This window comes from Paenibacillus chondroitinus NBRC 15376, from assembly GCF_004000765.1.
GTDB lineage: Bacteria > Bacillota > Bacilli > Paenibacillales > NBRC-103111 > Paenibacillus_E > Paenibacillus_E chondroitinus.
This window is the reverse complement of the sequence record NZ_BILW01000034.1, coordinates 1-57,671: the sequence shown is the minus strand read 5'-3', so window position 1 is coordinate 57,671 and position 57,671 is coordinate 1. Positions and strand designations below refer to the sequence as shown.

Sequence of the window (57,671 nt, the reverse complement as noted above, 5' to 3'; positions counted from 1 at the left end):
TTCATAGCTGAGATAAAACGGGCGAACACGGATTCCGTAATAATGGACAATGGCACTCCCAAATCCAATGAGCTTTGGCTTGTCCATTTTCCTGTTCCTTTTTGTCCAGCCGAATCCAGGATCACATCCACCATCGGTTTGCCTGTTTCCGGATCTTTTTTCGCAAAAATATCAGCGGTGATTTCTATCAGATAGCTATCAAGCTCGCCATTGTTCCATTCCGTGAAAATATCATGCAATTCGCTTGTACTTAAGTTCAGTACATCCTTTAATAAGTGATACGCTTCGCCGATAAGCTGCATATCGCCGTATTCAATGCCGTTGTGAACCATTTTAACATAATGCCCTGCGCCGTCTGCTCCAATATAGGTGGAACATGGATCACCGTTCACTTTGGCCGAAATAGCCGTCAAGATTGGCTCAACCAATTCATAAGCGTCTCTTTGTCCCCCAGGCATGATCGCCGGTCCATTCAGAGCTCCTTCTTCACCGCCTGAAACACCCGCACCGATAAAGCGGAATCCTTTGGCTTGAAGCTCTTTATTTCTCCGCTGCGTATCAGGGAAATAAGCGTTACCGCCATCGATGAGGATATCACCTGGGCTTAAGTAAGGGATAAGTGAATTAATGGTATCATCTGTCGGTTGGCCTGCTTTGACCATAATTAAAATTTTACGCGGCGACTCAAGGGATTGCACGAATTCTTCGGCGCTGTAAGTACCTACAAAGTTCTTTCCTGGCGCTTCCTCCAAAAGTTCATTCGTTTTCTCAGGAGAACGGTTATATAAAGCCACAGAGAAGCCTTTGCTTTCGATATTCAATGCCAAGTTTTTGCCCATCACGGCCAATCCAACCACACCAATTTGCTGTTTGCTCATCGTAATTTCCTCCTCTTAGTTCTGCTCAGTTGCAGCGATACGTTTTTGTAATTCAGCTTTTTGCGCTTCAAAACCAGGTTTGCCTAGCAGAGCAAACATATTGATTTTGTATGCCTCAACGCCGGGCTGATCAAACGGGTTCACGCCAAGCAGCAAGCCGCTGATTCCGCATGCTTTCTCAAAGAAGTACACCATTTCGCCATACGTATACTCATTCAGTGCGTCCAATTCAACGATCAGATTCGGAACGCCTCCGTCAACATGGGCAAGTCGCGTGCCTTCCGCCGCCTTCTTGTTCACTTCGTCCATCGTCATGCCCGCAATAAAGTTTAAACCATCCAAATTGGCGGCGTCCTGCTCAATCGTCAACTCGACTCTCGGCTTCTTCACAGAAAGCACAGTTTCGATCAGATCGCGACGGCCCTCTTGGACATATTGTCCCATGGAGTGCAAATCAGTCGTGAAATCCACGGATGCCGGATATAGCCCCTTCTGGTCTTTGCCCTCGCTCTCGCCGAACAACTGCTTCCACCATTCGGAAACGTAATGCAAGGACGGCTCAAAGTTCGCCAACAGCTCAATGTTTTTCCCTTTCCGGTAAAGGGCGTTTCGAACCGCTGCATATTGATAGCTTTCATTGGTAGCCAGGTCAGCATTATTGTATTTCTGTGCAGCCGCCGCGGCTCCAGCCATCATTTGATCAATGTCGAGCCCTGCTGCAGCAATCGGCAGAAGTCCTACCGCAGTAAGAACGGAATAACGGCCGCCAACATCGTCAGGAATGACAAAGGTTTCATAGCCTTCTTCGTCAGCCAGCTTTTTCAATGCTCCTTTTGAAGTGTCGGTTGTCGCATAGATGCGTTTTTTCGCTTCTTCCTTCCCATACTTTTTCTCCATATAATCTCGAAGGATACGGAATGCGATAGCCGGTTCCGTCGTTGTGCCCGATTTGGAGATGACGTTCAAGGAGATATCCTTATCTTTCAGCAATTCTAATAAGTGCGTGATATACGTGGAGCTGATATTTTGACCGGCAAAATAGACCTGCGTATTTCCATCCATTTGATTATGAAAAGTGTGAGACAACGCTTCGATCGCTGATCTTGCACCCAAATAGGAACCGCCAATACCAATGACGATCAAGGCATCGGAATTGGAACGGATGCGCTGTGCAGCCTCTTTGATTCTTGCAAACTCATCTTTATCGTATTGAAGCGGCAGATTCACCCAGCCGAGATAATCGGAGCCCGGACCTTTCTTCTCATGAAGCATGTCATGCGCCACTTTCACAAACTCACGGAAGTAATCAACTTCATGCTGCTTTATAAACGGTAATGCGCTGGAATAATGAAATGAAATCGCCATTTGGCACCTCTCCTTTGGACCTGCATGCAGGGAATAAATCGTCAATTAGTTTGTATGATGGGCAAAATATTTTTCTTCGCTTGATTGATTTTCTTGTTCAATCTTGGAGTCGAACCACCAATGATGGCCATTCGCCGCCAATAAGGCATCGGATTCAGCTGGGCCATTTGAACCCGCGGCATAATGATGAAGCGGGACCAGATTTTCTTGGAAAGCATCCAGGATCGGTTGAACCCAAGCCCAGGCCAATTCAACTTCGTCCCAATGCGCAAAGAACGTAGGATCTCCTTGCAAAGCATCATAGATCAAATTTTCATATGCCTCAGGAACATCATCCTGATTTTCGTGAAAATCGATTTGAATAGGTTTGTATTTCCCATTGTGATGAGGATCTTTCGAATTTAATTGCAGCGTAATACTTTCATTTGGACTAATTTCAAATACGAGTAGATTAGGCACTTGGCTTTCATCATGATGTTGTGTCAGATTCGTATTCGGCTCTTTAAATTCAATGACGATCCGTGTTGATTTCTCATGCATTCTTTTACCTGTCCGGATATAAATCGGAACGCCACGCCAGAAGAAATCGTCGATCTGCAATTTAGCGGCAATAAATGTATCGTTCATGGATGTACTCGCAATTCCCGGCTCCGAAGTATAACCAACAACTTGCTTTCCTCCAATTGTTCCTTCTTTGTATTGGCCGCGGATCACACTCGCACCAACATCCTGTTTAAGCAGCGGTTCGAGGTTTTCCATCACTTTTCTCTTCTTAAACCGAACCAACTCGGAGTTGCTGACATTAGGCAGGTGCATAGTAAGCATCATTAGTAATTGCAGCATATGGTTTTGGAACATGTCTCTTACCGCGCCAACATGATCGTAATAGCCTGCTCTCTCTTCAACACCAACGGTTTCGTTTGCCGTAATCTGAACGTTGGCAATGTAATTATTAGCCCATATCGCGTGAAGAACTGGATTGGACTGTTGAATAACCTCGAGTTTTTGCACCATGGGTTTGCCAAGATAGTGATCAATACGATAGATTTCATTTTCGGCAAAAGCTTTGCTTAGCTGCTGATTTAAATCCCGAGCGGATTGTAAATCATGGCCAAACGGCTTTTCGATCACCAGGCGTTTCCAACCATCTGCGGAACCTAGACCACTTTCTTTAATATTCGCAGCAATCTTTTCGAAATATTCAGGTCCTACAGATAAGTAAAACATGCGATTCGGTAAAATGCGGAGTTCATTTTCCCGTTGTTCTATGAGCTGCAGCAGCTTCTGATAATCTTCTTTACGATCTATGTCAAGTACACTGTAACGGAATGTACGTAAGAAGTTTTTCAATAAGTCAGGATTGTTTGCTTTACGCCTGGAGAAAGTATGGATAGATTGTTCAACATTTGCCTGGAAGGCTTCATCTGAAAGCTCTCTTCTTCCCAGACCAATTAAAGAGAAGGATTCCGGTAGTTTATTATCGACAAACAAATTAAATAGTGCGGGGTAAATCTTTCTTTTGGCTAAATCCCCTGTCGCTCCAAATAAGACAAATGTAGTAGGTTCCATTTTCTTCTCTTCTCCTTCCAACAGAACTCCCTCAATCAATTAGCAGCTCTGGTTTCTTTTTCGTAACTCCACTATAATATAATTACCACCTATAAAAGAAATCATTATATTTCAGAGGAGATATAGACCTCATCTATGATAAATAATTACGAATTATACAAAGTTTTTTATTGGGCAGCGAAAACAGGCAGTTTAACACAGGCTGCCAAAGCCCTGTATATCACCCAACCAAGCGTTAGCCACGCCATCAAGCAGCTGGAGGACAGCTTTGGTCTCGCTTTGTTTTACAGGAATTCCAAAGGTGTTGCTTTAACGCAAGAAGGCGCGATTCTTTATTCCTACATCGAGCAGTCCCAGAACTTCATATCGAGAGCTGAGGAGAAGATGGCGGCGCTCAAAAATCTGGACAGCGGCGAGCTGCGGATCGGCGGAAGCGACTCTCTTTTTAAACATTATTTACTCCCGTATTTGGAAGAATTCCATCAAAATCACCCAGGTATCAAGCTGCACTTGAATCATGGGACTACACCGGAAATTATCTCTTTTCTTAAAGAAGGCAGGATTGATTTGGGCGTTGTTCGTATGCCTATTGTTGATGCCCAGCTTGAAGTACGGGAAAGCATTCAGCTTAAGGATTGCTTTGTGGCGGGGCCGCGTTACGAACAGTTGAAGGGCGAGACATTATCCCTGGAAATGCTGCTGCAATATCCCGTCATTCTATTCTCGCGCAACAGCCGGGCACGAATGGCCATTACGGAATTATTCCAAAGCTACGGCTATAAGCTTAAGCCTGAAATCGAGGTCGGCAGCGTGGAGCTTCTCATCGAGTTTGCGCGGAAAGGACTAGGGATATCCTACGTGACGAAGGAATTTATTTCGAAAGAGCTGGAAGAAGGCTCCCTCTTCGAAATTCAATTGGATGTGAAGCTGCCGCCTACTCATGTAGGGATTATGACGATGCGCAACATGCCTCTTTCTATTTCAGCAAGAAGGTTCATAGAGTTGGTTCAATAAAGAGAGTTGAATTAAAAAAGAGGCTTTCCTTGGTCATTAAATGACTTCGGGATTGCCTCTTTTTTTACTGTAATTTATTAACTAGATGGTATTATGCGAAAGCTTTTATCCAAATTAACAAGCATCATAAAATTGCGATTGAACGTAAAAATACGTTTCACTTGATAATAGGACATGGTCACAGCAGTGAATGCTTCACTTAGCGAGAACCGCAGTTCGGGCCTGTCTAGCAGTAATCTGCGCGATTCCATTTCGAATTCAGGACTGCTGGAGATCAATGTCAACTTGCCTTTACTCACGGCTTTATCGATTGCACTCAGAAAATACTCGGCCCGCTGATAGCTGTACGCATTGCGCAGCCATTCGTGAAGATCAAATATAATCGAGTTGGTCGTCACATAATTACGTTCCAAATCATGAAAATCCAGAAACAAAGAACGAGCTTTCGCATAACTGGGATCTTCAGGGTTCATGAACGCGGCTAAAGCTGTACCATCCAGGAAAATGGCATCCTGTATATTCATGTGGTTATCCATATGTCGTCAACACTCCTAATCCTCTAATTTGCAAATGCCATCCAAATATAATAGCGGGTTATCTTCCTTTTGATCCACCGAGATATGGGTTATTTCAAAGGGGGAGCTTTCCAGGTATTGGGCAATGATGTTATTGACGATTTCCTGTACGGTCGTATGCTGCATATTAGCGATGACTCTAAGCTGATCATATGTGTCAGGACTCAATTCTAATGTGTCTTCATCTTGCTCGTCACTTCTTGAAGTAATGAATTCGGAAGCGGTTGATTTCGCTTTTTCGAGTTGATTTTGAATGAAGCGTTTGTAAGTATTCGCCATCTTGATTCACTCCTTAATTATGCATAGCTTTTAAACGATTCGTCGTATTTTGTCGATTTCAGGGGGTGGTGTCGAAACTAAAAACATGAATTTTCCATCGTCCCGTGTAAAATCGTGCAAAGCGCGCATAATAACAAAAAGACATGCAGGGAGATCTATTATGACACCAGAGCAACAGCATGTGTACGAAGAATTATTAAATAAAGAGAAGTCGCTGTCCCACTCCTGGATCGATTATTGGGTACAATATTCCAATGCTCAGACATGGCAATTCTGGGTCAATCTGGCTATGTTCGTTATTCCTTTAGTCATTCTCTGGTTCGTTCTCGATCGCAAGAAAGCGTTGCAAATCGGATTCTATGGCTTCAGCGTACATGTTATGGCTACCTATATTCATCTGTATGGTGAAAGAAATTATATTTGGGGATTTCCATATAAAATCATGCCTTACTTGCCAACAAGTATCACGATGGATGCTGCATTTAATCCGGTTGTGCTGATGCTGCTTTATCAGTGGACCCTGAATCATAAAAAAAATTACTATTTATTTGGTGCACTGATTTGCGCCGCCTTCGCTTTTGTCTTAAAACCATTGTTATCAACCGTTGATCTATTTCATCTGTACGGCAAAATGAATTACTTTTATTTATTTTTGCTTTACTTCCTGGTTACGATCCTAGCCAAGTTGATAACGGATTTGTTTCTTTATTTTCAAAGAAATTCTAGGAATGCTTAGTAAAAGAAAGGCTCTATTCCCTTGTACTGATCGAGGGTTTAGAGTCTTTTTTTCGCAGATCGTAAACAGTACTTTTTTCTAATAGAGAAGAATAAAACCGCCTTTTTTCCAGTTTTAACAAATACCTAGGATGACAATTTCCCAAAATCGGAGTAATGTTCAAGTGAAAGGCTGACCACGGACAAAGGAGTGTACACGATGGGTTTTATGAAGATTTATGTCAGCAAGCACTGGAAGCTATTTCTGGTTGCTGTCTTTTTCGTGACGTTGGAAGCGCTCGCGGATTTGCTGCAACCAACGATTATGTCCCACATCTTGGACGTGGGTGTTGCGGAGAAACGGCTGGATTACGTGCTCCGTATGGGCGGATTGATGCTGATCATCACCGCGTTCGGGGCTGTTGCAGCGTCGATGCGCAATATTGTGGCAAGCCATGTTTCACAGAAATTCGGAACGGAACTAAGAAGGGATTTATTCGAAAAAATCCAATCGCTTTCGTTTGCGAATATCGAGCAATTCGAACGCGCGTCATTAATTACGCGATTAACGAATGATGTGACGCAGGTGCAAAATTTTGTAAATGGACTTATGCGCATTTTTGTTAAAGCTCCCCTTCTCTGTATCGGGAGTCTCATTATGGCCGTAAGGCTCAATCCCCATTTGTCCGTCGTACTGCTCATCGTTGTCCCGGTCGTCGGTGTGCTTGTCGCGTTGAACTTAAAGGTAGGTTTTACCCGGTTTGTAGGCGTGCAAAAGGCACTGGACAGCGTCAATCGGGTTATGCGGGAGTATTTATCCGGCGTGCGCGTCGTCAAAGCTTTTAACCGGTTTGATCACGAGAAGGGTAAGTTTCAACAGGCCAATATTGATTATCAGAACAAATCCATAAGGGTGACGAGGCTGCTCGCTATTTTTAACCCCTCTATCCTGCTCACCGTCAATTTCGGGATCGCAGCCGTGTTATGGCTAGGGGCATGGCGCGTGAATAACAGTCAAATGCAAGTCGGGCATATCGTCGCATTCGTCAATTACATGACACAAATATTGTTTGCGCTGATGACGATTTCCATGGTTTTCAACTTATTCGTACGAGCTAAAGCTTCCGCCAATCGTATCGGCGAAGTTTTCGATCAGGTCAATACCATGACATGGGACACTACTGCTGCGCTGCCAGCCGAACGTCAGGGATGCCAGATTGATTTTGAAAACGTTTCGTTTGCCTATGAAGGTGCCTCTGGAGATCCTGTGCTGAAAAATATCAGCTTCACGTGCCTGCCTGGTGAAACGATTGGTATCATCGGATCTACCGGTTCCGGGAAAAGCAGTCTTGTGAGCCTTATCCCCCGATTCTATGATACGAGCGCCGGTACGATCCGCGTAGACGGAGTGGACATTGGCAAGCTTGACCCGGCTAAACTGCGTGATCAGATTGCCATTGTACCTCAGAAATCGATTCTATTCAGCGGAACGATTGAAGAGAATCTGCGCTGGGGCAATGAGCACGCAGCACTTGACGAGATCATACAAGCAGCCAAAATGGCGGAAGCACATGGCTTTATTACATCGTTTCCCGAGGGATATGAAACGATCCTTGGCCAACGTGGCGTGAACTTGTCTGGCGGCCAGAAACAGCGCTTGTCCATTGCCCGTGCACTCGTTCGCAAGCCGGATGTGTTGATTCTTGACGATTGTACAAGCGCCCTGGATACGACGACGGAGACTAACATTAAAGAATCTCTGAAATCTTTTGCATCTGGTGTCACCTGTCTACTCATTGCTCAGCGGATTACCTCGGTGATGGACGCGGATAAAATCATTGTTATGGACGACGGCGAAATCGTCGGCATCGGCACACATGAGACGTTGATGAAGAGCTGCCGCGTCTATGTGGAAATTTTCCAATCTCAATTCGGAAAGGAGCTGCCTCATCATGTCAAAGCCGAATGAAGGATCGCGTCAACCAGCCCCTGACGTCCCGATGATCACGGGGCCGATTGGTCGGGGAGGCCGTGCTCCTGCCGTGAAGCCCAAAAATTTTAAAGGAACCCTACGCCGTCTGTGGTCCTATTTAGGCACCGAACGAAAATGGCTGACGATCGTTTTTCTGTTTATTATTGCCGACTCCGCCCTAACCTTGGCCGGCCCTTATCTCATTGGTGTAGCCGTTGACGCGATGGCTGTTGGCCAAGTTAACTATAACGTCCTTGATGTGACGCTGATTGTTCTCCTCTCCACGTACATTGCTGATGGCGGTCTTACTTTCCTGCAAAGCTGGGTAATGGCCGGACTTGCACAGCGCGTCGTGAAGCGACTCCGGCAAACGATGTTTGCGAAGCTTCAAAAGCTGCCTCTTGCTTTCTTCGACGGACGCTCTCACGGGGATATCATGAGCCGGCTATCGAATGATATTGACAACGTGAGCAACTCGATCTCACAGTCCACTACACAGCTGATGTCAGGATCCATAGCCATCGTTGGATCGTTAGTGATGATGTTGATCTTAAGCCCTACCCTGACTCTGGCGAGCCTTATTACCGTGCCACTCGTGTTCTTCCTCGCCAAAACCATTACCAAGCGAACGAGTGTGTTATTCAAAGGCCAACAGGCACAGCTCGGTAAGCTGAATGGCCACATTGAGGAAACGATTTCCGGTCTTCTCGTTGTCAAAGCCTTTAACCGTGAGAAGAAAGCTATCGATGAATTTAATAACGTGAACGAAAAGCTTTATGAGGTTGGGCTAAAAGCGCAAATCTGGTCCGGTTTTTTGATGCCTCTCCTCAGCGTTATCAATAATATCGGCTTCTCCGCCGTTGCGATCGTCGGCGGTGTTCTAGCCGTCAAAGGTCACATCACCGTCGGCGTTATTGCCAGCTTCCTGAGCTATTCGCGCCAATTTGTGAGGCCGCTTAACGAGATCGCGAACACGTACAACGTGCTGCAGTCAGGTGTTGCGGGAGCAGAGCGTGCTTTTGAAGTGCTCGACGAAGCCGAAGAAGTCGAAGATGAACCAGGAGCTGTCGAACTGGTAAAACCCGTCGGTCACGTCACTTTCCAGGACGTCACCTTCGGCTATCGGCCGGATAGGCCGATTATCAATCAAGTCAGTTTCGACGCGCCGGCTGGCAGCAGCCTTGCGCTCGTCGGACCGACAGGCGCAGGCAAGACGACGATTGTCAATTTGGTGACTCGATTCTATGACGCCACAAGCGGCACGATCTTGATTGACGGACGCGATATTAAATCATACACGCGTGACAGTCTACGCCGCAGCTTCGGCATCGTGCTGCAGGATACGTATCTATTCTCCGGCACCATTAAGGAGAACATCAAATACAGCAAGCCCGATGCCAGCGATGCTGAAGTGGTTGCCGCTGCGAAGCTCGCGAATGCTGATGCCTTCATTAGCCGGCTGCCGAAGCGTTACGACACCCCGCTCTCCGAGAACGGCGGTAATTTAAGTCAAGGGCAGCGCCAATTGCTTGCGATTGCGCGCGTCATCCTGGCGGATCCCTCCATTCTCATTCTGGACGAGGCGACGAGCAGCATTGATACGCGGACGGAATTGCATATTCAGGAAGCCCTCCTCTCGATCATGAAAGGGCGCACGAGTTTCATTATTGCGCATCGGCTGAATACAATTCGGGATGCGGATACAATTATGGTTATTGATCGAGGCGAAATCGCCGAACAAGGCAGTCACAACACATTGATGGGCCAAGATGGCACGTATTCCCGGATGTTTTCCAATCAGTTTAAAAATCTCGAAAGTGCAGCGGAATAGACACACTACAGCCCCAGGATGCTTAGCATTCCTGGGGCTGTTTTCTTAATTGCTTAAAGACCTGCAACAGCTTGGCTAACTAAGGAGGACAACAGCTCGGGATCAAAGGCTTGCCCTTGCTTCAGCTTCATCGTCTTTCTTTCTGGTGGACCGTCGAATAATCCGTTCGGAAAAGTTAACCCATTAGCATTAAAAATGGTGAAGCTTACTGCGTCTTTGGACGTAGATATAACGGCGGCGTATTTACCATTTTTCAAAAAATGCGGTTTCTTATATTGCATGCGTTCATGCACGTCCGGGACGACTTCCTGGACAATTTGTCGCAGTTTGACAGACATGTCCCTCTGCCACGGTTCTTTCAACGCCTCAATAAAATCAGTTACTTCCGGACTCATGTTGCAACATCTCCTTTGTTAACTTTGCAGATTTAATTTCTTCCACACGTTTCAATAAAAGTTCCTTCTCACGTTCATTCCTTGTCATGGATGCGGCACGATCGAATTCCTTGCAGGCTTCATCATCCCGTCCTAACTTAACCAAGAGATCACCGCGAACACTCGGTAACAAATGGTATTCCTTTAAGGATGGCTCCGACTGCAGCTCGTCAACGATCTGTAATCCGAATGCTGGACCAAACGCCATTGAAATAGCAACAGCCCGGTTTAGCTCAACAATCGGCGACGGTGATACTCTTGAAAGCGCTTCGTATAACGCAGCAATTCGGACCCAATCCGTCTCTGCTGCTGTTCGCGCCTGTGCATGACAGGCCGAAATCGAAGCCTGAAGTGTATATGGACCAAGAGCCTTACCTAGCTTCTTGCTTCGTTCTAGAGCGATCAAACCTCGGCGAATCAGCAAATAGTCCCAACGTGCTCGATTTTGATTCATGAGAAGCACGGGTTCGCCTTCGGTGTTAACCCGTGCTTTAAACCGGGAAGATTGAATCTCCATCAAGGCGACAAGTCCATGCACCTCAGGTTCCTCCGTTGCAATCTCAGCCAGAACACGTCCGAGCCGCAATGCCTCCTGACATAATAAGGGGCGGATCCAATGCTGCCCCGATGTTGCCGAATACCCTTCATTGAACATGAGGTAAATGACTTCAAGCACGGCAGTCAGACGGTCCTTGAGTTCCTCATTCGGCACTTCAAAGGGAACCTTTCCTGTGCTCAGGTTTTTTTTGGCCCGCACGATTCGCTGGGCAATCGTAGACTCAGCGACGAGAAAAGATCGCGCAATCTCTTCCGTCGTAAGCCCGCATAACAGGCGAAGGGTCAACGCAACTCTTGCTTCCTGCGATAGGCTGGGATGGCAAGTCATAAAGATCAATCGGAGGATGTCATCCCCGATCTCCCCGTCCCAATGTTCATTTTCTATAAATAATTCCATCTGGTGTCCAATCTCCATATACTTTTGATCACGTAATTTATTTCTGCGCATATGATCAATGGCTCGCCGTTTGGCCGTTGTCATCAGCCATGCGCCCGGATTATCTGGAATATTGTGATCGGACCATCGATCGAGAGCAATGACTAGAGCATCCTGGGCAAGATCCTCGGCGAGACTAACATCGCGCACCATTCGCGTTAATGCTGCAATAATTTTGGGCGATTCGATTCGCCATATGGTATCGAGGGTTCGATGAGTTTGGGACAAGTTCACGCTTTATGCTGCTCCCGTACTTGCTCACGAAGGGCTGCGTCTTTCGCAACTATTTCCGGATTGTCCGCCAGTTCCTCCATCTCGAACACCTGTCTGAGTTCAATTTCCCCTTGGCCAAAACCATGAGGATCCGGCATGCGCATCGCCCATTCGATCGCTTCTTCCCTGGACTTAACTTCAATTAACGTATATCCGGCGATCATTTCTTTGGCTTCGGTGAACGGGCCATCAACCACTTTCGGTTTGCCCCCAGGCTCCGGGTAAGAAATCCGTATGCCGCTAGAGCTTGGCTGCAGGCCATCGGCAGCGAGCAAAACGCCTGCTCGCACTAATTCCTCATTATACTTTTGCATAGCGTCAAGTAGCTCTTGACTTGGCTTGTTTCCTGCCTCTGAATCTGTTGTAGCTTTAACGATCATCATGAATCTCATAAATGTATCCCTCCGATTTTTGTATTGGTTTTGCCAGCTGTACGACATCTGGGAAGAATCTTACGCTCTATAAGGACGACGAATTAAAAATGGCAGAATCGACACGTTACCAAAAAAATTTATTTACTTATTTTGATAATAGAATCGCCATGGTTTACAGCTGTCTTTGCACTAAGCATGATCCTGTACAACTGGCTACCCCATGCCTCTCTCATGACTTCGTCGTCCAGAATAATGGTGTCGACTGAAACCGCAAACAATTCTTCATTGTAACGGATAGTTAATCCATGATTGTTCACATCTTGCAACGCAATGCTGCCTATCCCCTCGATCTGCGGTGAATGTGGGGTCATGAACACTAGTGTAATATCGTCTGAAGTGTGCGTTAATTGAAATTGATCATGAATTTCAATATACGGATTTGAGTCACGAATGAGTTTAAATGCACGTTTCCAACTAGTGATCCCTGCAGCTTCCGGGTAGGCCTTCGCTATGTTCATCGTGATCGAAGCCATTGTCGCCTCTTGGTGATAATGGACTCGATCAGCTTCATACGGTCTGCCAGCCAGCTGCTGGGCCTCATTCACAAGCGGCAGATTATGATAAGCAGACTGCATCGTCCATAAGCTGTAACGCTCTGAAAAGAATGTTTTCGACGTATAGGTCCCTACCCCGGGATCAATAATCATGGGAGAACCATCACAATATACGATAAAATGTCCAATGTCATTGTGATTATGGCTCTCATCATTGTGTCCACCCTTAGCCGCGAGATACAGTCCATCGGAAGAACCTTCCTGCTCCCTCGCAGCCATAACTTGCATCTCGGCAAACCAAGTATCCCTAAGGTAAGGAGATTCACCGATATACTGCTCCATTTCTGAGTAATGAAAGATGGCTGACAATTGACGATACATGATGGAAAACTGCACGAATGTTGATTTCTCACGCTTTTTCTTCAACTCTATAGCCCCAAGTCCAGACAGTCTAGCATCCTCAATTCTGAGCCCATATCGGTACATGAGATCTGCTGGAACGTTAACTTTAGGAGAGCAATCAGCAAAGTTGGCATAAAAGGAGCCATCAATGTACGCTTTGTAAATGTAACGACCCACGTTTTGAATCAGTGGCTCTTGAAAGACGTCCAACTTTCCATTTGTGGCTCCATAAAGCAGTTCCAGACTATCGAACAACATGCCACCGGCATAGATCCAATATTTTGGTCCTTCTTCACACCCGCCATCAGGATCGAGTCGTTGGATGTACTTATCCAAGCTGTGCATCGCTTTGACAACCGCTGCTTCACGGCGCTGCTGATCGTCTTCCAAGAGTAAAAATGCCATCAGGCAATTGGAGTTGCACCACGGATTCCAATTGTTCAGCATGTTCTCTTGATTGAATCCCATCCACCAGAAATCAGTACGTTGTAAGTAGGGATCAAGAATCCGAGTTTTCACTTCAAAATGTATACGCTCACAAATCATCCGACTCATGGTATCCAGTTTATTTTTCAGCAGATAACATGTCCACGCCAGCAGTGCTGCAGTTTCAGCAGCGAACAGTTCAATAATTCGGTCTGATACATCTGGAAGCGGATCCTGTCTTCTCATCATATAACCATGTCCAGGAATTCCCCAGAATGTTTCTTCACATATACACCAGATCCCGTTGACGATATCGTCCATAAAGCGCCCATGATTCTCGATACATTCAGCAATAACCAGTGAAGCAAGATCCTGTCTTCGATCCAATAAAACCGTGTCATATCTGACTCGGTTCCCAGTTCTACTGAAGTCCATGTACTGCGTGGCCGTGATCGTTGGCCATGAATAATTAAGCCTGCTTTCGCCCTTATTTATCCAAAAACATTTCAGATTCTGTGGAAGCTCACACCATTCCGATCGATCTTCACTAGTTGGAAAAGGCTTATAATTCTCCCTGGACAGCAAAACCTCTTTTACAATTTCAGCATCATAACGATCTGATAACATCAAAATCATCCCCTACGTTAGATGTACAGAACCATTAAATCCTCATCAAAATACTGTCCGTTATACTTCAAAGCTTTACGTTCCACGCCATAAATTTCAAAACCTAAGGACTTATACAATTTTTTGGCAATGACATTTTCAGACAGAACGATTAAATTGATTTGCTCCAATCCCTCATAACTGCTTGCTCTTCTAACCAGTTCCAGCATTAGTTTTTTGCCTAAACCTTGCCCGCCTGCTTCCGGTGCGACATACATCCCATAGACATTTCCTTTATGGCTGCTTTTCATGCCGCTATCTCGAACAAAGCTTACACTGCCAACCAGCGATCCGTGTTCATCAAAAGCGCCAAGTACAAACTTCCCATCCATGGGTTTAATTCTTTCTACGAAGGTTTCCAACGAAAATTGCACTTCTCTTTCATAAGTCGAGCCAAAAGCCTCAGGGCTGAGTTTCAATGCCTTTAATCGTAATTCTTGATACAACTCGGCATCGAACTCCTTCAAAACTCTTATATTCATCACAAGACTCCTCCTGGCTTCTAATTTCCTGTCTTTTACTATTCTTCATTTCATTATTAAACACCTTTAAGATCCAATGGCAAAAAACCTCTGAACACGGCACATTGGCCATATTCAGAGGTTTATTAACCGAACTCTTATTGTTCGCGTTTAGGAGCTAATTCAATCGCTTGCTTAATCGCTTCTTTCAGACTTTGATCGTCCGCAATTCCTTTGCCGGCAATATCGAATGCAGTACCATGATCTACGCTGGTTCTAATGATCGGAAGACCAACGGTAATATTGACACCGGCTTCGAGCCCTAATACTTTGATCGGACCATGTCCTTGATCATGATACATGGCAACGACGATATCGAAGTCTCCCCGCGTCGCACGGAAGAATAGCGTATCGGCAGGCAGTGGTCCTACGACTTGAATGCCTTCTTCTTGCGCCTTCTTCACAGCAGGAACAACTTTTTCATCTTCTTCGCCATATCCAAAAAGGCCGTTCTCTCCCGCATGCGGATTGATCCCGCAGACGGCAATTTTAGGCTGCGCATAACCAGCCTTTTGCAAAGTTTCGTGAGCCATTCGAATGACTTTATAGACACGTTCCGGATTGATCATACGTACAGCATCCAGAATACCAACGTGCGTCGTGACGTGAATGACTTTCAATTTTGGCGCCGAAAGCATCATGGAGAAATCCTCGGTACCCGTCAAATCCGCCAAAATTTCGGTATGGCCCGGGTAAATGTGTCCACCTTTATGAAGCGCTTCTTTATTCAGTGGAGCGGTACAAATGGCATCAATTGCTCCCGCGTTAGCCAGTTCAATCGCTTGTTTCAAATACATGAATGCGGCATGTCCGGCTTCTTTGGATACTTGACCAATGGGAAGATCAGCCGGCAATAAGTTTAGATCATAACAATCCACTGTTCCGGGCTCAAACTTCGCTTCTTCCACAGAAGCAATTCGGCGTACAAGAAGCCCTGTTTGAACGAACTGATCCGCTCTTTCTAATAATTTAGCGTCTCCGATAACAAAAGGACGGCAAGTTTGATAGATTTGGGCATCTTTCAGTGATTTCATGATGATTTCCGGACCTACGCCTGCTCCATCACCCATTGTTATGCCTATGATTGGTCTATTCATTGAAATGTTTCCCCCTTTAATGCTTTTTTAGCCTTGGATAAGCTATGTTCTTTCCCGAAAGCTCCCGCTTTTGTAACCGCCCATACGGGTTGTTTACGAACGAGGAGGCCTAGCGGGATACCTGGTTCTATTTCTTTTATCAATTGGATAGAAGATACGCCCAAATGCTTACATACACCTTTTGCCGTATCTCCTCCTGTTAAAATAACCCCTTGCAGCTCGATACTCTCCATAATCTCGGAGGCGATTGCACCCAATATATGCGAGATCTGGTTGGATACTTCCGTCGAGTCTAATCCTCTTTGCAAACCTGCTGACTTCGTCAAGCGAACTTGATCAGGAGATGAACTCGCGCATAGGGAAACATCCAAACCGTTTCGTAGTGCAGCCAGAAGCTCTCTTCCACAACGTTCAATCTCAGTCCTTAAGCCTTCTTCGGAAGCAATCGCTTGTACCGTATCTAATTCTACGGCAATGACTTGCGGATCACTGTTATAAGCGGCCACTTGCCCCCGAGTCACCTGTGAGATGCTTCCTGCGACTAACATCACAGGTTTCGTCCCGCCTGATAGTTGCGGCGCAGAATCACTTGTACGAACAGGAAGCGATAACGCATCAGGCAGGAAATCAGCCAATCCAGCGGAACCCGCCCATAGTATTTTATAGCTGGTTTGGGCAACCCATTCCGCGATATGCTGGACATCTTCTTCAGTTGCAGCATCGAAAACGATGAGTTCCGTTTCTGCCTCAAGGAGTGATTGAATATTTAGATGCACCTGATCTTTTCCTGCATGTAGGATTTCTAAAGGAATAAGGCCGACTTTACGCTTGGATTGCGAAGCAAATAATTTCACTAAATCGGATTCTTTGACTGGACATTTCGGGTCATTGGCGATTTCGGTTTCGCTGACCGGAACGCCGTTCAGATAATGTACACCCTGTAATGTGGTACGGCCAATTGTAGGGAAAGCCGGTGCAACGACAGCAAAGTCATACGGAATGACATCCATCACAGCGTCGATTTCAACGCCCAGATTTCCTCGAAGGGTAGAGTCCATTTTCTTATAAATATGCGGGAAAGCCGCTTGATCGATCTGACATGCCGCTTCTTTCACCCTGGCATACGCGATCTCTTGCAGAGTGGAACGGCTGTCGGTATCAATGACGATTGCCTCCATCGTCTGTTGTGATTTAGAAACTTGCTCGATATCAAAAAACACTTGTGTTTGCAGCCCTTTTCTTGCAAATTGTACACCTGAGTCGGAAGCTCCGGTCAAGTCATCTGCAATGATGGCAATTTGTTTCATGGTGCAGTTCCTCCCATGCAAATCTCGAACGATTTAGTTGATTTGGCTCTTAGCTCCAATTTTTTTGGCATACCAAGCGGTTACGATCGGCACAAGGATGGCTGTCACGATCACGCAAGAAGCTACCAATGCGGTTGCAGAGGGTACAAGAGGAGCATAGGCAGCATTCGCCGCGGCTACAGCCGCCGGTACACCTGCTGCGTTTCCTGCTGTCGAAGCGGCTGATATACCGGCAATGCCATTGCCGCCAATCAAGCGGTCAATCAGTGTCAAAGTAAGTCCCGTCACAGCGACGACGCCAATACCAAGCAATACGCCAAGGAAACCGGCTTTCCAAACCGTCTGAAGATTCAACCCTGCTCCCAAAGCAAAAGCAAAGAAGGGAACTAAAACAGGTACAGCTTTGGATAAAAACTCACGCATTTCTTTGTCTAAATTCCCCAAGATCATACCTACGATTAATGGCAAAATCGCACCTACGAAAGTCTGCCATGGAAATGCGGCTAAACCTGCGATACCCAATGAAATCATCGTAAAGAATGGCCCCGATTCCAAGCTCATGACAGAGTAAGCGCCAACATCTTCTTTCTTGCCGAATTGCCCCATTAAAGCCATATACAATCCGCCATTTGTATCATTCATGGCCGCTACGATAGCCAATACGGATATACCGGCGAAAAAGCCTTCGCTAATCATGCCGTTGCCTAGAAACTTGGCTGCTATAAAACCAACAACGATAGCTGTTAAAATCTTCGTTCCAAGCAGTGTTCCACCCTTTTTCAAAATGTAAGGGGTTGCTTTAAAATTAATGGTTGAACCCATACAGACATAGAATACAGCTAAAATTGGCAAAGACCCCGTCATCAATGCGCCTGTGAAAGATCCAAATGTTTTGCCCATTGTAGGGAATAATGTTGTAATAATAGCCCCCAAAATGAGCGGAACAATCATCATACCCCCGGGAATCCGATCAATGGCTGCCTTAATTCTCATGGTGTGCTTCCTCCTAAGAAGTTTTGTTGAGCATATAGTTGCAATATGCAACACCTATATTCGTTATCGCCCATGTGATGATTATAAGACAGGTGTTCTACGATAACAACGGGGTCAATCGTTTAAATTTGCAACACATCTTTCAGTTTTCTCCAGAGGGTTGAACGATTAATTCCTAGTCGTTTCGCAGCTTTCGATTGGTTCATACCTTCTTTTTCTAATATTTCCAAAAGAATGCGCTGCTCAATTTCATCCCAAGTCCCCGATAAATTGATCGTTGCCAATTGACTGGTTGCTTCATTTTGCAACGATTCTTTTACTTTTTGCCAACCTTCTTTGGCTTCATTCAAGCCGATATAATGACCGTTCGTACAGGCAAGCATGCTCTCAAGGACGATCCTCAGTTGGTGGATGTTTCCTGGCCAGAGCTTGTGCATGAGATCATCTTCTAGCACCTCTTGCCGGATCCCAACGATTTGTTTACCATGCCGTGAGTTGTAATTCGCAATTAAAACTCGGGCGATCTCATCAATATCTTCCAATCTTTCGCGCAAAGGCGGCAGGCTGATGTACATATCCATGAAGGCCAGGACAAAAGAAGGCTCCATCTCTTCTTTCTTTAGCATCAGCTTAATCGGATGGGAAGTTGTTACAATGATCCGTACGTTCGTACCTGTTGTCATTGTAGAAAGCAATTTGCGCTGCAGCCGCTGACTAACATGTTGGATATTTTCCAGACAAATCGTTCCGACAGATTCTCTGAAAAGCAGTCCCGGATAGTCGTCTGTTCCGAGTAGAACCGCTTCCTGCTCCTCCTCCGATAATTGCTCGCAAGGAATGATGTACAGCGCGTCCCCTGCTCTCTCGCTAGCGGAATGAATGGCTTGACAGAATAGCTGCTTCCCGCTGCCCTCTTCTCCCGATATCCAAATGGGATAACGCGTCTGCGCCATCGTTTTGGCACGTTTGATTGCTTGCAGAATGACACTGCTGGAACCCATCACTTGGGCAAACGTTGCAATCCGGTCGGTTATTTGGAAATTGTAAGTAGCGGTGCTGTTCAGTTGATTCTCTGATGGATATAAATAAATGAAGTATCGGTAGCTTATCCGATTTTGATTGGAAGGTACGATGATTTCAATGCTTACCTGCCTTTTTTGAAACCATTTTGTTTGCTTATTTACGCCGCTCGTTGTTCCTTTACCGGCTTCCTCCAAATAACGGCTCCATATCGGATCGATACCGGCCAGATTCATCCCGCGAATGACAGCGCTGTTGTAACCTAATAATGACGCGGCTGCTTCATTGGCATAAAGGATGCCACCGTTCTCATTGACAGCCATAACGCCCGTCCGGTGATGTTCCAGAATATGCTCAAATAAATGTTCGCTCTCCTGAGCTTTCCAGACGAATTCATAGATCCTTTTCACCTCTTCAAGCGCTTCAAGCACGGACTCCCGTCCGCTGGTAATCAAAATGCCGTTATAGCCCATTTGCTCAGCTGTATTCACAGTGACAACGTCTCCCAGTACGATTTGGGCATCCTGTTCAAAAGCTTTTTTCAGCGCTTCAGGAACATCATCCGCCCGATCTACCGAATAGATGGGAATTTCGTAATCGAGCAGGCTGGATACCTCTGCGACGCCGCGACAAATATTAGGAAAACCAATGATAGCTACCTTGCTATTTGAATTTTTCACCAAGGTGAGCACTCTCAAAATATCGTATCCGGAGACTGGAATATCGACCACAGGCGTTGTTACCTGACTTTTTATAAGTGTTGAGGTTCCCCCGCGGCTCAAGATGACATCATATTTTCCTTTGGCAGCGTGGATGATAGGAAGAGCATTATGAAGATCCGCAACTTCAATATCGATCTTTATTCGTGGATCGTCTTTTGCGATACTTTCTATTAAACCCTTTAATCCGGGGTATGGAGCGATTGCCAGTACTCTGATTTGCATATGAAATGAGTCCCCTTTGTTAAAACATTAAAGTGTTGCACATTACAACATATATGTAATATTATACTCTTTTTTATTTTATTATAGTCAATTATTCAACTGAATACTTGATTATGCAACAATACATTTGGCATCTGTATAGTCCGAACAAATGAAATAGCCAGCTTCACATGTGTCATAATCACGTGAAGCTGGCTATTTGTTTACATAATAAATATTATGTATATTAATTTTACGTCAATATGTATTAGTTAAATGGTTTCAAATTTGACAGGTCTCATAAATAACTTCATGATCTGATCTTGCGCATCTTGCTCTTCCCAAAGGACGGCATTCACAGCCTGGCAAATGGGCAGTTCCACAGCATGCTTGGCTGACAGTTGAAGCAAGGCCTTCACCGTAGCTGCTCCTTCGGCTAATTTCTCAAAGGGCTCCTGCTTAACAAAAGCTTCCCCAAATCGACGATTATGGCTATGTTTCGAAAAAACCGTCGCCTCATAATCACCGAGATGACCCAATCCATATACAGTCAACTCATTCCCGCCCATAGCTTTAACTAACCGCGCTATTTCTTTCGTTCCCCTAGCCATTAATGCTCCTTTCAAGCTGGAATAGCCTAATCCGTCCAAGATACCTGCCGCAATGCCGATCACATTTTTCGCAGCCGCACCAATTTCATTTCCTAATACATCTTCCCCATAATAAAAGCGGATCGTTTCGCTTCCTAAGTTTTCAACGATTAACTTTGTAACTTGACTGTCGTCTGAATCAATCACCATACAGTTCGGAATGTCCTGCACGAAGTCTTGCACATGTCCGGGACCGACCCAGATGGCAACATGGACAGGCTGCTGAATTTCTTCTTTCATGACACGTGTAAGCCTTTCCCCGGTATTTCCTTCAAGACCTTTCATGCACAGAACAAATGACTTGCCTGCAAGGTTTAACGAATTCAGCTGCTTAGCAAACCCTCTAAGTTCTTGAGCACTAATCGCAATAAAGATAAGTTCAGCAAATGCAACAGCTTCTTCCAAGCTATTCGTTAACTGAATCTGTTGTGGTAAAAGCAAATAATCATTGGTTCTCGTCTCTAGCAGCTTCTGATAATTGCGGGAAGCCTCTCTTCCCCATAATTTCACATCATGTCCTTGTTTATAGGCATACCAGGATAAAAAAGATCCCCATCTTCCGCAGCCTAATACAGTCATTTTCATAACATAGCACTTCCTTTACGTCAATCTGAAGAGTGAGTACTTTCTATCCATCCACTTAGCATTATTCGCGAAAAAAGCTGACGATCCTCTCGATGCCCATGAAAACAATAAATCCGCCGGAGGGGCGGATGATAAGCTTGACTATTTTTTTGTCAACCACAAACGATTTGACGTGCGGCCTCCCAGCAGCGGTCTGCCTACTTTTCTTCCAGGCATACCTGTAGGAATTTTACGTAGTGATGAAATACCTTTGGATGGCAATGCTTCAGGACCCGCAGATTTGCTCGCGCTCCGGATTGCGGTCAATGTGAGTGTGAAATTGGCAACCAGCAAGCCTAGCCTAATTCCTCTAAAACCAACTGTTCGGCAAGTGGAACAGCCTGTATCCCAACACCATCGATACGGTGTCGAAGGGACCTGCGTGAAAAATTGCCCTGCCCAACGGCGGCCGAACGCATCTTCCGCGTAGTAATAAAACGTTTGTCCGCCAACGAACCCACTCCAAACTTGTCGCGTTTGCCCAGGGTCCACTCTGTACCAACCCGTTTTGACAAAGGTCGTTGGTCGACAGAGTAAATTAAAGTATCCGAAGGAAATAAACAGCGTAGAATTCGTAGCGTTTCGGAAACTGAAACCCATAGTTCGTCACTTCCTATCCCATTATAGTAATCTTACAGTTTATACTATGAGATTACCGGCAAATAGAAAGGGACAAACGTTGACTCTCCTAAAATATTAGCGAGAACTGGATCGCTAACTTCGCTTTCCATTTTGATCAGCTACAAGACTCTTAAAATTGTCCAATTTATAGTTCATTTTCTCAAGTGCCATGCTCATTTCAGCCATTTGCATCTCTATGTCTTCTTTGTGTTTATGAAGAACTTGATAGCAACCTTCATAGTCTTGGTCCATATAGAACTGAATATAGCGGTCGATTTCTTTTAACGGCATTTGTGTTCGTTTCAAATGTGTAATGAAAATAAATCGTTCCAGATCGCCGCTCGTATATTCCCGCCGTCCATTGCTTTTACGATGAGGTGAGGGCAAGATTCCGATTTTCTCATAATAACGTATCGTATCTATGCTCAGGCCGGTCTTCTCAGACAGCTCTGAAATTGTAAGTGTAAGTTCCATACCAAGCCTCCTTTGTAACAATTTTATCGCCTGGAGTATACTCCATGTCAACCGGAAGGGTCGCCAATAAAGCAATAAAGGCCGCCATTTAGCGACCATTCACGGTTTCGTGCTGCATTTCGTACTCCATATCTTTTTTTATCTTATCCGGCATTTGATCCGGCTTCGCGCCAAACCACTTCGTATACATCGTTTCGTAAGTTCCGTCTTTGCTGACAGCTTCGATGCCTTTGTTCACTTTGCCGATATATTTATTGCGTTTCTTCCCAACGACGGCGTATCGCTCTTTGTTAAACATTTCTCCAACCATTTTCACTTGCCCTTGCGCTTTGTCCTGTAGAAAATCATGGGCGTTACGCTCATCGAAAATAGCGGCATCCACCGTATTGTTTTTTAACTCGTTGTAGACATCAGCGACATTGGAATAGCTCCGTATTTTTGCCCCTTGAATTTCACCTGCGTAGTTAAAAGCGGTCGATCCGTTTTTGGTGGCTACCACTTTTTGAGCTAAATCCTCCTTGCTTTTAATGACACCATTGTCGGTAGATGTCAAGACGACCAGCCCTGTTTGAAAATAAGGACTGGAGTATTCAAAATTATTCTTGCGGGCATTGCTGACCGTCATACCGGCAATCGCCAGATCAACTGCGCCAGATTTGACGCTCTTGATGAGTTCTCCATGCTCCATGGGAACGAGTTCATACTTAATGTCCGCTTTTTTCGCAATTGCTTGCCACAAATCAACCTCGAAGCCCTTCTTATCCCCGTTTTCCGTATACGTGAACGGACGGAAGTTTTGCTCAATGCCGACTTTGACCGTTTCCTGTTTCCCGCACCCTGAGGCAGCAAGTATAACCAACAGGACGGCTAACAGAGCGATGCCCCGCTTGCTTCGATTTCCAACCATAACTTGGATACCCTCCTTCTCATAACAACGGTATTATTTGTTAATCGATGAGAGGTTATACTTGGTTATTTACATAGAACTAACGATAAGTCGGTGCGATAACTCCCCTATCAACCTCAACCTTTTTCAGCTCTATGCCATCCATCAAATCAATTCGCTCATTTCCTTTTACAGCTACATGCCACTCATGCCCATCATAAGAAATGATCCCCTCTACTGTCCGAACGCTCATCCCGATGAGTGATGTCAGTTTTCCTTCTTGATCCGTCACAGCTCTTAACCCATTCGGAAACTGAATCAGCATCTTCCCATCCCGGTAAACAATCGATTGATCCAACGTATTTACGAGTTCAAAAGTTACACCGTCTACTTGACGACTATAGGCCGTAGCCTCAGCAATTTCTTCCCCGTGATCCACGGCGTATGGAAGCAGTCCTGTAAACCAAAGTTCATTATCCTGTCTCGGCATAATCCCGCATAGCCTTTCAACATAATCCAACACGCATAAAATAGCCGGTGAGTAGGTTTGCGTAAACCCCTCCTCGCCTGTCCAAGGACTGAGAGCTTGAGAGAACCGCGTCATTTTATGAAAAGCCGCCATGATGGGATACAGCACATACGTTAGCTCTACGAATCGTCCGTGATGTTCAAAGGCGTGCGGTGCACGGATCAGGCTGAGAAAGTTGGATGGCCCTGCCCAGCTGTTATACGATGAAAAAGGATCAAATCGAGGATCATCCATCGCGATCGAAGTAAAGGGATACTTGGCAAAGAACTTACGCGTATTGAGCAGATATTTCCTCAGCGCTTGATCGAAAAATGCTTGATCGCCAACTTCACAAGCTAGCACGCGCAGAAGGATATCCGATTGAACGCGAACCAGCTCGTCATTTTTATCCCGATCATAGAAGAACTGATCCGCTTCATCGAAGCAGTATTGGAATAAACGATTTAAGCTGGTCGCTGCTTTCTCCCGCCACGGTTCGCCGCTTTCGCCTAACTCTTCCGCCATCTTCGCCAAATAAAGGCGCTGACAATACACATTTGCCGTTAAATCCGGTGCAAGGAAAGGCAGAATCGGAGAATCCGGGTTATACACCCGCGGATCATTCCTATGCGGTGTGTCCGGTACATGCCAGAAGCGCGGCGACAAGTCATGTCCCGTATCGAACGTACAGAACGCTTCTACGGCGCCTGTACCGCGCGTATCGCGATAAGTAGCGAGCCACTCGTCATAGCGCTGCATGGCCGTGTACATTTTACGCAGAAAGGTCTGATCCTTCCCGTTCAGTTGATAATGATGCCACACACTTCGCGCAAGCGGTGTCACCAGCTGGATTTGCCTAAACGATGGGCCCGTCTCGGTCAATTTATACGGAATTAAGCCATCTTCGCGCTGGTGGTCGGCGAACATTTCATACGTCGTTTGCGAAACGGACGGTAGGAATCGTGAAAGAAGCTCGGCATTAATAGTCCCCGTACTCTCCAGCCAACAACCTAAATAGATGCCCCCTTCATGTAAAATCGGCTTGTCTCCGAGGGTTGGCACCACACAATCCAATAGCTTACGCAGCGCCTCGTAGTAGACATTCTCAAATTTATCGGAGGAGGCGGCAAATTTCACGCCATGCTGCATCCACTCTTTTACTACCTGAACATCGGAAGCTTTTTTCAGCTCACCGACCTTGTCCTCCGTCTGAATCCCGCGAAGTTTGGTAAGCACATCTTCTTTCATAAGTTTCAGCCTCTTTTCTTGTCTCAATGAAATAAAGACTGCCAGTGGCAGCCTTTTCTCCCGCATGCGGTTTTCTTATTTGTTATTGTTGAAAATTTTGACCGTACCGGTGTAGAAATCGGCTACGCCTTTTTTCACATCTTTTTTACCAAACCCGATTTCCTGTACGGTTGTTTCAATTAGTTTCGTATACTCCGTGTTGCCAGGAGGATTGTAGCTCACCGCGAATGGTTCTTTGTTCGTTGCTGCAGAGACACGGCTCGTATAATCATAGATGACTTGATCAACGGGATTCGCATCCTTCTTCAACAGCTCACGCATTTTGGATGTAACAGGAACACCACGGTCATTGCCCAAAATTTTCGCCGCATCCGGATCGTTAATCCAGTAATTCATTAGCATTGCCACTTCTTTCGGATGCTTCGTTTTGGCATAACCGGACAAGCCTTGGCTGGATTCGAATACGACACCGGTACCTTTCGGTCCGCGAGGGAGTTGAACTAACTCCAGCTTATCCGGAATCAAGTTCTGATGAGCGCCAAGCTGATTGGAAGCAAGTAAGCTCATCGCCACTTTGCCGGTAACAACGAGTGATTTGCTCGTATCCGACGGAGGGTTAGACACTTGGAGCGCCGGTGTAACCACGCCGCCAGCTTTCGTCATCGAATCCCATAAGCCGAACCACTCTTCCGCGTCCTTCTGCTCAAAACCAAGCTTCGCGTTATCCATGTCGTAAAGCATCTTGCCTCTTTGCTTCAAGTAGATATCCATGCCATCAACTGTGAAATTGTACGTACCGAATACGTCTTTGCCCAGCTTATCCGAAATTTCTATGCTTGTTTTACCAAATTCTTCCCATGTCCAACCGTCTTTTGGAACGGGGATTCCAGCTTTTTTGAACAACTCCGTATTGACAACGATCCCCCTTGCATTGGCACCGGCAGAGACATGTAGAAGTTTGCCTTTGAATGTCCCATACTGAATCATGGATTTATCCATATCGCTAAGGTCAAGTTCTTTGCCTACATAAGGGTCCATCTCCAGCAAAACGTTTTTATTGGCGTAATCAACGACGTTCCCGCCAAGGAAAAACGCATCAGGTGCTGTGCCGGAAGCGAGCTGCGTATTAAGCTTATCAAAGTAACCGGAGCTTGGCGCGAACTCACCGACAATTTTGATATTCGGATTTTTCTCTTCGAACTTGCGCAGCGCCTCATTCGTGCGATCTGCCCGTTTTTGATCGCCCCACCACATCAGCCTGAGTTCAACTGGTTCTGCTTTTGCACCACCGCTTGCCATGCTTGCCGCCGGCGCATTTGTTGTGCCGCTACTAGTACCCGTGCCTGTTCCTGAGGAACAAGCCGTTGTCACGGCCATCAAGATGGTCAACGTTGTCATGATCAACTGTTTTTTCATGGAAAATTCCCCCTGCTTTTCGTGTTATGATCGTTGATACCCTGATCGTAAAGCATTTTCAACGTACATAGAATGTCATTTCTTCGGGTGTTGACTACTCAATTTTTCGGGTTATTTCAGACCCGTAGTCGCAATGCCTTCCAAGAAATATTTCTGGAAAGATAGAAAAATCGTCATGATCGGTACCAGTGAAAGCACAGACATCGCAAGCAGCGCACCCCAATCCGATTCTCCGGAAGGATCAAACAAGGAGCGGATACCAAGTTGAACGGTAAACAATTTGATGTTGTTCAAATAAATCATTTGTGAAAAGAAGTCGTCCCACGTCCAGATAAAAGTGAAAATAGCGGTTGTAATTAAGGCAGGCACCAATAGCGGCATCATAATCCGAAAATAGATTTGACCTTGTCCGCAGCCGTCAATTGTTGCACTCTCATCCAGCTCTTTCGGGATACCACGAATGAACTGCACCATAAGAAGGATGAAGAAAGAATCGTGAGCCAGCCATTTGGGTACGATTAGCGGCAAGTACGTGTTAATCCATTCAAATTTGTTATAAATAATGTACTGCGGGACTAACGTGACATGGTAAGGAAGCATGATCGTCACCAACATAAGGCTGAACCAAAGCTTTTTGAATCTGAACTCCAAACGGGCAAAAGCATATGCAGCAAATGAGCACGTAATGATGTTTCCAAGCACTGAAAGCACCGAAATTTGCGCGGAATTCAGGAAAAATCGGCCAAACGTCGTTCCCTGCAGCCCTTTCCAGCCATTGATATAATTATCGAATGTAAATGTTGATGGCCAAAGGCTTGTATTTGAGAATATGAGCTGATTCGGTTTAAACGATGCGCTGATCAGCCACAATACGGGATACAGCATCAGCAAGCCAAAAGCGATAATCAACAAATGTTTAAGTAGTTTTGTATAGTTCCCGTTCACAGTCATTGCATCATCCCCTTTCGTCCTTGCCATCGCCGTAAAATACCCAATACTTTGAGGTCAGAAACACAACGGCCGTTAACACGCCAATCACAACAACCATGATCCATGCAAGCGCTGACGCATACCCCATATCGAAGAATGCAAATCCTTTTAAGTACAGATACAGCGTATAAAATAGGGTTGAGTTAACCGGGCCCCCGCGCCCGTCACCAATCACATAACCTGGCGTAAACACCTGGAACGAGTTAATAATGCTCATGACGAGGTTAAAAAAGATAACCGGCGATAACAAAGGCAGTGTAATCTGAAAAAACTGCCTGATCTTCCCTGCACCATCCACTTGCGAAGCTTCATACAGATCAGCGGGCACTTGCTTCAGTCCTGCCAAAAAGATTACCATCGCAGATCCAAACTGCCACACGGACAATGTAATGATCGTGGATAAAATATAGTCCGGATGTGCGACCCAAGCCGGTCCCTCAATGCCAAACAAGTTCAAAAATTGGTTGAACAATCCGTCTCCGTCGAATATTTTACGCCAAACGATGGCAATCGCAACGCTTCCCCCGAGCAGCGACGGGATGTAGTAGACGGTTCGGTATACGCCTAGCGCCCGAATTCCTTTATTCAGCGCCATTGCCACCATTAAGGCAAATATCAATCGAAGAGGCACGGACAACAAGGCATATTGGAACGTTAGTCCCATCGAATGCAGAAAGGAGTCGTCTTCCTTGAAGATCTGCACATAGTTGTCCAATCCTAGCCACCGGGGGCTGTTCAGTAAATTGAATTTTGTGAACGACAGATACAGCGAACCCAACATTGGCCCTAAGGTCAGACAGAAGAAACCGATCAGCCATGGCAATAAAAATAAATAAGCCGTACGATTTTGCCTCGAAAGGGCGGATTTTCGCAGAGATGACATGAGCGCCCTCCTCCTTCATGATCGTTTCGGGGGACGATGTGCCCCCATTAGGATCATCATAAGGATTTACGGCGCTCCTTTGAATGCTATTTCTTCGGTAGTTGATTATCAAATTTTTCAGGTGATTTGAGGCGTACTCGGTAATCGGATGGGGAAATCCCGTACATCCGCTTAAATTTTGAACTAAAATAACTTGCATTCGAAAAACCCGTCAGCTCTGCAATGTCCCACAGACTGAGCATCGTTTCCTCCAGCAGCTGTACAGCTTTCGCCATCCGTACATCCGTAATATATTGAATAAATGTTTTACCGGCTTTGGCTTTGAACATTTCGGAGAAATAGGAGGAATTATAATTAAATCGTTCAGCTAACATCGTTAAATTCAGATCGTACATGTAATTGTCTTGAATAAATTGCTCAGCAGCCTGAATCATGGAATGATCGGCATCCAGAGAGTCCTTCTCCGGCCCAGCCATGATTTTCACAGCCAGTTTATTCAGAAATTGCTGAGCCTTGGCTGCCGTATCAAAGCCCCACACCTGCTCGGGACGGAGCCACAGTTGTTCACTGCTCTCTAAAGTAATACCGGCCGTAAAAGCCATCGTATCCAGCATCAGATATAGCTGAAAAATTAGTTTCACAAAGCGAGCTTGCGAAGCGGCAATAGAGGCACTCAATTCTTTGTAAACCGCCTGCTCAAACGCGACCAAATCGCCTCGTGCCACATAACGCTGCAGCACCTTTGTCGTTTCCTCGGAAAGAACAGTTTCCATGGCGCCATGCTGCTGAATGACATTCGAACCATCATTACCTTTCAAATTCCAAGCCAATAACGCTGATAAATAACCATCCTTCCATTGCCTTAGGCCAGTTACCGTCTGACCTGTACCAATCGCAGGCTCGTATCCCAAATGTTCGGTTACTGCATGATGTAAGTTTTGTACAAAAGTTCCCAGTTCCCCTTCCTCAGTGGCGGTAACAAAATGCATCAATCCCGCATAATTCGCATCGCGAAACACATGATACAGTCCGTTTGAATTCTCTGCCGCTTCTCTGCAGAGCATCTCGAAAGGCAGCCGCAATTTGTCAGGTGAACGTTCCTGCTGCATCGTATGACGCTCAATCAAACCCGCTGTAACGAATCTCACCTGCCGGCTTTCCCAGGCATCCAGCTGAAACCACTTGGCTCTTTCCCGCAGTAATGACTCCCGTTCTACCTCTTCTTTGACAAGATGGACAAGAAAGTGTTCTTTCATTTCCTTATAATATTGCGAAAGCCGCCACTGCATCATGGCTTGCTGGTCACGTTCATTCCTTAGCCCATCCAACTCCTGAACGATTTTGCCCAGCGTTTCGGCCAGTTCATCTTGGGTCACGGGTTTAAGCAAATAATTCCTTGCCTGATTGCGAATCGCCGCTTTGGCGTATTGAAAATCCTCATAACCCGTAATAACAATCAACCGCAAAGTGGGATACTGCTCGTAACATGCTTCCAAAAAGGAAACTCCGTTCATGACGGGCATATTCATATCTGTGATGATCACATCGGCTGGATGCTGTGCCAGCCACTCCATGGCTTCAGCTCCATTGCCTGCTTCACCTGCAACGTTCAAGCCTAAGCATTCCCAGTCCACCTTGAGCTTCAAACCAAGGCGAATTTCCGGTTCATCATCGACAATAAGCACACTATACATCCAAGCTCCCTCCTTGAATAGGCAATCTCAGTGAAATACTTGTGCCTGCGAGCTCACCCGGTGCAATTTCAAACTCGAACAAATTGCCGTAGTAGAGCTGGCATCTAGCCAAAACATTGCGCAAACCGATTTGTTCCGACCTCGTTTTCAAAATATGGTCAAAATGAGAATTCAACGACTCTGCGCGCAGCTGCTGATGCAAGTCCAATGTGATTCCTGTGCCGTTATCAGCAACGGTGAGTATTAAACGCTGATCTTCACGCCGTACTCTAACAATAACCTTTGCTTCAGCCTGCTCTTTAAAGCTGTATTTTACAGCGTTTTCAATCAGCGGTTGCAAAATAAACTTGGGAATGACACATGAACGAAGCGACTCATCTTCTTCTAACGAGAGATTCAGCCTATCGGCAAATCGAATTTGTAAAATGGACGCATAATGGCGGACATATGTCAGTTCTTCTTCAAGCGGAGTTAAATCGTTGCTGATTTTCAAGGAAAAGCGCATCATTTTCCCCAAAGCTTCTATGACCTTCACGGTATCCTGTGTACGATGCTGCATCGCCAAACTGCTTAATAACTCCAGTGTATTAAATAAAAAATGCGGATTAATCTGCATCAGTAATGCTTTATATTCCGCCTGCTGTTTTAACAGCTTCAGCTCGAATTCTGTTTTGATATGATACCGGAGCCGACTGACCATGTTGCGAAATGTTGCCGTGACGTAACTAACTTCATTGCGCACCTCTTCATCAGCAGGGATCCGATTCTCGGCGCCGTCAAAATCGCCCATCTGGACATAACGCATCCCGGATGCCAGCCGTGAGAGCGGTTTCGAAATGCCGTGCGAAAGCCAGATTGCCGCAGCAATTGCCCCTACCAACAGCAAGGAACCAAAGATCAATAGACTTGTGCGCAGCTTGTACAAATTGCCATACAAATCAACTTCAGGCACAATGCCAACCAACAGCCAATTGTTAAGCTTCAGCTTTTTATAAACCATAATATCCTTAGCACCAGCTTCATTTTCCAGATAAATGACGCCATTCTGCTGCGTACTGTTACGGATTGCTTCCATTTGCTTGGCAGCCTCGGGGTGAGAGTCGTATTCATGTTGTCCGAGAACGGAATCACCTTGGCCATCCAGCAGGAAAATCGTACCTTTTTCGCCTAAATGAATCCGACTTAGCGGCTCTAGGAAAAATTGAGAGCTAACATTAATTTTCATCATATTTTTGGATTGCAAGGGCTCGAATGTGCCGATTGGCAGCAATAAACTGAGTACGTCAAACGTTTTCGAACGATTCAGTTCAATGGGATCCTTATGTGCTGACACCCATTGAATGCCTCTTGTCTTAAAACGATCGTACCACGCTTCCTTCATGAACGATGAATCATTCATCATTTGATTGTCCGCCGTGATCCATAATCCCTCCTGCCGATAAACCGTCACCGACGACACAATCGAATAATTATTGGTGGTTTGTGTTAGAAACTGACTGAGATTAATGTTTGCCAACATTTTTTCACCTGCCGGCAAGGCTGGATCTGACAGGGTATTGTCCCAGTTTTTCACCGTCGAGCTGTTAAAAACAATCGATGAAACATCATAGATTTGTACCAACGCCATGTTGACGAATGACCCGTATTCATCCATTTTTTCGAAAGCGGACGATTCGATATAAGACCGTATAATAGATCGTGACTCCGTAAAAAACAAGTAAGACATCGTCCCGAAAGAGACGAACAATAAGACGACGAAAAACACGATCAATCGGTTTTTTAGCGAGTAGAACATGTACGGCCCCCTCTAGCTAGTTATGGCATCTTTAATTACATACCATATAACGCCTTCGGGCAGCTTTTTGTCAACTGTTAAAATCGTTGGAAATAAAAAAAAATGCCGCATCGACGGCGGCATTTCGTTCCTTCATCTGCTGACTTTATTCCTCTGCAGCCATTTCAACTTCTCCATTCAACTGGTCCGCATAAGCTCGAATCAAATCATAATCATGATTGGTTGCGGCGTCATCCGCCTGCTCATCCGCTTGAAATTGCACCCATTTCTCGTTATCGATCTGCATGCTGCGAGCCCCCCTCGTGTTGTTGCAATTAGAATTTCCTATCTGTAAATTGTTATCCTTTCTCCATAAAAGTTTTCCTTCTACTAGCTGTATGACGACACGTATACTAGAAAAATAAAAGCTCTGAAGGGAGATATGGCTAATGATCGTAGCAGAACAAATTTATCAGTCGTATGGGATGGATAAAGACACATTTATCACTTTTATGAAAGAACGAAGTTTGCATACAGCTATTCAATCGCTCGGCATCGACTTCGTGGAATTGGCGCCTGATCGGGTGGTCATGTCCATGCCGGTTGGACCTAGCACCCATCAGCCTGCCGGCATCCTGCATGGCGGAGCCTCAGTTCTACTCGCGGAAACAGCAGCATCCATTGCCTCAGAGATTAATATTGTCGATAAAGACAAGTATGCAGCCGTCGGGTTAGAAATTAATGCGAATCACCTTAAAAGCAAACGAGACGGCATTGTAACAGCAGTTGCCACACCGATACACAAAGGCCGCAAAACGATGGTTTGGGATATTCGTATCTCCGATGAGAAGAGTCAATTGATTTGTATTTCTCGCTGTACGGTCGCTATTATTGATAAAAAGTGACAAACACCTTCACGGAAGATAAAGATCCATATTTTAACCATTGCTAAAAGCTCCTCGAGGGTCTGGATACCGTTTTGCAAAGGGAACTGGTGTCCTCTATTTTGAGGAAAACGAGCCATTTCCACTCTGAACGGAACTAGCGGGTCTTATTTGTCTTCCGCTGGCGCTTTTTTCAAGTGAATCGGCATAATAGAGGACTGTAGTTCTCTTCACGCGTGCAAATTGTGCTTTTTGCTTGGAATAATGGACTGTAGTTCTCTTCGCGTCCTGAAGAAACCATTTTGCAAACAAAAACAGCCCAGACAATGTGTCTAGGGCTGTTTATTCATCGTTATGTAATCCTACTCCTCTGCGTATATCATTTTAACCGTCATTCCGCCGTCGATGGTTAGATTCTGACCCGTAATGAAACCGGCTTTCTCGTCGGCCAGGTAGAGACAAGCAGCGGCAATATCCTCTGGTTTGCCTACTCTGCCTACTGGATGTTGTTTTTTATCCACTTCGGAATGAACAATGCTGCCTTGAGCAGCCTGATAGTGCCAATCCCGAACCTCAATCCATCCGGGAGAAATGGCGTTAACACGAATGCCGTATTCGCCCAAGCTTATAGCCATCGCATGCGTCAGTGCAGAGATTCCGCCTTTTGAAGCCGAATACGCCTCCGTGTTTGGTTCTGACATAAACGCCCGTGTCGATGAAATATTGATGATGGCTCCGCCTTGCCCCTTCTCCTTCATCACACGCGCCGCGGCTTGTGAACATAGAAAAGCTCCACCTAAATTCACGGAGATGACCCGTAGGAACTGTTCACTCGTGAGGTCAAGTACATCCGCATTATGCATAATCCCTGCATTATTAACAAGAACATCAATCCCGCCTAAGTCAGAGACCGTGCGCTCCATCCACTGCCTAACTTCGTCTTCCTTCGAAACATCAACCTTCGTGAAAACGACATGGTCTGTATAGGAATTCAATAATTTGACTGTCTCAAAACCTGCATCTTCATGAATATCTGCTATGGAAACACCGAATCCTGCTTGAGCAAAGGCAAGCGCGATTGCACGTCCAATGCCATGCCCACCACCTGTGACTGCTGCTACTTTTGGCATACGCATCACCTCATCTGATTTTTCATTATTTTACCATAACCGATTGGATCAAACATGTATAACCCTGTGAAAAGGATTATTAGGAGAAGGAAGTTGAACATGTGTCATGGAATTACTTCCCTGAACGATCAAATCCTTCATTTGGAGTGCTGCTCAAATATGACAAGCTATACGACTGATTTTAGAACGTTTACTGCACGCGATGGCGCGAAATTACCTTACCGACATTTCGAAGGACCCTCCGATATTGTGCTCATTTTTTTACATGGCATTACAGAACCCAGCCTTTATTTACGTGAATTTGGTCAATATATTTCCGAACATAATCTGGCAACTGTCATCTTACCCGATTTACGCGGTTATGGAGAAAATCCGCTTCGCCGAGGCGACATCGATTATATCGGACAGCTGGACGATGACATCGAAGATTTATTTCACCACATCCAGAGTCGCTATCCGGATGCAACTATCATCTTCGGCGGTCATTCTGCAGGAGGAGCTACAGCTCTGAGACAAACAATCCGCCCGATTCACGCGAGTATTCATGCCTATTTACTTATTTCTTCTGCACTTAGTGCCAACTCACCACTTGCTCGCAAGGATGGCAACAACAATGAATCCACAGTAAGTATTCCGAAATATGCGTTGTTGATGGGACTCAATACAATTGGCATTACCAGGTTTAACCATACCGTTGTCTATCGGCGACTCACGCCTCAGGATAAACTGCATGGCACTGAAACTTGCCAGCTAAGCTATCGATTGGCTTTATCCCGCATGTTAGATAATAAGTACGAGAACTATTTGCGCCAATTAAACCCATCTACTTTCGTTCTCGTTGGTGAAGAAGATGAAGTCTTTGATGCCCATGCCTATGAACCTCTGTACAGCAAATATACACCTGCCAAAGTCCGCATTCTAGCTGGCCATAACCATGACAGGATCGTGAAATCGAAAGAAGCTCTAACTATCGTGGGTGAGTGGCTGCAAGCCATTCGAGCCAATAAAGCTTGATCTTAAGTACTAGCAAATATTAAAAAATGACTTGAAGTTCCAGTAGGAATTCAAGTCATTTCGATTTATATTGCCTGTTAGTTATAAGTGATTTTCAAACCTAATTCAGCAGCACGGTTAAGTGCCCCTTCAGAGAATTTAGGTTTCTTATATCTTTGTTCAAATTCTTCCTTGTCTAGCGGGATCCACTTAAAATCTCTATTCTGATAGATCCACGTTTTCGTTCCCCAATCCACGTGGATTGTCCGATTCGTTACTTTTTTAATGACGCCGATTTCAACGATAAAACCGGTTTTGCCAAATAATTTGGCACAGTATTTGTTCAGCATTTCGCTCACGATGACTCCCCATTTCTCTATTCCTTGCTCTATTCTCTTATAAAATACGCGTTAATGCAACCATGGCAAGTCCCGCTTAACACAAAGAAGGCACCAACCACGGTGCCCAACTTGCTTCAACATTTACGCTAAAATTGAATTGGTTCGGAGAGAATGAAGGATTGCCGCTGCAATTTCAACCGAATTATCCTGGTCTTGATACTCTTCGCCGAATGAAGCGCGAAACAACTGATTGATGGCTTGGCTAAAGCTCAGCACATCTAAATCTGAAACGTGTTTCGTTATATAAATCGTTAGCGTACGCGCTTCACCTTCATATTCGTCTTCAAGACCATGCATGTCCAGCAGCCCGATAGGGTCCCATGCATCCAAGTGTTGTTTGACGATCTCCATAATAGGTGATGGATCATAGGGCAGCGAGTTCAAATACGCATTTTCTTTGACAATCTCTCTTCGAATACTCCACATCATATAATTCATTTTTGTTTGCTCGGATACCGCTCTAAATTTCAATGGATAAGCCTCCTTTATTGGACGCTCTCTTGCTTCTCTGTCATCAACTTGTCAGACGCTGTCATCAGTTTGGCAGATCGTTCAATTATCGCCCCATTGAAGTTTAGCATTTTCCCTGTCCCTTCAGCAATACAGGCCATCGGATGTTCCGCAAGATACACGGGTACACCTAATTCTTGTTGAAGGCGCTTGTCCAGTCCTTCCAGTAAAGCACCGCCACCACAAAGCAGAATGCCCTGCTCCATAACGTCGCCAGCGAGCTCAGGAGGGCATTTCTCCATGGCAAGCCGAATGCACTCCACAATTGAAATCATAAAGTCATCGAAAATTTCATAAATCTCCTTTGAAGAGATTGTAATGCTGCGAGGCAATCCTTCCATCAAGTCACGCCCCCGGATGTCCATCGTGATTTCCTTCACAGGTTTCACGACAGTGGCGACGTTCTTCTTGATTTCCTCTGCCGTTCGCTCACCAATAACCATATTGTAGGCACGTTTCACATACTCAATAATATCTTGGTCAATCGACATGCCTCCACGGCGAATTGCTTCACTTACGACAATGCCGCCAAGAGAGATAATCGCAACTTGGCTTGTTCCTCCACCAATATCAAGGACCATGCTTCCTATCGGTTCTTCGACAGGAAGCCCTGCTCCCATTGCTGCGGCCAACGGTTCTTCTACCGTTGTTGACCGCCTCGCGCCTTTATGAACGATCATCTCTTCAACAGCCCGCTTTTGCACATTCGTAATGCCGCATGGAACGGAAATCAAAACGTGAAAGCTGCGGAACCAATTGTAGCCTTTTCTAATTTTGCCAATAAAATATTTAAGCATCGCTAAGGTCATATCAAAATTAGCAATGACGCCATCTTTTAACGGATAAATGACCTCCACATTAGCTGGAGTTCTCCCAATCATATCATAGGCTTCTTGGCCAATGGCTTTGATTTCCCCTGTATCTGTTTGAATGGCGACTACGGACGGCTCTTGCAGAACAATACCTTTTTTTTGCTGGTATATTAGCGTATTACAGGTGCCCAAATCTACACCAAACAGTTCTTCCAATCTCTTTAACATGACTCGCTCCTTCTCGCTGTTTATTAGACGATGCCCCTAGTAGCGTGTGTATTTAAAATGATTATGACTAACTGCATCTGTATACTTGTTCGCATTGCCAAGCCATTCTACGGGGGTATACCAATAAACCCCAATCATTCCCAAGATCAACAAAACGGCAAATCCATCCTACTTATTCTGAATCAATCCGATTCCATTACCTACGGGATCAACTAAATAAGCAAGATAGAAGTTATCAAATTCCATCTTCTCTCTAACAACTTGAGCTCCCATTTCTACAGAGTTATGTATAGCTTCGTCTATGTTATCAACTTGAATTTGAATTCTAATACCATGAGGATAATCGCTTGGTCCCTTAGAAATTCCGCCATGAATGCCAGGCTTGTCCTCATTTCCTGTTGTCACTGGAAGGTAACCCCAACTGGATGCTCCGATTTCCCAACCAAAAACAGTAGAATAAAAACTCGCTGCACGCTCAGGATCTTGACTATTCATTTCAAATAAGACAACTCGTCCCATTTCACTCAGCCCCTTAATTTGGAATTAATATCCACATAATACCAAACATTTGTTCCCGTGTAAACACAAATTAACGTTACAGGAACTACATGGTCGAAACGCTCCGGTTCAGCGCAAAAAACCTGTAGTTCCTCCCCAACTTGGTTTGCCGCACAAGTCTCTCCACCACACTCATTCTTGATAGGTGTAAAATCCCTGCCCCGATTTACGCCCTAATCGCCCCGCTTTTACATATTTACGCAGCAGCGGACAAGGCCGATACTTGGAATCTTTAAAACCATCATAGAGAATTTCCATGATCGAAAGACACGTATCCAGTCCAATGAAATCCGCTAGCTCCAGCGGTCCCATCGGATGATTCATGCCGAATTTCATCACTTTATCCACGGATTCGATGGAGGCTACACCTTCATATACAGTAAAAATGGCTTCATTAATCATCGGCATCAAGATGCGATTAGAAACAAACCCAGGGAAATCATTTACTTCAACCGGTGTTTTTCCCATACGCTGACTCAGCCCGTAAACAACCTCGAACACTTCCTGCGACGTCTCCAACCCTCGAATCACTTCTACGAGAGGCATAACCGGCACTGGATTCATAAAATGCATGCCGATAATTTTCTCCGGACGTCCCGTAACAGCTGCAATTTCCGAAATAGGAAGTGATGATGTATTCGTTGCCAAAATCGTACGAGGCGGGCACAGACTATCCAGTCTATGGAACAGCAAGGCCTTCAACGCCATATTTTCTGAAATGGCTTCGATCACAAAATCTGCTTGCTCCGCATGCTCTACAAACTCAGTTGGTCGTATGCGGCTTACGATCTCCGCCATGCTTTCAGGAGTCAGTTTGCCTTTCTCCACATTTCGGCTTAACTGTTTGTTGATCGCCTGCATGCCCCTGTTCAGAAATTCCGGGGTTGTGTCGTGCAGCAGCACATGGAAACCTGAAGCAGCAGCCACCTGTGCGATCCCGCTTCCCATTTGTCCAGCGCCAATGACCATGATGGTCTGTATGTTCATAGCTCCGCTCCCTCCAACATTCATCCATCCACCCGAATGAGAATGGCATCACCTTGCGCAGCCCCGCTGCAAATTGCGGCAATGCCGTAGCCGCCACCGCTTCTTCGCAGCTCATGGATTAAGGTGAGCACAATCCGCGTACCGCTTGCCCCGATGGGATGACCAAGCGCGATGGCTCCCCCGCCTACATTAACTAGTTCCGGATTCCATCCAAGCATTTGTTCCGTGGTCAGCAGGACCGCAGCGAAGGCTTCATTCACTTCAAACCGACTGATTTGATCCAGCTTGATGCCTGTTTGCCGCAAAAGTTTCTGAATCGCTAACGCAGGCGTTGTCGCAATGTACGGCGCTCTTTCACCAACAGTCGCAGATCCGACAATCGTTGCAAGCGGGCTAACGCCGCAGGCTAATGCTTTATCCTTCGACATCACGGCCATCGCCGTCGCTCCATCGTTAACGCCAGGAGCATTTCCCGCCGTAATCGTTCCGCCTTTCACCAGGGCAGGCAATGCAGCAAGTTTCTCCATACTTGTATCCGTTCGCGGACCTTCGTCTACCTCGATCTGCTTCGCTCCTTGCTTGGATTGCACAACAACCGGAGCAATTTCCTCCGCTAAGTAGCCCTTCTTTCTAGCCTCAATCGCCAATACATGACTGCGAAGCGCCCATTCATCCTGCCGATCACGACTTAAGCCGAACTCTGCGGCTACGTTGCTGCCATGAACAAACATCTGAACGTGTTCAAACGGGCAAAGCAAACCATCGTGCACCATCAAGTCAATGGTCGTCTGATTCCCCATCCGCGCCCCCCAACGGGTGCTTGGCAGCAAGAAAGGAGCACTGCTCATGCTCTCCATTCCACCAGCAATCATGCAATCGGCATCGCCGGAACGGATCATTTGATCAGCAAGTGTGACACTTCGCAGACCCGATGCGCATACTTTATTGATCGTTTCTGCCGTTACGCCCCAGCCTAGACCTGCCAAACGCGCTGCCTGACGCGCAGGATTTTGCCCTGCTCCCCCTTGCAGGACCATCCCCATAATGACGCCCTCAATCATAGACGGTTCAAGAGAAGAACGCCGTATCGCCTCCCGAATTGCCGTACCGCCCAGTTCGACTGCCGGAACGTCCTTTAAGCCGCCGCCAAATTTCCCAAACGGTGTGCGGGCACCTCCAACAATGACACTTTCCTTCATACGTTAATCCTCCTAAGGTGAAAAGCCTCAGTAGATCAGAGTTTCCAGATCATATTTTTCTAAATAATGCTTGACTCGCTGCAAAAATCGACCGCAAATCATCCCATCCAGAATACGGTGATCAAATGAAAGGCAGATCGAGACCATGGATCGGATGGCGATCATTTCTTGAATCACAACGGGTTTCCGAACAATGCTCTCAAATGTAAGATTAGCCGCTTGCTGGGGCTGAATGATGGGATAAGAAAGCATGGATCCAAAGGCTCCGGTATTATGAAAAGTAAACGTGTCACCCTGCATTTCCGCCGGTCGTAAAGTGCCCGCTTTTGCCCGTTTGAGCAAATCAAACAACTCAAACGCCAAGCCGGCTATGGATTTGCGATCTGCATGACGGAGGACTGGCGCAATCACAGCATCCTCATCCTCAGAGCCAATTGCAACGGAAATATGAATATTTCTTTTCACAGCAATACCTTCCGGGGTCCATGATGCATTCATTAGCGGGAATTCCTTCAAAGCATTCACAATCCCTTTTATGACAAAAGGTGAGATTGTAAGCGGAAAGCCTTCTGTCAACAAGAAGGTTTCCTTCAGCTTTTGCCGCAAGGCGACGAGATTCGTAACGTCAACTTCGATCATCAGCCAGGCACGGGGAATATCGGTGACACTTTGCTGCATGCGGGAAGCAATTGCTTGTCGGATCGGGCTGATAGCAAGTATTTGATCGCCTGGGAGCGTTGCACCTGATTCCTCGTATTGCGACATAGCCACCCTCCTCTACAATTCCGCTAGCTGGCGCATCGCATCCTTCACGGTATCTATACTCGGCAGGTAAAATTTCTCCAGTGTCGGCGCCATCCCGACAGGAGGAACGTCCGGCGGGCAGCAGCGCATGATGGGAGCATCCAGCTCATACAACAGGTGTTCAGCCAACATCGCTGATATCTCAGCACCAATACCACCAGTCTTGTTATCCTCGTGAACAATGAGAATTTTTCCAGTTTTCGCTGCAGCCTCAAAAATTGCCGTTTTATCAAGCGGATGCAGCGTTCGCAAATCAAGAAGCTCTGTACCAATGCCTTCTAATTCCAGTTCAGCCGCAGCTTTCATGGCATATTGGACGGATAAACCGTAAGCGATGACCGTGATGTCCTTACCTTCGCGACGGGTTATTGCTTTACCGATAGGTACCGTATAATCATCCGCAGGAACTTCATCTGACACGGAGAGATAGCATTTTTTATGTTCGAAAAAGAGAACCGGATCGTCGTCTCGAATCGCTGCTTTCAATAATCCCTTGGCGTCATAAGCCGTGGACGGAGCAACAATTTTGAGGCCTGGAGTCCCAAAAAACACCGATTCGGGACATTGTGAATGATATAAGCCCCCGCCGCCTGTGGCGCCGTAAGGTGCACGAATGACAATCGGGCAATGCCAGTCATTGTTGGAGCGATAACGAATTTTGGCGGCTTCGCTAATGATTTGGTTGGCTGCCGGAAATATGAAATCGGCAAATTGAATTTCTGCAATCGGCCTCATCCCGACCATCGCCGCACCAATGGCGACGCCTACGATAGCTGATTCAGAAAGCGGCGTATCAAGCACCCGCAGCTCGCCGAACTTATCGCGCATGCCCTTCGTGGCGTTCAGGACGCCCCCTTTTCCAATATCTTCGCCTAGTACAAAAACGTTATCATCCCGCTGCATTTCCTCCGACATTGCTGAACGGATGGCCTCCAAATAAGTGATGATCGGCATCTCAAACCTCACCCCCATCTTCCGCATACACATGCCGAAGCACGTCCTCCGGTGCCGGAAATGGCGATTTTTCAGCGTATTTTGTGGCTTCATTCACTTCTTTGGCAATATTTTCGTGCAAGGCGCGATCCAAATCCTCAGTAAGTATGTCACTCTCCAACAAATAACGCCGGAACCGCTGAACGCCTTCCTGATCTTTGTGGTAATCCACTTCTTCCTTCGTTCGATAGAGCATATCGTCATCGGCAGTGGAATGAGGCGGAATGCGATACATCATCGCTTCAATTAGTGTGGGTCCATAGCCGCGAACGGCACGTTCTCTCGCTTCTTTCACCGCCCGGTATACTTCCAGTGCATCGTTGCCGTCAACACGTTGACCTGGAAAACCATACCCTGCTGCGCGATCAACAACACGGCCGGCAACCTGTCGATGGGCAGGAATCGAAATCGCATATTGATTGTTTTCGCATAGGAAAATCACGGGCAGCTTGAATACACCGGCGAAATTAAAAGCCTCATGCACATCGCCCTGATTACTCGAGCCTTCTCCAAAAGTCACGAATGCCACATGTTCTTCCTTCCTCATTAGCGCAGTGAGCGCAATGCCAACCGCATGCAAAACTTGCGTCGCTACGGGGCTGGAGCCGGATACGATATGGAGCTTTTTATAACCGAAGTGCCCTGGCATTTGCCGACCCCCGTTAATATCCTCCGCCTTGAACAGTGCCGCCAGCAGCAGCTCCTGAACCGTCATGCCAATCGTGAGCACAAAGGCGTAATCTCTGTAATAGGGAAGGAAATAATCCTGCTGTTTATCCAAAGCGAATGCTGCCGCCACCTGTGCCGCTTCTTGGCCGATGCTGGAAATGTGAAATGCCGTTTTACCTGATCTTTGCAGCAGCGTAGCACGTTCATCGAATTTTCTCGCTTTCAGCATGTAAGCATACATCTTCAGCACGTCATCGTCCGTTAAACCCAGCTGTTGATGCTTGAGTATGTGCTGAGAAGACATCGCCATTCCCCCTTTGTTTTTTTACATGTTTCTGCGATACTGCCCGCCGACTTGATAAAGCGCGCGTGTAATTTGCCCGAGACTTGCCACTTTGACAGTTTCCATTAATTCCGCGAAAATATTTCCGCCTGAGAGCGCCACCCCCTGAAGTTTCTGCAAAGCCGCTGGAGCCGCTTGTTGATGTCGATCAAGAAATTCCCGAAGATGGGTAATTTGTTGATCTTTCTCTGCCACCGACGCCCGAGCAAGCGGAATATCCATGTCCCCTTCAGGTGGATTAGGATTCAAAAATGTATTGACACCAATGATCGGCAAGTCCCCTTGATGTTTTTTCATCTCATAGAGCATCGATTCATTCTGAATTTTACCCCGTTGATACTGAGTCTCCATGGCACCGAGCACCCCGCCACGATCACTAATGCGATCAAGCTCTTGCAGAACAGCCTCCTCGACCAGATCCGTCAATTCCTCGATGATAAAAGAGCCCTGAAGCATGTTTTCGTTTTTAATGAAACCAAGCTCTTTCGTAATGATTAACTGAATGGCCATCGCTCGGCGAACCGACTCTTCCGTAGGCGTCGTTACAGCTTCATCATAAGAATTCGTATGCAGCGAATTGCAGTTGTCCAGCAGCGCCATCAAGGCTTGAAGGGTCGTTCGAATGTCATTAAAATCCATTTCCTGCGCATGCAACGAACGTCCGGAAGTTTGAATGTGATATTTCAGCTTCTGGCTGCGATCGTTCCCGCCATACTTCATTTTCATTGCTGTAGCCCAGATGCGGCGCGCGACCCGCCCGATAACGGTATATTCCGGATCTAATCCATTGCTGAAAAAGAAAGAAAGATTCGGCGCAAAATCATCAATCGACATGCCACGGGACAGATAGTATTCGACATAAGTAAAACCATTGGCCAACGTGAAAGCGAGCTGTGAAATCGGGTTCGCTCCAGCTTCCGCAATATGATAACCCGAGATGGAAACCGAGTAATAATTACGTACTTCCTGATCGATAAAATACTGCTGAATATCGCCCATCATTCGCAGCGCGAATTCCGTAGAAAATATACAGGTGTTCTGTCCCTGATCCTCCTTCAAAATATCCGCTTGCACCGTTCCTCTAACGGATTTCAGCGTTGTCCTGCGAATTTCGGACGCCTCATCCACTGTTGGCTTTCTGCCACGTTTCTGTGCGAAACGCTGAATCTGATCATCCATTGCCGTATTCATATACATCGCCAAAATGATCGGCGCAGGCCCATTAATCGTCATGGAAACAGACGTCATCGGATCACACAGGTCAAAGCCGGCATACAGCTTTTTCATATCATCCAATGTACAGATACTGACGCCGCTTTCGCCTATTTTTCCATAAATATCCTGACGTTCGTCTGGATCTTCCCCATACAAGGTCACAGAGTCAAAAGCTGTACTGAGACGTTTGGCTTGATCATTTTTGGACAAATAATGGAACCTCAGATTTGTTCGTTCCGGTGTGCCCTCACCTGCGAACTGACGTTTGGGGTCCTCGGCGGTACGCTTGAAAGGAAACACGCCTGCGGTATAAGGAAATTCTCCAGGCACATTTTCTCGGTACAACCACCGAATGATATCCCCAGAATCTCTATATTTCGGCAAGCTGATTTTGGGAATATCCACTCCTGATAAGCTTGTCGTGGTAAGCTCCGTAACGATCTCCTTCTCCCGTACACGCGTAATGAACGTCTTGCCGCCATACTGTTTCTGGCGTTCGGGCCACTGCGCAAGCATCCGGAGTGTATCTTTATGCATCTGATTCTCATAATTCAGCTTTATCGCATGCAGCGAAGCTAAGCTTTCCTCCAGAGCATGCTCTGGAGCTTGCATTTGCCTTGTGACAGCAATCGCTCCATCGAGCCGGTAGCAGGCGCTCGCCAACTCCGCCTCCTTTTCCGCAACAGCATGATAGGACCGAATACACTGTGCGATTTCACCGAGATATCGCGTACGATCCACCGGTATAATGACATGTGTTTTCGCGTGTGAAGCCGACCCGAATCCGTCAATCGGCCATTGCAGCGAGCATTTGATGTTCAACGTCTGAATAATGGCTTTAAATAACGCATCCACGCCAACATCGTTAAATTGACTAGCCATCGTGCCATAGACAGGCATTGATTCATAAGGCTCAGAGAATCTGCCGTGATTTCGCTGTACCTGCTTCTTCACATCCCGAAGCGCATCTTCGGACCCTCGCCGGTCAAATTTGTTAATCGCCACCAAATCTGCGTAATCAAGCATATCGATCTTCTCTAACTGCGAAGGCGCGCCGAATTCGCTAGTCATCACATAAAGGGAGACATCCGCAAGTTTGGTGATCTGATGATCGCCTTGGCCAATTCCGCTTGTTTCGACAAGAATCAGATCAAAGCCCGCTTCCTGCAAAACAGCGATTGCCGGGCTAAGCGCAGCGGATAATTCGTTACCCGATCCACGAGTAGCCATACTGCGCATATACACGCGCTCGGAATGGACGGCATTCATGCGTATCCGATCGCCAAGCAAAGCTCCCCCGCTTCGTTGTTTGGTTGGGTCAACCGATAAAATAGCTATCGTCTTATCCGGATATTGCCGGAGGAAACGCTGGACGATTTCGTCCGTTAAGGAGCTTTTCCCCGCGCCTCCTGTGCCAGTGATTCCGACAATTGGACATGTGGGCACCTGTGACGGCAAGCGCTGTTCTGGCGGATTATCCGCTGCGTTATCACACGAGAGTTCTTCCCTAGTTATACGCTGCGCCAGAGATCTATGATCTTTTGCTGTTTCAGTTCCGCTAGCTCCCTTCCGACCGGTAGCAACCGTACTGAAATCGCACTCCTTCATCATGTAAGAAATCATCCCTTGAAGCCCTAGCTCCCTGCCGTCGTCCGGCGAAAAAAGGCGTGTAACGCCATACGCATGCAGCCGTTTGATCTCCGATGGCAGGATGACGCCGCCCCCTCCACCGAAAACTTTAATGCTGGAGGCGCCATTTTCACGCAGCAAATCAATCATATAGGTGAAAAATTCGACATGCCCGCCTTGATAAGAGGAAACGGCAATGCCTTGAACATCCTCCTGTATCGCTGCCTGCACAATCTCCTGAACCGACCGGTTATGCCCAAGATGAATCACTTCTGCTCCGCTAGCTTGCAGAATCCGCCGCATAATTGTTATGGACACATCATGGCCGTCGAACAAAGCGGAAGCAGTGATGAATCGCACTTTATGATTCCCTGATGACACCGCTGGACCTCCTCTCCTCGGATGGCGGATGTGCACAAAAACCCCACCGACATTAGGATATCAGTGAGGCCTAGCCCCTCTCGGGCAAAACGGTTTTGGCAATTTTCCCATCCAGCGCTTCATACTCAAAGTAACGAATCGTATCGTATAGCTCGCTGCGTGTTTGCATGTGGTCTAGCGATTCCTTCTGCGTTCCTGTCATCTGAATTTCCTCAAAAACTCTCTCCATCGCCTTGGCTGCTACACGCAGAGAAGTCACTGGATAAATCACAATGCGATAACCCCAGCTTTCAAACTGCTGCGCCGTAAAGTACGGCGTTCTTCCGAACTCCGTCATATTCGCCAGCAAGGGACAGGTTAATTCTTGGCTAAATCTAAGAAATTCCTCTTCTTTCTCCAGCGCTTCCGGGAAAATAGCATCTGCGCCTGCTGCTACATACTGCTTCGCTCGAGCAATCGCTGCATCCATTCCCTCTACACTTTTGGCGTCCGTGCGGGCAATCAGATATAAAGAGGGGGAAACGGTCTTGATCGTTTGAATTTTTTGCATCATCTCCTCAGCGGGAACCAGCTTTTTCCCGTTTAAATGGCCGCATTTCTTTGGCATTTCTTGATCTTCCAGTTGAACGGCCGCAACTTTGGCTTCCACCATCTCCTTCGCTGTTCGTGCTGCATTCAGAACACTTCCAAATCCGGTGTCGATGTCTACCAACAGCGGAAGACGTGCCGCACGAACCAGTTCACGAGCGCGCTCCGCCACCTCATTCGAGTAGATGAGGCCCAAATCCGGCAGCCCTCTGCTGGCTGTGTACGCGGCACCGGAAAGATAGATGGCTTCAAACCGAGCTTGTTTGGCGATAAGAGCTGCCATTCCATCATGGGCGCCGGGGATTTTCACAATAGGACCCGCTTCGACGAGTTGACGAAAACGGGCGGCTAACTCCCTTTGCTCCGGTTCTTCTTCAATGAGCCATGCCATAGGAACCTCCTGCATGATCATGTTTCCTGCTTTTTGTGCAAACCATCGGTCAAATAACAAAAAGCGATAAGAACTCCTGACATGGCGTTTGAATGAAACGCTCGTAGTCAAGCGCAAGGTTCATAATGTCAGCTGATTTCTTCCTAGGGAAGCGGGTCAGAAGGTTCGTCTCGAATTTCTCGATCACCTTGGGCAGCCCTTCAGCACGCCGCCTGCGATGGCCGATCGGGTATTCACAGACAATTTTCTCCGTCGAAGTGCCATCCTGAAAATGAATTTGCACCGCATTCGCAATTGAGCGTTTGTCCGGGTCCAGATAATCCTTACTGTACTGTTCCTCTTCCGTGACGATCATCTTCGCCCTGAGTGCATCAATACGCGGGTCTTTCGCGATGCTTTCTTCATAATGCTCAGCCGTCAACGTCCCGTACAGCAGCCCGATGGCAACCATGTACTGCAAGCAATGATCCCGATCCGCCGGGTTAAACAAAGGTCCTTTCTTATCAATGATCCGGATAGCGGATTGATGGGTCGTAAGCGTGATAGACTTAATCTCCTCTATACGCTCATTTACCAATGGATGCAGCTCTAGCGCGCATTCCACAGCTGTCTGCGCATGAAATTCGGCAGGAAATGAAATTTTGAATAAAATATTTTCCATCACATAGGAACCCAGCTCTCGCCCTAAAATCAGCTCCTTGCCACGGAATAACACGTCTTGGAAACCCCATGTTTTCGCCGAAAGCGCGGTAGCATACCCCATCTCACCGCCTACAGCCATTAAGGCCAGACGCACCGCGCGACTTGTCGCATCCCCCGCAGCCCAGGACTTGCGCGAGCCTGTATTAGGCGCATGCCTGTAAGTTCTTAAACTGGCTCCATCAATCCAGGCATTCGAGAGCGCGCTGCACACCTCCGCCTTCGTTCCGCCAAGCATGGCAGTCGCTACGGCCGTTGACGCTATTTTTACAAGATGAACATGGTCTAATCCCACACGATTCAAACTATTTTCTAAGGCCAGAACGCCTTGAATCTCATGCGCCTTAATCGACATCGTAAGAATATCCTTCACGTAGAGCGGCATTTTGCCCTCTGCCACCCTGCTGCGGCTAATATAGTCGACAAGCGCCACGATACAACCTAGATTGTCGGACGGATGCCCCCATTCAGCAGCCAACCACGTGTCATTATAATCAAGCCAACGGATCATGCACCCGATATTGAAAGCCGCATGCACAGGGTCCAATTCGTATCGTGTACCCGGCACTCGGGCGCCTCCTGGCAAGCTCGCTCCCGGCACAATCGGTCCCAGATGCTTCACACATTCGGGAAAACGCAGCGCCAGCAAGCCGGTCCCCAGGGAATCCAACAACACATGCTGCGCAATGCGATACGCTTCTTCACTTTCAATATGCGCGTTTAGTGCATAGTCGGCTATTGCTTCAATTAACGGGTCAAAAGTCATCTCCTTATCGGCCGAGTTCTCAAATCCGCTCATTCACAATGTCGTCCTTTCTGGCAAATGAATTTCCAGCGCTCAAGGATGTAAGTTGCGAGGTCCTGTGTACAGGACACGAGGCCGGAATAGCCGATTATTCGCGTGCTGCTCCATCACATGGCTGCTCACGCCAATCGTACGGGCAGCGAGAAATACCGGAGTGAACAATTCAATCGGGATGCCGAGTAAATAATAAACAGGAGCTGCATAATAGTCCAAGTTCGGGTGCAAATTTTTCTCGCGTTTCATGACTTCTTCACCAACCACACACATCGTGTACAGCTCCGGTTGATTTTTCTCTAACGCAAGGGCAGCTAACGCATCTTTCATCAATAACGCGCGCGGATCGGCTTTTTTCATATAAACCCGATGACCGAAACCCATAATGCGTTCCTTCCGAGCCAGTTTGCTTAACATGAGTGTTTCCAAGTTGCCTTCCGAACCTGCCTCAAGCAGCATCTCCATGACAGCTTCATTAGCGCCGCCATGCAGCGTTCCTTTCAACGAGGCAACCGCCCCAGTAAGCGCGCCGTACAGATCGGACTGCGTCGAAGCAATCACTCTTGCCGCGAATGTCGAATTCGGCATTTCATGCTCACTATAGACGATGAGTGATTGGTCGAAAATATCCTCTTCCATCTTCGTAGGTACTTGACCCGTTATCATGTACAAGAAATTAGCTGAATAGGATAATTCTCTTCGGGGTTCTACGAACGTTTGTTTGGTCTTGGCTTGATACCCATTGGCAACTATTTGCGGTACCTTTGCCAGCAACCTGATCGCTTTTCGCGTATTTGCCTCCTTAGAACGATCTTCAAGTTCGGTATCGTAGCTGGCCAAAGCCGAAATTCCCGTTCGGAGCACATCCATAAGATTAGCTTGCTCTGGCAATAAACGAAGGACAGAACAAACGTTCGGTGGCAATCCATATTCGTCTTTAATTTTTTCTTCAAACGATGACCGTACATGGTCATCAGGCAGCACCCCCTCAAGCAATAGCGCTGCTACATCCAGATAGGTAACATGCTGCGCAAGCTCGATGAGGTCATATCCGCGAACAACAATTTCTTCCTTTTCGACATCCAGATACGAAATTCCCGTTTCACTAGCAATAACGTTCTCCAGTCCAGGGTGATAGCTGTTACTCATCTCATCGCTCCCCTTTCTCTCTTCCTGCCGCGTCTAGTCGGCAAGCAGCATGCGGGAAATCACAATACGCTGAATTTCGTTCGTCCCTTCATAGATTTGTGTAACCTTGGCGTCGCGCATATACCGTTCAACCGGATAATCTTTCGTGTACCCATAACCTCCGAAAATTTGGACAGCTTCAAGACTGACAGCCACAGCCGTATCACTGGCAAAAAGCTTCGCTATGGCGGCCTCCTTCCCATACGGCAAGCCTTTGCTTTCCTTCCACGCGGCTTGATAGGTCAGCAATCTGGCAGCTTCAATCTGGGTAGCCATATCCGCAAGCTTAAAAGCAATAGCCTGCTGCTCACCGATCGGCTTTCCGAATTGCTTGCGCTGTTTCGCGTAGCTAATCGATGCCTCCATCGCCGCCTGGGCAATCCCGAGCGCTTGCGCGGCTATGCCGATACGCCCGCCGTCCAGGCTTCGCATCGCGATTCGGAAGCCCTCTCCCTCTACGCCGAGCAAATGTCCTTCGGGCACTCGGCAGTTCTCAAATCGCAGCTCGAGCGTTGGCGAAGAGCGAATGCCCAGTTTTTTCTCCTTGTGACCGAAAATAAAGCCCTCGGTCCCTTTCTCCACAAGAAATGCGCTGCATCCGCGCTTTTTGTTGACTGGATCCGTTATCGCAAAAACGATATAGACGTCCGCTTCCCCGCCATTCGTGACAAATAGCTTGGAACCATTTAGCACATAATGGTCCCCGTCCTTGACAGCCGTTGTTTTCATCGCTCCTGCATCAGAGCCCGAACCGCTTTCTGTCAAGCTGTAAGCGCCGAGCTTCTTGCCTAGAGCCAGCGGCGTTAAAAACGCCTTTTTCTGCGTTTCCGTCCCGTATTTCGAGAGCGCCCATGAAACTAATGACGTATGGACGGATAACATCACGCCTGTAGAAGCGCAGGCTTTCGAGAGCTCCTCAACGACGATGGCATACGTCAAGAAATCAGATCCGAGCCCCCCGTATTCTTCAGGCCATGGGATTCCCGTCAAGCCAAGCTCGCCCATTTTATCGAATAAGGTCCGATCGAATCGCTCTTCTTCATCCCTTTGAGCAGCCGTAGGTTCAATTTCGTTTTTGGCAAAATCACGCACCATAGCACGAATCATATTCTGTTCTTCCGTCAAGGACAGTTCCATATGACCGCCTCCTTCGACATGATCGCTATTCCTGCATGTTAGCCGAGGATAAGATCGGTGATTTGCTTCTTCATGGGACAAGTTGTAACCGCTTCCAATAACATGTTTTATATATACACGCCTTTCTGAAGGCTTATACCTGACAGGCTATGAATTTACCCGCCCATGAAAAAAACACCGCAATTTCGCGATGTTTGTTCTCATGATTATCTTAATTTAATAGGCAATCCGCTTACAGAAGACTCCAATGCTGCTAAAGTAATGCGAAGCGTGACCGCGGCGTCGGCGTAATCTGTCAAAATCCGCGAACGATCTCCGGTTTTGATCGCATGCAAGAAGGCATCCGTCTCAATTGCATAAGGATTAAGGAGGTTCTTATACTCTGTTGTTTGCGTACTTTCATGGTTCTTTAAGTACCTATTTTGTTGAATTTCCAATACACCTTTATCTGTAAACAGTTCCAATCCCGATCGATGGCCGAAAGGCAGCATACACGTATTCGTGATGGACGCAATGGCACCGCCTGCTAGCTTCAATGTTACAGCCCCGACATCCGCGACTTCAACGCCGTCGTGTTTCGTATGTATATGCTGCTGCGCATAAACTGCGTACACTTCCTCCACTTCGCCAACCAAATAGCGAACCAAATCCACAATATGCGTTGTTTGCTCGACAAATTGACCGCCAGACCCGTTTTGCTTACGCCACCAATGAACGCCTGGCATGTCTCCTAACCAACTGCCAACCGCCATTCCGACTTTGCGGGTTTCCAGCAGCTCTTTCGCCTTCTGCACGGTGTCCGTATATCGGATATGATAACCGACCGAGGTGATGATATTCCTGCTACTCACCTGATCTTGGATGCGATTCACCGTGTCCATGTCCAACCCGATCGGCTTTTCAATCAGGAACGGGATACTTCGCTGGACGATTGCATCTTCAATACTACCATGCGCCATAGGCGGCACACTTATGTATACAGCGTCTGGTTTTACCGTATCGAGCATCTGCTCTATCTCGTCAAAAGCTTGTGCGCCAGCGAATTTCTGCGCCATTTTCTCCGCCTTTGGCAGCGAAGAACCAAGAAAAGCAACGACTTGCGCATCCTCCCTGGCAGCTAACAAGCTAGCGTGCTTTTCAGCAAACCATCCTGTTCCGGCAATTGCAATTTTCAACATATGATATACGCCTCCTAGTGGCTCAAATTAGCATAGATTCCCATAAGACAAGTATATACGCAGATGCCAATCTTTTCTCTACTTATTTTTTCTGATAAAATTTTCATCGTAATGTTAGTAATTATCTTGATTTGGGTATATGATAATGAAGTCTCTGTCGAATTTGGCAAGAACTTTCAAGGTCATCTTGCCGAAAATATGGTTTAATGGATGTATCATGTTTTGAAAATTCCCTGAAAGGTAATTACTGACCATGAAAACTGCCTCATTTTTATTTCCGAAGGACAAAGTAGCCTTTATTAAGTCAACCTCTTCCATGAAGGAAGCAATGGAACAATTAGAGCAGCACTATTATACAGCACTTCCCATCGTCGATGAAGGTGGAAAGTACGTTGGCACACTTTCCGAAGGCGACCTGTTGTGGACGCTCAAAAATAAGCCTGGCGTTACGTTCGAGAACATGGATGAGATCCCGGTTAGCAGCATAAAAAAACATATTCGCAACGAATGTGTCTCCATTGACGCTTTTATGGAGGATATGCTGGCCAAAGCAGCCGATCAAAACTTTGTTCCTGTCGTCGATGACAAACAAATTTTCTTGGGTATTATTCGCCGCAAAGATATCATCGCCTACTATATGAATAACATTACGGACTAAAATGAAAAGGAACTGGAGGCTTTGCTCCCAGTTCCTTTTTTCTTTTTGAAAGCGACATGATCAACAATTATTTGGTCCCTATCTCCGCGATAGTTACGTGCCCTCTTTCCGACTGAACCGTCATTGACTGGACTCGACTGATCCGGAATGATTGCCAGAACGATACGGCATAGACAATCATAGCCGTAGTGAACCAACCCTCCACGCCGAAACGCGCCATGATGACACCTCCTAATAACGGACCTAATAAGCACCCGAGAAACATCCAAGCATTCACCATCGCAAATGTCTGACCTTCCATCCCTTGGCGAGCCAATTTTCTCACCTGTGCCTGGATATTCGGCATCATCCCTGCTACACACAGCCCCAGTAGAAAACGGCAGCCAAGTATGAGCGGGTACAAATGCGTGAAAGCTTGCACCAAACACAGGAAAAATGCAGTCGACGTAGCCATTTTCAGCAGTAATAAGGGACCAATCCGGTCGGAAAGCCTGCCAAGCATCGGCGAAAAGAGGATAACAGCAAAAGAGGTCGCCGATAAAGTAATTCCTAGAAGCCATTGGCTATTAAAAAATGAAAACACGTGTGTGGACTGCTGCACATAGTACGGAAGAATGGGATTCGTCCCTACAAATGCAAAGTTCACACATAAAGCGCTTATCAGTAAAGACGGCAGTGGCTTCGTATGCCAAATCTGCTGCCAGTCGGCTAGAAGCGTCCCTTTCGGCCTCGAAACTTCGTCTCTTACTTGGGTTTTGTCTTTGACGAACAACAAAACGCATACAGTCGCAAGTAAAATAAAAACACTCATGGCTGGATAAGCACTTCTTACTGATAGAAAAGAAAGCAAGGATGAGGCGATCAGCGGTCCGATCAGTGATCCTGTCTCGCCCATCACTTGCAATTTACCTGCGGAAACGCCGACTTGCTTATCTGGAGCGCCGATCAGGACAAGCACCATCGTAAATGGCAGTATGCCGGTAAAACAGCCTTGTAATAATCGCAGCAAAGCTAACTGCCATGGCTCCGCGGCAAGCGGCATTAATGCTGTAATAATCGCCATGCCTAAACCGGACCACAGCATGACTGGCTTGCGGCCATACCGATCCCCGATACGACCCAGAAAAGGAATCGCAACCATCATCGCAACAAAATTAGCTGAGAATATCACACCTGACCAGATGTACAGTGATTCTCCGCTAACAAAACCGATGACATGAAGAAATCCTGGCAGCAGCGGGATAAACATGCCATGCGCTGTTGAAACAAGCAGTTGAACGGTTAACAAAGCAGCAAACTGCTTTCTCCATGACTCCATCCAACTAGAAGGAGCCTTCGATAATACTTTCGTTAAGCGGACGGCGGCCATTCGGCAGTTCGCGCTCTTGCAGTTCACTTGGCAAACGCTCACTGGCACCGCGATAACCTAGAGTAATCACCGCATGCAGGTCATAGTCCTCGGGTATGCTGAGGACTTCACGGGCGATGTCTCTGTCATAGCCACCAACAGCTCGCGTTGCAAGACCCAGTAAATGGGCTTGAAAAGCAAGCGAGGCCCAAGCCGCACCGGCATCGAACGCGTGGGCGCCATTCAGAGCTCCGTCTTGACGGAGCTTGTGCGATAAAACGAGGACAAGTACTGGGGCATGATCCGTCCATAAGCGGTTATTTGGCTTAATGAACGATTGAAATTTCTGCTTCTGAGCTTCCGTTTTGGCAACGATAAATCGCCATGGCTGCAAATTGCTTGAGGATGGCGCCCAGCGCGCGGCTTCCAGGATTGTATACAACGTTTCGTCGGCAACCTCTTTCGGTTCAAAAGCACGAGAGGACCAACGATTCAGAAAAAGCGAGTGAACCGGATAGTCTCCTTGTCGGTTCTCCTCTACCTCTGGGAGTAAGACAGTTTGCTGTGCATCGGTTGGCATATGCAATCATTCCTTTCTATTTTCTACTAATGCCTGATTGGCTGGTAAACAAAAAAAGAGACAACTTCTCTGAATAGAGAAAGTGTCTCCGTTTGAACGGTAGTCCTTGTATATACACAGTATCACTGTATAGGAAGTATCGTCAATATTATTTCTTATATCCCGATGAACTTTATCGGAAATCACACGCTTTACATTGATGTAACATACGGAGCAACAAGCTTTCGAACGCGCTCAATCCCATCCCACATGTCGCCAGGTCCATCGTAGACGAGTGTAAACGGCCCTTCGTACCCAGCTTGCTTCGCAATCTCCATACAGCTGATGAACTCTTCTTCATCCGGATATCCTTCGCTATCCGTTTGCGCTTTGGCATGGATGGATTCACTAAATGGGATCGTTCTGGCGAGCGCTTCGAACTTGTCGCTTCCTTTGAAATTGCCATAATCGGACGTGAACCCAAGGACATCTTCGCATTTCTCCAGCAAAGCAAGGCAATTATCAGCCACAGAAGTCAGTGAGTGGAAATTTTCTGTAACCACCCTAACCCCGCGTGAGCTGGCGTATTCGCCTAATTCTTGTATAGCTTTAGCGGAACGCTCTAAGGCTTGTACGTCTGAAGGCTCCGCATCGCCGGCAATCACACGAACTCTTTCTGCTCCAGCAATGGCAGCAATATCGATCCATTCCTTGATCCAAGCGATGTCCGAGGCTCTGCGATCCTCATCAGCGCTAGAGATATCGCCATACTCGAGCAGCAGCGTATAAAAGCGAACATTCGCTGCTTGGAATGATTGTTTCAATGCAGTAAGATACGCTGCGCTCGTTTCCGGAAAATGAAAATGGCAAACCTCCAAAGAAACAAAGCCTTTGTCGGCAAGCACAGCGGGGAGCTCAAGCAGTGTAAGATGTTCTGGTTGCTCTTGCGCTGCCGTAATTTGTGAGCGTGTTGTTTCATCCCAGCGCGTCCAGCGTAATGGCCCCAGCAGTCTGTGCAAGCTCCAACTCGTCAATGATAAAAATGGCATATGGTCAACCCTTCCCTAGCTCTATTTGGTTATATTTTACCAAATTCGCCTCGCTGAACACCATATGCCATCTCGCCGTCTCATCTCTTATTGTGCTGTTTTGTCCACTTCTTCCACAACCAGATATCCGTTGCCATCAGGATCTTGAAATTCGAAACAGGTAACCCCCAACCGCTTTTCAATGCCCTCTCTAACAAGACCACCTACAGAACGGACATGATCAAGGGCAGCGCCCAAATTCGGCGTTTCAATGATCATAATCGGATTCGTGCGAGTTTCCACCTGAAGCTGCTCAAAATATTGACTTGAGGAATGACTTAACCTATTATCGTCAATTAGCAAATGAGGGCCTCGATCCATTAGAATCGCTGGCAAGTCGCCGAAAAGAGGATCTGAACCAGCGTTTTTCCCTACAAAAGCTTCATACCAAGCCGTCGTATCCTCGATATCATCGGTATGTGCTAAGATTCGGCTAACTTTTCGCAAACAGACATTCGCGGGCCTCGCCGGTTTTAGACCTAAATCACGATTCGCTTTACAAACCATATGAGAGTTTACATTAAAAACGGATATATACTCGTCAGTAAAAGCTTCTGTTAATACCGTATGCGGTCTATGCTCACAGAATTGATGGGCAGCATGGATATCATGAGCATCGAACATTACTGTCGGTGGAGATCCCCAGGTATTCTTGTCTAGAATAATTTCCGTTTCCTCCAAAGCAAAAATATAAATACCATGGGTGTCCTGATCAGGCTGAGGTACAATCGGGCGCTGAAACAAATTCGCATACCATTCAATAGCGCGTTTAAGATCTTGAACGGGAACAAATACGGCTGGCATAAAAGCATTAATCGGATGTGACATCTTCGTTTTCCTCCTTAGTTAGTCGTTCAACTTATAGACACAGCGGATGCGTAATTTCTATCACACTCATTCCACAATTGCTGCAATTATATGAATGCCTTCTTTTTCGGCATCCCAAGCGAACCGTAGTTCATCCCTAATCTTGCTCATTCGGCCTGCATGACTGCCTCCATATCCAAATGGAAAACTCGGATACAAGCGAGTAAACGATTCGCTGACTTGCATATAGCACGCTGCCGCTTCAGCAAACCGCTGTTTGCGCCAGACATTGTTGCTGTTATTCGACAGCTCCAGCAAATATTTAGCCGCATGCTGCCGAGCTTCGGCTAGAATCGCCACTTGATAGGCATGTCCTTGCAAATCAAGCGAACCATCCTCAACTGCCTCCAGCCAGAGGCGGTAACCGTCAAGGCCAAAGGCGTAGCCGGCCAGAGGAGGCTCTTTCCCTCTTGCATGATCAATAATCGCTCGCAATGTGGCGTCCACTGTCTGAGAAGGCGCCACTTTCCCGCGAATACCAAGCACGAACAATGGCGGTTGATCAGTCTTTCGCCCCAACTGGTCATAACGGACAATACGTTCCACTCCGCTATGACCCAGATACAGGATTTTCTGATCGCTGTCATCGTAACCATAGATAAACCCAAACTCATTGCTTTGCATGTTCCAAATAATCGCAGGAACACCTTGGTCGATTGAGCCATGAAGAATGGATAAGATATGAACTTGCTGTTCCGGTGTTAACGTCTTTCGTTGAGGACGACCAAAACAGGTCCCGCGAATGCCGAGCCGCTCTAGAATGCGATATGCGGTGTAACTCCAGTCAAATGTTGAAATTCCATGCGAATGACAGCTTGTCGCCACATTCAAACGGAACGCATCCCCTGAGATCCCCATCAGCTCCGTATGGGAAATGTGTTCCTCTCCTACCGTTCGAAGCGCTTCACCAATCATAACCGATAGAAAGGCATAAGGCCGAGAAAACACCGGAACCGGCAGCATTCTGGCGGCTGTGTATCCACTCTTCTTCCGCACCTCCAGATAACGCTCGATTTCCTTGCGGAATCGCTCTTCATTCACTTTCACCCTCGCGCGGGACAGCAAATTGTAAATATTGCTGGGTTTCATCCCGAAGCGGGCAGCCAATTCTTCCGTAGTCGCATCCTCAAATGCATTCGCGCTTAAAACCTCGCGTGCCTGCTCAGAAAGCGGGCGCATGGAACTGCGAATCAGGTCTTCGTCCTCTTCTCGCTCCTGCGAGGCTTCTGGACTGAACGCTTCGCCCCCGCTAAACGCTTCCCAGCCTGTTTCCGGTATATCCTCCGTAACATATTCGCTCCGGTTAGCGGCTCCACGAATCGAATTCATTGCGATTCGGCGAACCATAACCCGAAACCACGCACCAAATTTCTCTTCGTCTTTCAGATTGTTTATGTTGTCTTTTACTTTAAGAAAAGCTTCCTGAACCACATCTTCAGCTAGGAAAGCATCGCGAACAATGGCTTGCGCCCAGGATAAGGCGGCT

General features: G+C 46.7%; 53 protein-coding genes (1 of these 53 running past the window's edge). 7 read left to right on the top strand and 46 right to left on the bottom strand.

What is annotated here, in order from left to right; genetic code table 11:
• The 3 genes in view from gndA to zwf are tightly spaced (at most 45 nt apart) and all read right to left on the bottom strand, a layout consistent with a single transcriptional unit that may run on beyond the window.
• A protein-coding gene (gene gndA / locus PCH02S_RS27050) for an NADP-dependent phosphogluconate dehydrogenase (protein WP_127457221.1) crosses the window boundary here: on the bottom strand, nt 1-878 show its 5' portion. It extends 541 nt beyond the left edge of the window; the window shows 878 of its 1,419 coding nt (coding positions 1-878); its start codon is at nt 876-878; its stop codon lies off the left edge, out of view.
• A 15-nt stretch (nt 879-893) separates the two neighbouring features.
• Nucleotides 894-2,243: a glucose-6-phosphate isomerase gene (locus PCH02S_RS27045; RefSeq protein WP_127457220.1), complete on the bottom strand. Its 1,350-nt coding sequence runs from the start codon at nt 2,241-2,243 to the stop codon at nt 894-896.
• Nucleotides 2,244-2,288: 45 nt separating this feature from the next.
• The gene (zwf, locus tag PCH02S_RS27040) at nt 2,289-3,812 is read right to left on the bottom strand and encodes a glucose-6-phosphate dehydrogenase (protein WP_127457219.1); all 1,524 of its coding nucleotides are present in this window, start codon (nt 3,810-3,812) and stop codon (nt 2,289-2,291) included.
• Between the two features lie 135 nt (nt 3,813-3,947).
• On the opposite strand from zwf, the gene PCH02S_RS27035 reads away from it, so the two are divergent.
• Nucleotides 3,948-4,826 (top strand): LysR family transcriptional regulator, encoded by an 879-nt coding sequence (locus PCH02S_RS27035; RefSeq protein ID WP_127457218.1) that lies wholly within the window; start codon nt 3,948-3,950, stop codon nt 4,824-4,826.
• Nucleotides 4,827-4,903: 77 nt separating this feature from the next.
• Here PCH02S_RS27035 and PCH02S_RS27030 read toward each other — a convergent pair whose 3' ends face one another.
• Nucleotides 4,904-5,362, bottom strand: coding sequence for a hypothetical protein (locus tag PCH02S_RS27030; RefSeq protein WP_127457217.1), 459 nt, complete (start codon nt 5,360-5,362; stop codon nt 4,904-4,906).
• Between the two features lie 15 nt (nt 5,363-5,377).
• Complete coding sequence (locus PCH02S_RS27025) at nt 5,378-5,680, bottom strand: hypothetical protein (protein WP_127457216.1); 303 nt, start codon at nt 5,678-5,680, stop codon at nt 5,378-5,380.
• Nucleotides 5,681-5,840: 160 nt separating this feature from the next.
• Here PCH02S_RS27025 and PCH02S_RS27020 point away from each other — a divergent pair, with 160 nt between their 5' ends.
• From PCH02S_RS27020 to PCH02S_RS27010, 3 genes are all read left to right on the top strand, one after another.
• Entirely contained in the window at nt 5,841-6,416 is a 576-nt protein-coding gene (locus PCH02S_RS27020; RefSeq protein WP_127457215.1) for a CBO0543 family protein, read from the top strand.
• Nucleotides 6,417-6,614: 198 nt separating this feature from the next.
• Entirely contained in the window at nt 6,615-8,363 is a 1,749-nt protein-coding gene (locus tag PCH02S_RS27015) for an ABC transporter ATP-binding protein (RefSeq protein WP_127457214.1), read from the top strand.
• 31 nt (nt 8,364-8,394) lie between these two features.
• Complete coding sequence (locus tag PCH02S_RS27010; protein ID WP_246069270.1) at nt 8,395-10,197, top strand: ABC transporter ATP-binding protein; 1,803 nt, start codon at nt 8,395-8,397, stop codon at nt 10,195-10,197.
• Nucleotides 10,198-10,250: 53 nt separating this feature from the next.
• Here PCH02S_RS27010 and PCH02S_RS27005 read toward each other — a convergent pair whose 3' ends face one another.
• The 20 genes from PCH02S_RS27005 to PCH02S_RS35915 all read right to left on the bottom strand — a co-directional run bounded on the left by PCH02S_RS27005 (nt 10,251) and on the right by PCH02S_RS35915 (nt 32,256).
• Nucleotides 10,251-10,592, bottom strand: a complete 342-nt coding sequence (locus PCH02S_RS27005) for a DUF1801 domain-containing protein (RefSeq protein ID WP_127457212.1) — start codon at nt 10,590-10,592, stop codon at nt 10,251-10,253.
• Nucleotides 10,573-11,859: an RNA polymerase sigma factor gene (locus PCH02S_RS27000; protein ID WP_127457211.1), complete on the bottom strand. Its 1,287-nt coding sequence runs from the start codon at nt 11,857-11,859 to the stop codon at nt 10,573-10,575. Before PCH02S_RS27000 ends, PCH02S_RS27005 begins: the two co-directional genes overlap by 20 nt.
• Nucleotides 11,856-12,290 (bottom strand): YciI family protein, encoded by a 435-nt coding sequence (locus tag PCH02S_RS26995; protein ID WP_127457210.1) that lies wholly within the window; start codon nt 12,288-12,290, stop codon nt 11,856-11,858. Before PCH02S_RS26995 ends, PCH02S_RS27000 begins: the two co-directional genes overlap by 4 nt.
• Before the next feature lie 119 nt (nt 12,291-12,409).
• Nucleotides 12,410-14,281: a heparinase II/III domain-containing protein gene (locus PCH02S_RS26990; protein WP_164819757.1), complete on the bottom strand. Its 1,872-nt coding sequence runs from the start codon at nt 14,279-14,281 to the stop codon at nt 12,410-12,412.
• A 17-nt stretch (nt 14,282-14,298) separates the two neighbouring features.
• Nucleotides 14,299-14,802, bottom strand: a complete 504-nt coding sequence (locus PCH02S_RS26985; protein ID WP_127457208.1) for a GNAT family N-acetyltransferase — start codon at nt 14,800-14,802, stop codon at nt 14,299-14,301.
• Nucleotides 14,803-14,939: 137 nt separating this feature from the next.
• Nucleotides 14,940-15,938, bottom strand: coding sequence for a 4-hydroxythreonine-4-phosphate dehydrogenase PdxA (gene pdxA / locus PCH02S_RS26980; RefSeq protein WP_174806827.1), 999 nt, complete (start codon nt 15,936-15,938; stop codon nt 14,940-14,942).
• A complete protein-coding gene (locus tag PCH02S_RS26975; RefSeq protein WP_127457206.1) occupies nt 15,935-17,245 on the bottom strand; it encodes a four-carbon acid sugar kinase family protein in 1,311 nt (436 codons plus the stop codon). The genes pdxA and PCH02S_RS26975 overlap by 4 nt, the downstream gene beginning before the upstream one ends.
• Nucleotides 17,246-17,278: 33 nt before the next feature.
• Nucleotides 17,279-18,238, bottom strand: coding sequence for a 2-keto-3-deoxygluconate permease (locus PCH02S_RS26970; RefSeq protein ID WP_127457205.1), 960 nt, complete (start codon nt 18,236-18,238; stop codon nt 17,279-17,281).
• Nucleotides 18,239-18,360: 122 nt separating this feature from the next.
• Complete coding sequence (locus PCH02S_RS26965; protein WP_127457204.1) at nt 18,361-20,202, bottom strand: sigma-54-dependent Fis family transcriptional regulator; 1,842 nt, start codon at nt 20,200-20,202, stop codon at nt 18,361-18,363.
• A 251-nt stretch (nt 20,203-20,453) separates the two neighbouring features.
• On the bottom strand, nt 20,454-21,416 hold the full coding sequence (locus tag PCH02S_RS26960; RefSeq protein ID WP_127457203.1) for an NAD(P)H-dependent glycerol-3-phosphate dehydrogenase: 963 nt from the start codon (nt 21,414-21,416) through the stop codon (nt 20,454-20,456).
• A 141-nt stretch (nt 21,417-21,557) separates the two neighbouring features.
• Nucleotides 21,558-22,055, bottom strand: coding sequence for a DUF1036 domain-containing protein (locus tag PCH02S_RS26955; RefSeq protein WP_127457202.1), 498 nt, complete (start codon nt 22,053-22,055; stop codon nt 21,558-21,560).
• Between the two features lie 114 nt (nt 22,056-22,169).
• Complete coding sequence (locus PCH02S_RS26950) at nt 22,170-22,550, bottom strand: MerR family transcriptional regulator (RefSeq protein WP_164819756.1); 381 nt, start codon at nt 22,548-22,550, stop codon at nt 22,170-22,172.
• An 88-nt stretch (nt 22,551-22,638) separates the two neighbouring features.
• Nucleotides 22,639-23,457, bottom strand: a complete 819-nt coding sequence (locus PCH02S_RS26945; RefSeq protein ID WP_246069268.1) for a substrate-binding periplasmic protein — start codon at nt 23,455-23,457, stop codon at nt 22,639-22,641.
• A 79-nt stretch (nt 23,458-23,536) separates the two neighbouring features.
• Nucleotides 23,537-25,192 (bottom strand): MGH1-like glycoside hydrolase domain-containing protein, encoded by a 1,656-nt coding sequence (locus tag PCH02S_RS26940; RefSeq protein WP_127457199.1) that lies wholly within the window; start codon nt 25,190-25,192, stop codon nt 23,537-23,539.
• A 75-nt stretch (nt 25,193-25,267) separates the two neighbouring features.
• Nucleotides 25,268-26,608, bottom strand: coding sequence for an ABC transporter substrate-binding protein (locus PCH02S_RS26935; RefSeq protein WP_127457198.1), 1,341 nt, complete (start codon nt 26,606-26,608; stop codon nt 25,268-25,270).
• Nucleotides 26,609-26,719: 111 nt separating this feature from the next.
• On the bottom strand, nt 26,720-27,559 hold the full coding sequence (locus PCH02S_RS26930) for a carbohydrate ABC transporter permease (RefSeq protein WP_127457197.1): 840 nt from the start codon (nt 27,557-27,559) through the stop codon (nt 26,720-26,722).
• 4 nt (nt 27,560-27,563) lie between these two features.
• Nucleotides 27,564-28,481, bottom strand: coding sequence for a carbohydrate ABC transporter permease (locus PCH02S_RS26925; protein ID WP_127457196.1), 918 nt, complete (start codon nt 28,479-28,481; stop codon nt 27,564-27,566).
• An 86-nt stretch (nt 28,482-28,567) separates the two neighbouring features.
• Entirely contained in the window at nt 28,568-30,175 is a 1,608-nt protein-coding gene (locus tag PCH02S_RS26920; RefSeq protein WP_127457195.1) for a response regulator transcription factor, read from the bottom strand.
• On the bottom strand, nt 30,168-31,970 hold the full coding sequence (locus tag PCH02S_RS26915; RefSeq protein ID WP_127457194.1) for a sensor histidine kinase: 1,803 nt from the start codon (nt 31,968-31,970) through the stop codon (nt 30,168-30,170). The genes PCH02S_RS26920 and PCH02S_RS26915 overlap by 8 nt, the downstream gene beginning before the upstream one ends.
• Before the next feature lie 145 nt (nt 31,971-32,115).
• Entirely contained in the window at nt 32,116-32,256 is a 141-nt protein-coding gene (locus tag PCH02S_RS35915) for a hypothetical protein (protein WP_164819755.1), read from the bottom strand.
• A 205-nt stretch (nt 32,257-32,461) separates the two neighbouring features.
• Here PCH02S_RS35915 and PCH02S_RS26910 point away from each other — a divergent pair, with 205 nt between their 5' ends.
• Complete coding sequence (locus tag PCH02S_RS26910) at nt 32,462-32,854, top strand: PaaI family thioesterase (RefSeq protein ID WP_246069269.1); 393 nt, start codon at nt 32,462-32,464, stop codon at nt 32,852-32,854.
• 341 nt (nt 32,855-33,195) lie between these two features.
• Here the strand turns inward: PCH02S_RS26910 and PCH02S_RS26905 are convergent, their stop codons facing one another.
• Nucleotides 33,196-33,963 (bottom strand): glucose 1-dehydrogenase, encoded by a 768-nt coding sequence (locus PCH02S_RS26905; protein WP_127457193.1) that lies wholly within the window; start codon nt 33,961-33,963, stop codon nt 33,196-33,198.
• 99 nt (nt 33,964-34,062) lie between these two features.
• On the opposite strand from PCH02S_RS26905, the gene PCH02S_RS26900 reads away from it, so the two are divergent.
• On the top strand, nt 34,063-34,977 hold the full coding sequence (locus PCH02S_RS26900; RefSeq protein WP_164819754.1) for an alpha/beta hydrolase: 915 nt from the start codon (nt 34,063-34,065) through the stop codon (nt 34,975-34,977).
• Nucleotides 34,978-35,054: 77 nt separating this feature from the next.
• Here the strand turns inward: PCH02S_RS26900 and PCH02S_RS26895 are convergent, their stop codons facing one another.
• From PCH02S_RS26895 to PCH02S_RS26825, 15 genes are all read right to left on the bottom strand, one after another.
• Entirely contained in the window at nt 35,055-35,315 is a 261-nt protein-coding gene (locus tag PCH02S_RS26895) for a hypothetical protein (protein WP_127457191.1), read from the bottom strand.
• 123 nt (nt 35,316-35,438) lie between these two features.
• Nucleotides 35,439-35,828, bottom strand: a complete 390-nt coding sequence (locus PCH02S_RS26890; protein WP_127457190.1) for a hypothetical protein — start codon at nt 35,826-35,828, stop codon at nt 35,439-35,441.
• A 14-nt stretch (nt 35,829-35,842) separates the two neighbouring features.
• Nucleotides 35,843-36,907 carry a rod shape-determining protein gene (gene mreB / locus PCH02S_RS26885; protein ID WP_127457189.1) on the bottom strand — a complete coding sequence of 355 codons (1,065 nt, stop codon included), beginning with the start codon at nt 36,905-36,907 and terminating at the stop codon, nt 35,843-35,845.
• Between the two features lie 168 nt (nt 36,908-37,075).
• Nucleotides 37,076-37,426, bottom strand: coding sequence for a VOC family protein (locus PCH02S_RS26880; protein WP_127457188.1), 351 nt, complete (start codon nt 37,424-37,426; stop codon nt 37,076-37,078).
• Between the two features lie 171 nt (nt 37,427-37,597).
• Entirely contained in the window at nt 37,598-38,452 is an 855-nt protein-coding gene (locus PCH02S_RS26875) for a 3-hydroxybutyryl-CoA dehydrogenase (protein ID WP_127457187.1), read from the bottom strand.
• Nucleotides 38,453-38,472: 20 nt separating this feature from the next.
• A complete protein-coding gene (locus PCH02S_RS26870) occupies nt 38,473-39,651 on the bottom strand; it encodes an acetyl-CoA C-acetyltransferase (protein WP_127457186.1) in 1,179 nt (392 codons plus the stop codon).
• A 27-nt stretch (nt 39,652-39,678) separates the two neighbouring features.
• Nucleotides 39,679-40,416, bottom strand: a complete 738-nt coding sequence (locus PCH02S_RS26865) for a dihydrolipoamide acetyltransferase family protein (RefSeq protein ID WP_127457185.1) — start codon at nt 40,414-40,416, stop codon at nt 39,679-39,681.
• A 12-nt stretch (nt 40,417-40,428) separates the two neighbouring features.
• Nucleotides 40,429-41,409 carry an alpha-ketoacid dehydrogenase subunit beta gene (locus PCH02S_RS26860; RefSeq protein WP_127457238.1) on the bottom strand — a complete coding sequence of 327 codons (981 nt, stop codon included), beginning with the start codon at nt 41,407-41,409 and terminating at the stop codon, nt 40,429-40,431.
• A gap of 1 nt (nt 41,410) precedes the next feature.
• Complete coding sequence (locus PCH02S_RS26855; RefSeq protein WP_127457184.1) at nt 41,411-42,421, bottom strand: thiamine pyrophosphate-dependent dehydrogenase E1 component subunit alpha; 1,011 nt, start codon at nt 42,419-42,421, stop codon at nt 41,411-41,413.
• Between the two features lie 21 nt (nt 42,422-42,442).
• A complete protein-coding gene (gene icmF, locus PCH02S_RS26850; protein WP_246069267.1) occupies nt 42,443-45,685 on the bottom strand; it encodes a fused isobutyryl-CoA mutase/GTPase IcmF in 3,243 nt (1,080 codons plus the stop codon).
• A gap of 70 nt (nt 45,686-45,755) precedes the next feature.
• Nucleotides 45,756-46,664 (bottom strand): methylisocitrate lyase, encoded by a 909-nt coding sequence (gene prpB, locus PCH02S_RS26845; protein ID WP_127457183.1) that lies wholly within the window; start codon nt 46,662-46,664, stop codon nt 45,756-45,758.
• Between the two features lie 49 nt (nt 46,665-46,713).
• Complete coding sequence (locus PCH02S_RS26840; protein WP_246069266.1) at nt 46,714-48,162, bottom strand: bifunctional 2-methylcitrate dehydratase/aconitate hydratase; 1,449 nt, start codon at nt 48,160-48,162, stop codon at nt 46,714-46,716.
• Between the two features lie 39 nt (nt 48,163-48,201).
• A complete protein-coding gene (gene mmgD / locus PCH02S_RS26835) occupies nt 48,202-49,311 on the bottom strand; it encodes a citrate synthase (RefSeq protein WP_127457182.1) in 1,110 nt (369 codons plus the stop codon).
• 33 nt (nt 49,312-49,344) lie between these two features.
• Complete coding sequence (locus tag PCH02S_RS26830; RefSeq protein WP_127457181.1) at nt 49,345-50,487, bottom strand: acyl-CoA dehydrogenase; 1,143 nt, start codon at nt 50,485-50,487, stop codon at nt 49,345-49,347.
• A 206-nt stretch (nt 50,488-50,693) separates the two neighbouring features.
• Entirely contained in the window at nt 50,694-51,665 is a 972-nt protein-coding gene (locus PCH02S_RS26825) for a Gfo/Idh/MocA family protein (RefSeq protein ID WP_127457180.1), read from the bottom strand.
• A gap of 253 nt (nt 51,666-51,918) precedes the next feature.
• Between PCH02S_RS26825 and PCH02S_RS26820 the strand changes: the two genes are divergently transcribed.
• On the top strand, nt 51,919-52,323 hold the full coding sequence (locus PCH02S_RS26820) for a CBS domain-containing protein (protein WP_127457179.1): 405 nt from the start codon (nt 51,919-51,921) through the stop codon (nt 52,321-52,323).
• Between the two features lie 67 nt (nt 52,324-52,390).
• Here the strand turns inward: PCH02S_RS26820 and PCH02S_RS26815 are convergent, their stop codons facing one another.
• The 5 genes from PCH02S_RS26815 to PCH02S_RS26795 all read right to left on the bottom strand — a co-directional run.
• On the bottom strand, nt 52,391-53,692 hold the full coding sequence (locus tag PCH02S_RS26815) for an MFS transporter (protein ID WP_127457178.1): 1,302 nt from the start codon (nt 53,690-53,692) through the stop codon (nt 52,391-52,393).
• Nucleotides 53,646-54,251, bottom strand: coding sequence for a nitroreductase family protein (locus PCH02S_RS26810; RefSeq protein WP_127457177.1), 606 nt, complete (start codon nt 54,249-54,251; stop codon nt 53,646-53,648). The genes PCH02S_RS26815 and PCH02S_RS26810 overlap by 47 nt, the downstream gene beginning before the upstream one ends.
• 191 nt (nt 54,252-54,442) lie before the next feature.
• Nucleotides 54,443-55,279 carry a sugar phosphate isomerase/epimerase family protein gene (locus PCH02S_RS26805; protein WP_127457176.1) on the bottom strand — a complete coding sequence of 279 codons (837 nt, stop codon included), beginning with the start codon at nt 55,277-55,279 and terminating at the stop codon, nt 54,443-54,445.
• A gap of 87 nt (nt 55,280-55,366) precedes the next feature.
• Nucleotides 55,367-56,146 carry a VOC family protein gene (locus PCH02S_RS26800; RefSeq protein ID WP_127457175.1) on the bottom strand — a complete coding sequence of 260 codons (780 nt, stop codon included), beginning with the start codon at nt 56,144-56,146 and terminating at the stop codon, nt 55,367-55,369.
• Nucleotides 56,147-56,212: 66 nt separating this feature from the next.
• Nucleotides 56,213-57,671: RNA polymerase sigma factor (locus PCH02S_RS26795; protein WP_164819753.1), on the bottom strand; the 1,459-nt coding region annotated here is incomplete at its 5' end.

Coding starts and splice junctions, on each gene's coding strand:
- PCH02S_RS26920 (WP_127457195.1), bottom strand. CDS start 30,175: ATGTATAGTGTGCTTATTGTCGATGATGAACCGGAAATTCGCCTTGGT.
- PCH02S_RS26860 (WP_127457238.1), bottom strand. CDS start 41,409: ATGCCGATCATCACTTATTTGGAGGCCATCCGTTCAGCAATGTCGGAG.
- PCH02S_RS26925 (WP_127457196.1), bottom strand. CDS start 28,481: ATGTCATCTCTGCGAAAATCCGCCCTTTCGAGGCAAAATCGTACGGCT.
- PCH02S_RS27045 (WP_127457220.1), bottom strand. CDS start 2,243: ATGGCGATTTCATTTCATTATTCCAGCGCATTACCGTTTATAAAGCAG.
- PCH02S_RS35915 (WP_164819755.1), bottom strand. CDS start 32,256: ATGCAGATCGATAACGAGAAATGGGTGCAATTTCAAGCGGATGAGCAG.
- mreB (WP_127457189.1), bottom strand. CDS start 36,907: ATGTTAAAGAGATTGGAAGAACTGTTTGGTGTAGATTTGGGCACCTGT.
- PCH02S_RS27035 (WP_127457218.1), top strand. CDS start 3,948: ATGATAAATAATTACGAATTATACAAAGTTTTTTATTGGGCAGCGAAA.
- PCH02S_RS26800 (WP_127457175.1), bottom strand. CDS start 56,146: ATGTCACATCCGATTAATGCTTTTATGCCAGCCGTATTTGTTCCCGTT.
- PCH02S_RS26910 (WP_246069269.1), top strand. CDS start 32,462: ATGAAAGAACGAAGTTTGCATACAGCTATTCAATCGCTCGGCATCGAC.
- PCH02S_RS26880 (WP_127457188.1), bottom strand. CDS start 37,426: ATGGGACGAGTTGTCTTATTTGAAATGAATAGTCAAGATCCTGAGCGT.
- PCH02S_RS26870 (WP_127457186.1), bottom strand. CDS start 39,651: ATGAAGGAAAGTGTCATTGTTGGAGGTGCCCGCACACCGTTTGGGAAA.
- PCH02S_RS26825 (WP_127457180.1), bottom strand. CDS start 51,665: ATGTTGAAAATTGCAATTGCCGGAACAGGATGGTTTGCTGAAAAGCAC.
- PCH02S_RS26875 (WP_127457187.1), bottom strand. CDS start 38,452: ATGAACATACAGACCATCATGGTCATTGGCGCTGGACAAATGGGAAGC.
- PCH02S_RS26865 (WP_127457185.1), bottom strand. CDS start 40,416: ATGTCGCAATACGAGGAATCAGGTGCAACGCTCCCAGGCGATCAAATA.
- PCH02S_RS27010 (WP_246069270.1), top strand. CDS start 8,395: ATGATCACGGGGCCGATTGGTCGGGGAGGCCGTGCTCCTGCCGTGAAG.
- PCH02S_RS26830 (WP_127457181.1), bottom strand. CDS start 50,487: ATGGAACTGTCCTTGACGGAAGAACAGAATATGATTCGTGCTATGGTG.
- PCH02S_RS27025 (WP_127457216.1), bottom strand. CDS start 5,680: ATGGCGAATACTTACAAACGCTTCATTCAAAATCAACTCGAAAAAGCG.
- PCH02S_RS26820 (WP_127457179.1), top strand. CDS start 51,919: ATGAAAACTGCCTCATTTTTATTTCCGAAGGACAAAGTAGCCTTTATT.
- PCH02S_RS26945 (WP_246069268.1), bottom strand. CDS start 23,457: ATGGTTGGAAATCGAAGCAAGCGGGGCATCGCTCTGTTAGCCGTCCTG.
- PCH02S_RS27020 (WP_127457215.1), top strand. CDS start 5,841: ATGACACCAGAGCAACAGCATGTGTACGAAGAATTATTAAATAAAGAG.
- PCH02S_RS26935 (WP_127457198.1), bottom strand. CDS start 26,608: ATGAAAAAACAGTTGATCATGACAACGTTGACCATCTTGATGGCCGTG.
- PCH02S_RS26940 (WP_127457199.1), bottom strand. CDS start 25,192: ATGAAAGAAGATGTGCTTACCAAACTTCGCGGGATTCAGACGGAGGAC.
- PCH02S_RS26930 (WP_127457197.1), bottom strand. CDS start 27,559: ATGACTGTGAACGGGAACTATACAAAACTACTTAAACATTTGTTGATT.
- PCH02S_RS26985 (WP_127457208.1), bottom strand. CDS start 14,802: ATGAATATAAGAGTTTTGAAGGAGTTCGATGCCGAGTTGTATCAAGAA.
- pdxA (WP_174806827.1), bottom strand. CDS start 15,938: ATGAATAGACCAATCATAGGCATAACAATGGGTGATGGAGCAGGCGTA.
- PCH02S_RS27005 (WP_127457212.1), bottom strand. CDS start 10,592: ATGAGTCCGGAAGTAACTGATTTTATTGAGGCGTTGAAAGAACCGTGG.
- zwf (WP_127457219.1), bottom strand. CDS start 3,812: ATGGAACCTACTACATTTGTCTTATTTGGAGCGACAGGGGATTTAGCC.
- PCH02S_RS26905 (WP_127457193.1), bottom strand. CDS start 33,963: ATGCCAAAAGTAGCAGCAGTCACAGGTGGTGGGCATGGCATTGGACGT.
- PCH02S_RS26805 (WP_127457176.1), bottom strand. CDS start 55,279: ATGCCATTTTTATCATTGACGAGTTGGAGCTTGCACAGACTGCTGGGG.
- PCH02S_RS26990 (WP_164819757.1), bottom strand. CDS start 14,281: ATGTTATCAGATCGTTATGATGCTGAAATTGTAAAAGAGGTTTTGCTG.
- PCH02S_RS27030 (WP_127457217.1), bottom strand. CDS start 5,362: ATGGATAACCACATGAATATACAGGATGCCATTTTCCTGGATGGTACA.
- PCH02S_RS26915 (WP_127457194.1), bottom strand. CDS start 31,970: ATGTTCTACTCGCTAAAAAACCGATTGATCGTGTTTTTCGTCGTCTTA.
- PCH02S_RS26810 (WP_127457177.1), bottom strand. CDS start 54,251: ATGCCAACCGATGCACAGCAAACTGTCTTACTCCCAGAGGTAGAGGAG.
- PCH02S_RS26840 (WP_246069266.1), bottom strand. CDS start 48,162: ATGAGCGGATTTGAGAACTCGGCCGATAAGGAGATGACTTTTGACCCG.
- PCH02S_RS26955 (WP_127457202.1), bottom strand. CDS start 22,055: ATGGGTTTCAGTTTCCGAAACGCTACGAATTCTACGCTGTTTATTTCC.
- mmgD (WP_127457182.1), bottom strand. CDS start 49,311: ATGAGTAACAGCTATCACCCTGGACTGGAGAACGTTATTGCTAGTGAA.
- PCH02S_RS26815 (WP_127457178.1), bottom strand. CDS start 53,692: ATGGCCGCCGTCCGCTTAACGAAAGTATTATCGAAGGCTCCTTCTAGT.
- PCH02S_RS26975 (WP_127457206.1), bottom strand. CDS start 17,245: ATGAAACAAATTGCCATCATTGCAGATGACTTGACCGGAGCTTCCGAC.
- PCH02S_RS26855 (WP_127457184.1), bottom strand. CDS start 42,421: ATGTCTTCTCAGCACATACTCAAGCATCAACAGCTGGGTTTAACGGAC.
- PCH02S_RS26970 (WP_127457205.1), bottom strand. CDS start 18,238: ATGAGAATTAAGGCAGCCATTGATCGGATTCCCGGGGGTATGATGATT.
- PCH02S_RS27015 (WP_127457214.1), top strand. CDS start 6,615: ATGGGTTTTATGAAGATTTATGTCAGCAAGCACTGGAAGCTATTTCTG.
- PCH02S_RS26900 (WP_164819754.1), top strand. CDS start 34,063: ATGTGTCATGGAATTACTTCCCTGAACGATCAAATCCTTCATTTGGAG.
- PCH02S_RS26995 (WP_127457210.1), bottom strand. CDS start 12,290: ATGAGATTCATGATGATCGTTAAAGCTACAACAGATTCAGAGGCAGGA.
- PCH02S_RS26965 (WP_127457204.1), bottom strand. CDS start 20,202: ATGCAAATCAGAGTACTGGCAATCGCTCCATACCCCGGATTAAAGGGT.
- PCH02S_RS26950 (WP_164819756.1), bottom strand. CDS start 22,550: ATGGAACTTACACTTACAATTTCAGAGCTGTCTGAGAAGACCGGCCTG.
- prpB (WP_127457183.1), bottom strand. CDS start 46,664: ATGGCATGGCTCATTGAAGAAGAACCGGAGCAAAGGGAGTTAGCCGCC.
- PCH02S_RS26960 (WP_127457203.1), bottom strand. CDS start 21,416: ATGAAAATGACTGTATTAGGCTGCGGAAGATGGGGATCTTTTTTATCC.